56 protein-coding genes and 4 tRNA genes (2 of these 60 cut by a window edge) are annotated in these 57,671 nt (G+C 55.0%); 42 read left to right on the forward strand and 18 right to left on the reverse strand.

What is annotated here, in order from left to right; all coding sequences use genetic code 11:
* The 17 genes from leuS to DW088_RS08665 all read left to right on the forward strand — a co-directional run.
* On the forward strand, window positions 1-79 hold the final stretch of the coding sequence (leuS, locus tag DW088_RS08585; protein WP_118360401.1) for a leucine--tRNA ligase. It extends 2,330 nt beyond the left edge of the window; the window shows 79 of its 2,409 coding nt (coding positions 2,331-2,409); the start codon falls outside the window, past its left edge; its stop codon occupies window positions 77-79.
* A 170-nt stretch (window positions 80-249) separates the two neighbouring features.
* Window positions 250-432 carry a 30S ribosomal protein S21 gene (rpsU, locus tag DW088_RS08590; RefSeq protein WP_031472056.1) on the forward strand — a complete coding sequence of 61 codons (183 nt, stop codon included), beginning with the start codon at window positions 250-252 and terminating at the stop codon, window positions 430-432.
* Window positions 433-620: 188 nt separating this feature from the next.
* Window positions 621-1,151 carry a TIGR00730 family Rossman fold protein gene (locus DW088_RS08595; RefSeq protein WP_118360402.1) on the forward strand — a complete coding sequence of 177 codons (531 nt, stop codon included), beginning with the start codon at window positions 621-623 and terminating at the stop codon, window positions 1,149-1,151.
* A gap of 619 nt (window positions 1,152-1,770) precedes the next feature.
* Complete coding sequence (locus DW088_RS08600; RefSeq protein WP_117492738.1) at window positions 1,771-3,765, forward strand: DNA gyrase/topoisomerase IV subunit B; 1,995 nt, start codon at window positions 1,771-1,773, stop codon at window positions 3,763-3,765.
* 19 nt (window positions 3,766-3,784) lie between these two features.
* The gene (locus tag DW088_RS08605; protein WP_158574645.1) at window positions 3,785-4,927 is read left to right on the forward strand and encodes a phospholipase D family protein; all 1,143 of its coding nucleotides are present in this window, start codon (window positions 3,785-3,787) and stop codon (window positions 4,925-4,927) included.
* 26 nt (window positions 4,928-4,953) lie between these two features.
* On the forward strand, window positions 4,954-7,170 hold the full coding sequence (locus tag DW088_RS08610; RefSeq protein ID WP_118360404.1) for a DNA gyrase/topoisomerase IV subunit A: 2,217 nt from the start codon (window positions 4,954-4,956) through the stop codon (window positions 7,168-7,170).
* Between the two features lie 1,078 nt (window positions 7,171-8,248).
* The gene (locus tag DW088_RS08615; protein ID WP_110436460.1) at window positions 8,249-8,563 is read left to right on the forward strand and encodes a YerC/YecD family TrpR-related protein; all 315 of its coding nucleotides are present in this window, start codon (window positions 8,249-8,251) and stop codon (window positions 8,561-8,563) included.
* The gene (locus DW088_RS08620) at window positions 8,556-9,293 is read left to right on the forward strand and encodes a class I SAM-dependent DNA methyltransferase (RefSeq protein WP_118360405.1); all 738 of its coding nucleotides are present in this window, start codon (window positions 8,556-8,558) and stop codon (window positions 9,291-9,293) included. Before DW088_RS08615 ends, DW088_RS08620 begins: the two co-directional genes overlap by 8 nt.
* 3 nt (window positions 9,294-9,296) lie before the next feature.
* On the forward strand, window positions 9,297-10,178 hold the full coding sequence (gene hslO, locus DW088_RS08625) for an Hsp33 family molecular chaperone HslO (RefSeq protein WP_118360406.1): 882 nt from the start codon (window positions 9,297-9,299) through the stop codon (window positions 10,176-10,178).
* Between the two features lie 110 nt (window positions 10,179-10,288).
* Window positions 10,289-10,365 (forward strand) — tRNA-Asp (locus DW088_RS08630).
* Window positions 10,366-10,395: 30 nt separating this feature from the next.
* A tRNA-Phe gene (locus DW088_RS08635) sits at window positions 10,396-10,471 on the forward strand.
* Between the two features lie 253 nt (window positions 10,472-10,724).
* Window positions 10,725-10,800 (forward strand) — tRNA-Gly (locus DW088_RS08640).
* Between the two features lie 3 nt (window positions 10,801-10,803).
* Window positions 10,804-10,877, forward strand: a tRNA-Cys gene (locus tag DW088_RS08645).
* 153 nt (window positions 10,878-11,030) lie between these two features.
* Entirely contained in the window at window positions 11,031-11,615 is a 585-nt protein-coding gene (locus DW088_RS08650; RefSeq protein ID WP_118360407.1) for an S-layer homology domain-containing protein, read from the forward strand.
* 147 nt (window positions 11,616-11,762) lie between these two features.
* Window positions 11,763-12,449, forward strand: coding sequence for a response regulator transcription factor (locus DW088_RS08655; protein WP_382728514.1), 687 nt, complete (start codon window positions 11,763-11,765; stop codon window positions 12,447-12,449).
* A gap of 2 nt (window positions 12,450-12,451) precedes the next feature.
* The gene (locus DW088_RS08660) at window positions 12,452-14,503 is read left to right on the forward strand and encodes a HAMP domain-containing sensor histidine kinase (RefSeq protein WP_118360408.1); all 2,052 of its coding nucleotides are present in this window, start codon (window positions 12,452-12,454) and stop codon (window positions 14,501-14,503) included.
* Between the two features lie 146 nt (window positions 14,504-14,649).
* The gene (locus DW088_RS08665) at window positions 14,650-14,997 is read left to right on the forward strand and encodes a cupin domain-containing protein (protein WP_116704968.1); all 348 of its coding nucleotides are present in this window, start codon (window positions 14,650-14,652) and stop codon (window positions 14,995-14,997) included.
* Between the two features lie 157 nt (window positions 14,998-15,154).
* On the opposite strand, the gene DW088_RS08670 is transcribed toward DW088_RS08665, so the two are convergent.
* From DW088_RS08670 to DW088_RS08745, 17 genes are all read right to left on the reverse strand, one after another.
* Window positions 15,155-16,882 carry an ABC transporter ATP-binding protein gene (locus DW088_RS08670; RefSeq protein ID WP_118360409.1) on the reverse strand — a complete coding sequence of 576 codons (1,728 nt, stop codon included), beginning with the start codon at window positions 16,880-16,882 and terminating at the stop codon, window positions 15,155-15,157.
* Window positions 16,883-16,884: 2 nt separating this feature from the next.
* Window positions 16,885-18,654: an ABC transporter ATP-binding protein gene (locus DW088_RS08675; RefSeq protein WP_118360410.1), complete on the reverse strand. Its 1,770-nt coding sequence runs from the start codon at window positions 18,652-18,654 to the stop codon at window positions 16,885-16,887.
* 168 nt (window positions 18,655-18,822) lie between these two features.
* Window positions 18,823-19,665: a class I SAM-dependent methyltransferase gene (locus DW088_RS08680; RefSeq protein WP_118360411.1), complete on the reverse strand. Its 843-nt coding sequence runs from the start codon at window positions 19,663-19,665 to the stop codon at window positions 18,823-18,825.
* The gene (locus DW088_RS15865) at window positions 19,662-19,829 is read right to left on the reverse strand and encodes a hypothetical protein (protein WP_158574646.1); all 168 of its coding nucleotides are present in this window, start codon (window positions 19,827-19,829) and stop codon (window positions 19,662-19,664) included. Before DW088_RS15865 ends, DW088_RS08680 begins: the two co-directional genes overlap by 4 nt.
* Window positions 19,830-19,841: 12 nt before the next feature.
* Window positions 19,842-20,477 carry an L-2-amino-thiazoline-4-carboxylic acid hydrolase gene (locus DW088_RS08685; protein WP_118360412.1) on the reverse strand — a complete coding sequence of 212 codons (636 nt, stop codon included), beginning with the start codon at window positions 20,475-20,477 and terminating at the stop codon, window positions 19,842-19,844.
* 1 nt (window position 20,478) lies between these two features.
* Window positions 20,479-21,411, reverse strand: coding sequence for an acyl-CoA thioester hydrolase/BAAT C-terminal domain-containing protein (locus tag DW088_RS08690; protein ID WP_118360413.1), 933 nt, complete (start codon window positions 21,409-21,411; stop codon window positions 20,479-20,481).
* The gene (locus DW088_RS08695; protein ID WP_118360414.1) at window positions 21,408-22,184 is read right to left on the reverse strand and encodes an alpha/beta fold hydrolase; all 777 of its coding nucleotides are present in this window, start codon (window positions 22,182-22,184) and stop codon (window positions 21,408-21,410) included. Before DW088_RS08695 ends, DW088_RS08690 begins: the two co-directional genes overlap by 4 nt.
* Window positions 22,181-23,044 (reverse strand): MBL fold metallo-hydrolase, encoded by an 864-nt coding sequence (locus DW088_RS08700; protein WP_118360415.1) that lies wholly within the window; start codon window positions 23,042-23,044, stop codon window positions 22,181-22,183. The genes DW088_RS08695 and DW088_RS08700 overlap by 4 nt, the downstream gene beginning before the upstream one ends.
* Window positions 23,045-23,057: 13 nt before the next feature.
* Complete coding sequence (locus tag DW088_RS08705; RefSeq protein ID WP_118360416.1) at window positions 23,058-23,543, reverse strand: hypothetical protein; 486 nt, start codon at window positions 23,541-23,543, stop codon at window positions 23,058-23,060.
* A 3-nt stretch (window positions 23,544-23,546) separates the two neighbouring features.
* Window positions 23,547-24,164 carry a class I SAM-dependent methyltransferase gene (locus tag DW088_RS08710; RefSeq protein ID WP_118360417.1) on the reverse strand — a complete coding sequence of 206 codons (618 nt, stop codon included), beginning with the start codon at window positions 24,162-24,164 and terminating at the stop codon, window positions 23,547-23,549.
* Between the two features lie 107 nt (window positions 24,165-24,271).
* On the reverse strand, window positions 24,272-24,547 hold the full coding sequence (locus DW088_RS08715) for a hypothetical protein (protein ID WP_243029846.1): 276 nt from the start codon (window positions 24,545-24,547) through the stop codon (window positions 24,272-24,274).
* Between the two features lies 1 nt (window position 24,548).
* Complete coding sequence (locus tag DW088_RS08720; RefSeq protein WP_118360418.1) at window positions 24,549-25,337, reverse strand: alpha/beta fold hydrolase; 789 nt, start codon at window positions 25,335-25,337, stop codon at window positions 24,549-24,551.
* A gap of 3 nt (window positions 25,338-25,340) precedes the next feature.
* Entirely contained in the window at window positions 25,341-25,955 is a 615-nt protein-coding gene (locus DW088_RS08725) for a class I SAM-dependent methyltransferase (protein ID WP_118360419.1), read from the reverse strand.
* 116 nt (window positions 25,956-26,071) lie between these two features.
* Entirely contained in the window at window positions 26,072-26,629 is a 558-nt protein-coding gene (locus DW088_RS08730) for a TetR/AcrR family transcriptional regulator (RefSeq protein ID WP_243029848.1), read from the reverse strand.
* Window positions 26,630-26,752: 123 nt separating this feature from the next.
* Window positions 26,753-27,211 (reverse strand): hypothetical protein, encoded by a 459-nt coding sequence (locus DW088_RS16280; RefSeq protein WP_243029850.1) that lies wholly within the window; start codon window positions 27,209-27,211, stop codon window positions 26,753-26,755.
* Window positions 27,178-27,993: a hypothetical protein gene (locus tag DW088_RS08740; RefSeq protein ID WP_118360420.1), complete on the reverse strand. Its 816-nt coding sequence runs from the start codon at window positions 27,991-27,993 to the stop codon at window positions 27,178-27,180. Before DW088_RS08740 ends, DW088_RS16280 begins: the two co-directional genes overlap by 34 nt.
* 30 nt (window positions 27,994-28,023) lie before the next feature.
* On the reverse strand, window positions 28,024-29,151 hold the full coding sequence (locus DW088_RS08745; protein ID WP_118360421.1) for a DUF6076 domain-containing protein: 1,128 nt from the start codon (window positions 29,149-29,151) through the stop codon (window positions 28,024-28,026).
* A gap of 132 nt (window positions 29,152-29,283) precedes the next feature.
* Between DW088_RS08745 and DW088_RS08750 the strand changes: the two genes are divergently transcribed.
* The 10 genes from DW088_RS08750 to DW088_RS08800 all read left to right on the forward strand — a co-directional run bounded on the left by DW088_RS08750 (window position 29,284) and on the right by DW088_RS08800 (window position 38,723).
* Window positions 29,284-29,865: a CHC2 zinc finger domain-containing protein gene (locus DW088_RS08750; RefSeq protein WP_118360422.1), complete on the forward strand. Its 582-nt coding sequence runs from the start codon at window positions 29,284-29,286 to the stop codon at window positions 29,863-29,865.
* Window positions 29,862-31,079, forward strand: coding sequence for a DNA primase family protein (locus DW088_RS08755; protein ID WP_118360423.1), 1,218 nt, complete (start codon window positions 29,862-29,864; stop codon window positions 31,077-31,079). Before DW088_RS08750 ends, DW088_RS08755 begins: the two co-directional genes overlap by 4 nt.
* Window positions 31,080-31,482: 403 nt before the next feature.
* Window positions 31,483-31,701, forward strand: a complete 219-nt coding sequence (locus tag DW088_RS08765) for a DUF6471 domain-containing protein (protein ID WP_118360425.1) — start codon at window positions 31,483-31,485, stop codon at window positions 31,699-31,701.
* 341 nt (window positions 31,702-32,042) lie between these two features.
* Window positions 32,043-32,360, forward strand: coding sequence for a DUF3847 domain-containing protein (locus tag DW088_RS08770; protein ID WP_118360426.1), 318 nt, complete (start codon window positions 32,043-32,045; stop codon window positions 32,358-32,360).
* A gap of 2 nt (window positions 32,361-32,362) precedes the next feature.
* Window positions 32,363-33,739 carry a MobQ family relaxase gene (gene mobQ / locus DW088_RS08775; RefSeq protein ID WP_118360427.1) on the forward strand — a complete coding sequence of 459 codons (1,377 nt, stop codon included), beginning with the start codon at window positions 32,363-32,365 and terminating at the stop codon, window positions 33,737-33,739.
* Between the two features lie 318 nt (window positions 33,740-34,057).
* On the forward strand, window positions 34,058-35,527 hold the full coding sequence (locus DW088_RS08780; protein WP_243029852.1) for a recombinase family protein: 1,470 nt from the start codon (window positions 34,058-34,060) through the stop codon (window positions 35,525-35,527).
* Between the two features lie 816 nt (window positions 35,528-36,343).
* Complete coding sequence (locus tag DW088_RS08785) at window positions 36,344-36,724, forward strand: GntR family transcriptional regulator (RefSeq protein WP_118360428.1); 381 nt, start codon at window positions 36,344-36,346, stop codon at window positions 36,722-36,724.
* Entirely contained in the window at window positions 36,721-37,569 is an 849-nt protein-coding gene (locus tag DW088_RS08790) for an ABC transporter ATP-binding protein (RefSeq protein ID WP_118360429.1), read from the forward strand. Before DW088_RS08785 ends, DW088_RS08790 begins: the two co-directional genes overlap by 4 nt.
* A complete protein-coding gene (locus DW088_RS08795; RefSeq protein WP_118360430.1) occupies window positions 37,566-38,222 on the forward strand; it encodes an ABC-2 transporter permease in 657 nt (218 codons plus the stop codon). Before DW088_RS08790 ends, DW088_RS08795 begins: the two co-directional genes overlap by 4 nt.
* A gap of 51 nt (window positions 38,223-38,273) precedes the next feature.
* The gene (locus tag DW088_RS08800) at window positions 38,274-38,723 is read left to right on the forward strand and encodes a TspO/MBR family protein (RefSeq protein WP_118360431.1); all 450 of its coding nucleotides are present in this window, start codon (window positions 38,274-38,276) and stop codon (window positions 38,721-38,723) included.
* A gap of 37 nt (window positions 38,724-38,760) precedes the next feature.
* Here DW088_RS08800 and DW088_RS08805 read toward each other — a convergent pair whose 3' ends face one another.
* Window positions 38,761-39,516 (reverse strand): DeoR/GlpR family DNA-binding transcription regulator, encoded by a 756-nt coding sequence (locus DW088_RS08805; protein ID WP_117491063.1) that lies wholly within the window; start codon window positions 39,514-39,516, stop codon window positions 38,761-38,763.
* Window positions 39,517-40,107: 591 nt separating this feature from the next.
* On the opposite strand from DW088_RS08805, the gene DW088_RS08810 reads away from it, so the two are divergent.
* The 15 genes from DW088_RS08810 to DW088_RS08880 form a co-directional block, all read left to right on the forward strand.
* Entirely contained in the window at window positions 40,108-40,959 is an 852-nt protein-coding gene (locus DW088_RS08810; RefSeq protein ID WP_117491065.1) for a transketolase, read from the forward strand.
* 15 nt (window positions 40,960-40,974) lie between these two features.
* Window positions 40,975-41,946, forward strand: a complete 972-nt coding sequence (locus tag DW088_RS08815) for a transketolase family protein (RefSeq protein WP_118360432.1) — start codon at window positions 40,975-40,977, stop codon at window positions 41,944-41,946.
* 181 nt (window positions 41,947-42,127) lie between these two features.
* Entirely contained in the window at window positions 42,128-42,742 is a 615-nt protein-coding gene (locus DW088_RS08820; protein ID WP_118360433.1) for a hypothetical protein, read from the forward strand.
* Window positions 42,743-42,765: 23 nt separating this feature from the next.
* Window positions 42,766-43,398 (forward strand): hypothetical protein, encoded by a 633-nt coding sequence (locus DW088_RS08825; protein ID WP_118360434.1) that lies wholly within the window; start codon window positions 42,766-42,768, stop codon window positions 43,396-43,398.
* 93 nt (window positions 43,399-43,491) lie between these two features.
* Window positions 43,492-44,850: an MATE family efflux transporter gene (locus DW088_RS08830; protein ID WP_118360435.1), complete on the forward strand. Its 1,359-nt coding sequence runs from the start codon at window positions 43,492-43,494 to the stop codon at window positions 44,848-44,850.
* Window positions 44,851-45,340: 490 nt separating this feature from the next.
* Window positions 45,341-46,513 carry an NAD(P)-dependent malic enzyme gene (locus DW088_RS08835; protein ID WP_110436477.1) on the forward strand — a complete coding sequence of 391 codons (1,173 nt, stop codon included), beginning with the start codon at window positions 45,341-45,343 and terminating at the stop codon, window positions 46,511-46,513.
* Between the two features lie 246 nt (window positions 46,514-46,759).
* Window positions 46,760-47,692, forward strand: coding sequence for a myo-inosose-2 dehydratase (gene iolE, locus DW088_RS08840; protein WP_110436478.1), 933 nt, complete (start codon window positions 46,760-46,762; stop codon window positions 47,690-47,692).
* Between the two features lie 818 nt (window positions 47,693-48,510).
* Complete coding sequence (gene pyrH, locus DW088_RS08845) at window positions 48,511-49,233, forward strand: UMP kinase (RefSeq protein ID WP_110436479.1); 723 nt, start codon at window positions 48,511-48,513, stop codon at window positions 49,231-49,233.
* On the forward strand, window positions 49,233-49,787 hold the full coding sequence (gene frr / locus DW088_RS08850; protein WP_118285359.1) for a ribosome recycling factor: 555 nt from the start codon (window positions 49,233-49,235) through the stop codon (window positions 49,785-49,787). The genes pyrH and frr overlap by 1 nt, the downstream gene beginning before the upstream one ends.
* Before the next feature lie 372 nt (window positions 49,788-50,159).
* Window positions 50,160-50,834 (forward strand): polyprenyl diphosphate synthase, encoded by a 675-nt coding sequence (uppS, locus tag DW088_RS08855; protein WP_242988199.1) that lies wholly within the window; start codon window positions 50,160-50,162, stop codon window positions 50,832-50,834.
* A gap of 23 nt (window positions 50,835-50,857) precedes the next feature.
* Window positions 50,858-51,676, forward strand: coding sequence for a phosphatidate cytidylyltransferase (locus DW088_RS08860; RefSeq protein ID WP_118360436.1), 819 nt, complete (start codon window positions 50,858-50,860; stop codon window positions 51,674-51,676).
* Between the two features lie 140 nt (window positions 51,677-51,816).
* A complete protein-coding gene (locus DW088_RS08865; RefSeq protein ID WP_442861184.1) occupies window positions 51,817-52,953 on the forward strand; it encodes a 1-deoxy-D-xylulose-5-phosphate reductoisomerase in 1,137 nt (378 codons plus the stop codon).
* 17 nt (window positions 52,954-52,970) lie between these two features.
* Window positions 52,971-54,011 (forward strand): RIP metalloprotease RseP, encoded by a 1,041-nt coding sequence (gene rseP / locus DW088_RS08870; protein WP_158574647.1) that lies wholly within the window; start codon window positions 52,971-52,973, stop codon window positions 54,009-54,011.
* An 88-nt stretch (window positions 54,012-54,099) separates the two neighbouring features.
* Window positions 54,100-55,155: a flavodoxin-dependent (E)-4-hydroxy-3-methylbut-2-enyl-diphosphate synthase gene (gene ispG, locus DW088_RS08875; protein WP_118360439.1), complete on the forward strand. Its 1,056-nt coding sequence runs from the start codon at window positions 54,100-54,102 to the stop codon at window positions 55,153-55,155.
* A gap of 2 nt (window positions 55,156-55,157) precedes the next feature.
* Window positions 55,158-57,671 carry the 5' portion of a PolC-type DNA polymerase III gene (locus tag DW088_RS08880; protein WP_243029854.1) on the forward strand. It continues 1,860 nt past the right edge of the window, so the window shows 2,514 of its 4,374 coding nt (coding positions 1-2,514); it begins with the start codon at window positions 55,158-55,160; its stop codon lies off the right edge, out of view.

Below are 57,671 nucleotides of genomic sequence, written 5' to 3' on the forward strand. Positions count from 1 at the left end.
ACAGCACGCCATCGAGGGCAAGCAGATCGTAAAGCAGATCGTTGTTCCGGGCAAGATCGTAAACCTTGTCGTAAAGTAAGAAGGAATGCCGGATTTCCGCGTCAAAAAGAAAAAATCGAAAACTACGGGAAAAAGTAGTTGACATTGACGCGGAAATTCGATATAATATCCTTACGGTTTTGTGTACGAATGTATACAAACTGTGCTAAGCGATCCCCATGAGGGGAACGTGCGGAGGGAGGGAAAACTGTGTCGGAGATCCGCATCAAGGAAAATGAGTCTATTGACAGCGCACTGCGTCGCTTCAAGCGTTCGTGTGCCAAGGCGGGTACGCTTTCCGAGCTCCGCAAGCGTGAGCATTATGAAAGCCCGAGCGTAAAGCGCCGCAAGAAGTCTGAGGCTGCACGCGCAAAGAAGAAGAAGTTCCGCTAAAATAGAATTTCCAGAGAGCAGATGGTTAAACGTCTGCTCTTTTCTTTTTTCTGCACCGCCCCAGCAGGGCGCACGAATCCGCTTACGCAGTTTGTGTACCCCGATTAGCTGGTGCAAATTAGCAAATCAGAATTTCCGGCATTACCGCCGATAACCCTGCATACACCTGTATAATGGAGGACAAAATGATGAATATAACCGTATATCTGGGTGCAAACGAGGGCCGTGAGCCTGCCCTCAAAACCGCCGTGTGCGAGCTTGGCGCATGGATTGGTGAGCACGGCCATACACTGGTCTACGGCGGCTCACGGGTCGGTCTGATGGGCGCGGTCGCGGAGAGCGCACTGGCTGCAGGCGGTAAGGTAATCGGCGTAGAGCCGCGCTTTTTTATCGAGCAGGAGCTGCAGCTGGACGGTCTGACCGAGCTGATCGTCACCGAGGATATGACTGATCGCAAAACCAGAATGATCGAGCTTGGAGACGCGTTCATCGCCTTTCCGGGTGGTACGGGCACGCTCGAGGAGATCGCCGAGGTGATGAGCAAGCTGGCACTGAACCAGCTGGATGCACCGTGCATTTTCTATAATCTCAACGGCTATTACGACCATATGAAGGCACTGCTCGACCACATGATCGAGATGGAGCTGTCCACCAAAGAACGGCAGAAGAAAATCTATTTTGCGAACACCTTGGAAGAGGTTACAGCACTTTTGAATTGAGAATGAACGTATCGGGTTTGCGGTCGCGTCATTTTCAATTTAGAAACGGTATGTTTACGGTTTCTTCAAACTTTCTACATACTTTAGACATGGGATTCCTGTATTCTGTAATCACAGCAGGGGAACAGCAAGATGAGTGCTAAGAACCGCTTGCCATCCCTTTTGAAATAGATACTTCATAGGAAATCTTTTTCTCCGACTGTGTGAGCAGTCAATCCTTCAAAAATCTGTCTGGCCCTGTGGGACGGAATACCGCGCAGGCTCCCGGACAGTCCAAAAACAAGAGGTGCAAGACACCCATTGGGCAATACCGCATAATTTTCGCAAAGCACCGCGGCAGCGGCGCAAGAAGCCGCTGCTTTAATTGCGCGGTGTTGCCCCATACAACGCGCTTTCAGCAGGAACTGAGAGCGCGCATTTTTTGCGTTCGGACAAAATAGGGGGCAAGGCAGTGATTTGTCTGGTTTTAGCATTTCTATGGATTGCGAAAACAGAACAATTGTTCTGTTTTGTTGACATAAACAATGATATGGTGTAAAATTGATATAAATGACTATTTCATATCTGAACAGATATAATAAAGTAAGTAAAACTTCGGAAATTGGGAGTTAAAGTATATATGAGCAAAGCAAAGCCGTCATACGGCAACGAAAGCATCTCCTCGCTGAAGGGTGCGGACCGTGTGCGCAAGCGCCCGGGCGTTATCTTCGGCTCGGACGGACTGGAGGGCTGCGAGCACGCGGTCTTTGAGATCCTGTCCAACTCGATCGACGAGGCACGAGAGGGCCACGGCACCGAGATCATCACCACACGCTATGCGGACGGCTCGATAGAAGTCGCTGACCATGGCCGCGGTATCCCGATTGAATGGAACGAAAACGAGCAGCGCTACAACTGGGAGCTGGTCTTCTGCGAGCTGTACGCAGGTGGCAAGTACAAGAACGATACCGGCGAAAACTATGAGTTTTCGCTTGGCCTTAACGGTCTGGGCACTTGCGCGACGCAGTATTCCTCGGAGTACATGGACGTCACCGTCATCCGTGACGGCTTCGAGTACGGCCTGCACTTTGAAAAGGGCGAAAACAAGACCGGCACCAAGGAAGGCTACACCAAGAAGGCGACGAACGCGCGCAAAACCGGCACGACCATTCGTTGGAAGCCCGATCTGGAGGTATTCACGGATATCAACATCCCTGTGGATTATTATCTGGATACGCTCAAGCGGCAGGCGGTTGTCAACAGCCACATCAAGTTTGTGCTGAAAAATCAGGTGGGCAGCAGGTACGAGACCACCGAATTCCTCTATCAGAACGGCATTGTGGACTATGTGACTGAGCTGGCAGGCGAAAATCCGCTGACCTCGGTGCAGTTCCTCGAGGGCGAACGACGCGGACGCGACCGCGCCGACAAGGCCGAGTACAAGGTGAAGCTGTCGTGCGCGTTCTGCTTCTCCTCGGCGGTGTCGCAGATCGAGTATTACCACAACTCCTCGTGGCTGGAGCACGGCGGTGCACCGGACAAGGCCGTTCGCTCGGCGTTCGTGTCTGCCATCGATGCGTATCTCAAGCAGAACAACAAGTACAACAAGAGCGAGAGCAAGGTCACTTATCAGGATATTTTCGACAGCCTTGTGCTTGTCACCAACTGCTTCTCCACCCAGACCTCCTACGAGAACCAGACCAAGAAGGCCATCACCAACAAGTTCATCCAGGAGGCCATGACCGAGTTCCTCAAGGAAGGACTCGAGATCTACTTTATCGAGAACAAGGCCGAGGCTGACAAGATCGCAGAGCAGATCCTGATCAACAAGCGCAGCCGCGAACAGGCGGAAAAGGCGCGTCTGAATATCAAAAAGAAGCTGTCCGGCAATATTGACCTCGCTAACCGTGTGCAGAAGTTCGTGGACTGCCGCACCAAGGATGCGTCCCGCCGTGAGCTGTATATCGTCGAGGGTGATTCCGCGCTCGGTTCGGTAAAGCAGGGCCGCGACAGTGAATTTCAGGCCATCATGCCGGTGCGCGGCAAAATCCTCAACTGCCTCAAGGCGGATTACGATAAAATCTTTAAGAATGACATCATAACCGACCTCCTCAAAGTCCTCGGCTGCGGTGTCGAGGTGCGCGGCAAGGCGGCAAAGGACCTTTCTGCGTTCGACCTCGAAAGCCTGCGCTGGCACCGTATCATCATCTGCACCGATGCCGATGTGGACGGCTTCCAGATCCGTACGCTCATTCTGACCATGCTGTACCGTCTGGTGCCGACGCTCATCGAACAGGGCTACGTTTATATTGCGGAGTCGCCGCTGTATGAGATCACCTACCGCGACAAGAGCTATTTTGCGTTCGATGAGAGCGAAAAAGCGGCTATCCTCAAAAAGCTGGAGGGCAAAAAGATTCTTATCCAGCGCTCCAAGGGTCTCGGCGAGAACCAGCCCGAAATGATGTGGGAGACCACCATGAACCCCGAAAACCGCCGCCTGATCCGCATTACGCCGGATGAAGCGGCTGCCACGAGCGAAATGTTCGACCTGCTGCTCGGCGACAACCTCGCCGGACGCAAGGAGTATATTGCCGAGAACGGCGCGGATTATCTCGAGCTGGCAGATATTTCGTAAGATATGCGAGGGATGCGCAATGTCTATTGAATTATTGACGGATAATCACCGGGAAAGTGTATTAAATGCTTTGGGTGAAAGTCAGCAAAGAATCTATATTGTTACACCATTTATCAAAAAGCAACCAGCACATAGATTAGCACAGATTATTCAAAAGAATAAGGTAGACTGTGTACTGATTTCACGGTTTAATTATGAAAATTTTGCGACCGGTGTAAGTGATATTGACGCTTTGATTGAACTGCATCAAGCGGGTGCAAAAGTCTTGGCACTGAAAAATCTGCATACAAAACTCTATTTAATAGACAATCGTATAGTGATACTGGGTTCTGCCAATTTTACGAATGGCGGTTTGCAGGGCAACCATGAATTGTCTCTTATTGCGACTGATGAATCACAGTTGTTTCAAAAATGCGATGAATATTTTGCAGATATGCGCGCGGCGATAGAAGCTGACTACAAAGGCATAGTTACTGGAGAATGGCTTCATACCGTAAAAAAGAAAGTGCAGCAGCTTTGCAAGGATAAGAAAAAGAATGCTTCAACGGTAGATAAAACTGGAGATTTAGGTGCGGAGCTGTCGCATAAAGCGACTGTGGAAGAAAATGATACTGTACAGGATTTTTTGCAGTTGAAGCCGAAGAAAAAAACGCAGAATCGCTGCTGGCTAAAGTTTTCGGCAAGTTCTGCACAGAGAAAGCCGTATAAACCGAATCAAATACAGCCATATGCATTTGATTATAATAAAGAGGGGCAATGTGCAACTTATTTCTCGGAGAAGCATAAGCCGCGGAAAATACAAGAAGGCGATAAAATCTTTTTGGCATTGCATTCGTGGGATAAGAATGGAAAAGCCTGCCCGATTATTGTAGCGCAAGCGTTTTGCCATGAATTTAAGGAAGAAAACAAATTAGATGAAGATTGCCAATGGCCGTATTTTATTGAGTTGTATAATGAACAAGCCCTTCCGGAAGTAAGCAAGACCATTCAATATGGCGTACCGCTGTATGAGGTGGTGGAAGCATTAGGTACAGATATGTATGCTTCTTCGCAGGGAACGAATAAGCCGTTGGAAACGCTTTTGCACAGTCATCGGCAACAGGCATATTTGGAATTAACAGATAAAGCGAGAGAATACTTAGAATCGAAATTCAGAGAATAAGTTCCTGAGATGAACGGGAGAGCATAATGGCAAAAAAGAAAACCGACGAACCAAAAGTATATAAAGAACACCCCTCGGTCGATCAGCGCATCACGGACACGCTGCGCGAGAACTACATGCCGTACGCGATGAGCGTTATCGTGTCCCGCGCGATCCCGGAGATTGACGGCTTCAAGCCGTCCCACCGCAAGCTGCTGTACACCATGTACAAGATGGGCCTGCTGAACGGCAACCGCACCAAATCTGCGAACATCGTGGGTCAGACCATGAAGCTGAACCCGCATGGCGATGCGGCTATCTACGAGACTATGGTGCGCCTGACACGCGGCAATGAGGCGCTTCTCATGCCGTTTGTGGACAGCAAGGGCAACTTCGGCAAGGTATACTCGCGCGATATGGCATACGCCGCGCCGCGTTATACCGAGGCAAAGCTGGATGCGTTCTGTGCCGAGCTGTTCCGCGATATCGACACCGACGCAGTGGATTTTGTGGATAACTATGACGGCGAGATGAAGGAGCCGACGCTGCTGCCGACGACCTACCCGAACATTCTCGTGTCCGCGAATACCGGCATTGCGGTCGGCATGGCATCCAATTTCTGCGGCTTTAACCTCGCGGAAGTCTGCCGCACGACCATCGAGCTTATCAAAAATCCCGAGCACGATATCCTTTCCACGCTGCCTGCGCCGGATTTTACCACCGGCGGCGAGCTCATCTACGATGAAGCGGAAATGCGTGCCATCTACCGCACCGGACGCGGCTCGTTCAAGGTGCGCGCAAAATGGGCGTACAACAAGAAGGACAACCTGATCGAGATCACGGAGATTCCGTACACGACCACCATCGAGGCCATCATCGACAAGATCGCCGAGCTGGTCAAGAACGGCAAGGTGCGCGAGATTGCCGATGTGCGCGACGAGACCGATCTTTCCGGTCTGAAGATCGCCATCGACCTCAAGCGCGGCACCGACCCGGAAAAGCTGATGGCCAAGCTGATGAAGATGACTACCCTGCAGGACAGCTTCTCCTGCAACTTCAACGTGCTGATTGCAGGCATGCCGCGCGTGCTCGGCGTAGCCGAGCTGCTCGATGAGTGGACGGCATGGCGCACGGAATGTGTCCGCCGCCGCGTGTTCTTCGACCTCAACAAGAAGAAGGACAAGCTGCATCTGCTGCTCGGTCTGCGCAAAATCCTGCTCGATATCGACAAGGCAATCAAAATCATCCGCGAGACCGAAGAGGACGCAAATGTTATCCCGAACCTGATGGAAGGCTTCGGCATCGACAAAATCCAGGCCGAATTTATTGCGGATATCCGCCTGCGCAACATCAACAAGGAGTATATCCTGAAGCGCACGCAGGAGACCGAAGCACTCGAAAATGAGATTAAAAAGCTGGAGGAAATCGTCAAATCCAAGGCGAAGATCCGCAATATCATCATCAAAGAGCTGGAGCAGATCATCAAGAAGTACCCCTCCGAGCGCCGCACGCGCATCATCACTGCGGACAACGTGCAGCAGTTCGACGAGGAGGACCACATCGAGGATTATCCGGTGCTGCTGTTCCTCACCCGCGAGGGCTACTTCAAGAAGATTACGCCGCAGTCGTGGCGTATGTCGCAGGACCATAAGCTCAAAGAGGGCGATGAGGTGTTCTGGACGGCTGAGGCGACCAACAAGAACGAAATTATCTTTTTCACCAATATGCAGCAGGCGTACAAGGCGCACCTGTACGACTTTGAGGACAGCAAGGCGTCTGTGCTCGGTGATTACCTTGCGTCCAAGCTGGAGATGGACGAGGGCGAAACGCCGGTTTATGCCGTCCTGCCGGGTGACTACAAGGGCAGTATGGTCGTTGTGTTCCAAAACGGCAAGGCAGCCCGGTTTTCGATGGAATCCTTCGAGACCAAGACAAATCGACGCCGCCTGACCGGCGCGTACTCGGATAAGGCGCCGGCTGTGGCGTTCTTCCACCCAATCGAGGAGGAGAGCGAGATCACCATGTTCTCGACTGCCAACCGTGCGCTCACGTTCCGCGCGAGCATGCTCGATGTCAAGACAACCCGTTCCACGCAGGGCGTGCAGACCATGGTGCTGCGCGGCAAGCATACCATTACGCGGGCGTGCCGCACCGAGGACGCCGCGCTCAGCGATAACGCGCGTTACCGCTGCCGCAGTATTCCGTCCATCGGCGCATTGCTTACCGATGAGGATCTGCCGGATAAGCAGCTCAAATTGCTTTAATGCGAAACGCAGAGGGTTTCCTCTGCGTTTTTTCTCTGCACCGATTCTGTGGGGGACACGAACTGCCGCAGGCGTGTTCGTCCTGACGGGCGGGAAGTTTTTCGCTGAACCTCAGCGGGGAGTTGCGCTCTGCGGAGCGCGGGGATTCGCCGCGCCCCGCGGCGGGGAGTTGCGCTGACGCCGCGCGGGCGCACAAGAGGGTAGACACCTGCGGTTTCCACCCTCTTGTGAATCACCCCTTTCCCGTAGAGGGTCTGGCGCAGATTGCCGACATGTGACCGCTGTGAAATAAGGGGAACGGCAGAGGAGTTTTTCTACCGTAGGGGAGCACAGTGTGCTCCCATGTCGAGACATATTCGCAGTGTCGGATACTGTTCTGCTACACATGTGGTTTCATCTACGCAAGCGCGGCATGACAGTGCCGCGCAACCCTTTGGCACGTTATACCGGAAGGCACCTGCGAATTTAGGTGTTTGGCACAATTTATCTTCGTAGGTGCTGTCTATCATAACGCGCTAACGAATTGCGCGGCACTGCTATGCCGCGCCTGCGAAGACTTTCCGGTCTGTGTAGCAGAACAGTATCCGACACTGCGAATATGTTGAGAAAGATACGGAAGAAAAAATTCTCTGTCGTCTCCCTGTTTCGAAGCGGTCACATATAGGAAATCTGCGCCAGATTAGGAAGCAAGGGAAAGGCAGGAGTTCAAAGAGGAAGGAAAACCGCAGGTTGTCCTTCCTTTTTGCCCCCGCCGCGGGGCGCGGCACGCTCCCGCCGTCCGCAGACGGCGAATCCCCACGCTGAGGTTCAGCGGAAAACTCCCCGCCCGTTAGGGGTGAACACGCTGACGCAGTTCGCGCACCCCGCAGGGTCGGTGCAGGAAAAGGAGCCGCCCCGTCAGGGCGAACCCGCTGACGCAGTTCGCGCCCCCGCTCAGCCGGTGCAGCGGAAAAGAGTGCCGCACACGGACATCTGTCCACCCGTGAAAACCAAATATTTTTACGCTTTACACTATAAAAGCGATGTGCTATAATACAGGGTATAAGAGCGAAAAAACGAATGTAGGGAGGGATAGACCATGAATCGAAAGTTGAAGGACGAGGATATGGACATTCTGTTTCGCGGTATTCTCAAGCTGCAGACGGTTGAGGATTGCTACGACTTTTTTGAAGATCTGTGCACGATCGCCGAGCTGCGTGCCATGGTGCAGCGCTTTCAGGTGGCGCGCATGCTGGATGAGGGCCGCATTTACAGTGACATCGTACAGGAGACCGGCGCGTCCACCGCGACGATCAGCCGCGTGAACAAGTGCCTTGTGTACGGCTCGGACGGCTACCGCAAGATGCTCGACCGGCTCAAAGAGGACGAAACAGCAGAGGAGAGCCATGAATAGTTACGAGACTCTGTCGGAATACTATGACCGCTTCACGGATGACGTGGGCTACGAGGAATGGGCAGACTTTTTCGAGCGCCTGTTTGAGCGGGAAGGCGTAAAGCCGTCGCTGGTGCTCGATCTGGCGTGCGGAACCGGCAGTCTGACGCGCATTCTGGCGCAGCGCGGCTATGATATGATCGGCGCGGATGCATCGCCGGAAATGCTCATGCAGGCGCTGCAGAACACGCTGGACTGTGAGCCGCGTCCGCTGCTGCTCAATCAGCGTATGGAGGAGCTGGATCTGTACGGCGCGGTAGACGCGTGCCTGTGCTGTCTGGACAGCGTAAACTACGTCACTGAGCCGGAAGCACTGCAGACCGCCTTTGAGCGCGTACACACGTTCCTCAATCCGGACGGCCTGTTCGTATTCGACATCAACACACCCGAGAAATTCGCCCGCATTGACGGCGAAAGCTATGTCCGCGAGGACGACGGCGTATTCTGCGTATGGCAGGCGGCGGTCGAGGACGGCCTGTGCGCCTACCAGTTCGATATTTTCGAGCAGGAGGACGATGTGTGGCACCGTGCGCAGGAAACGCACGAGGAGCGCATCTACGAGCCTGCACAGCTGACCGCCATGCTGGAGCAGGCCGGTTTTACCGAGATCAAAACCTATGGCGATCAGTCCTTTGCGCCCGTACAGGGCGGCGAGGACCGCATTTACTTTACAGCACGAAAGAGAGATTAACTTATGAGCGATACGTTACTTCGCGCGATCGCCCGTGACGCGGGCATCCAGATTTGTGCAGCCAGCACGACCGAGCTGGTCGAGCGTGCACACGAAATCCACAGCACCACGCCGCTGGCTACCGCAGCCCTCGGACGAACGCTGACCGCGACTGCCATCATGGGCAGCCAGCTCAAGGTAGAGGACGGCTCCGTGACCGTGCAGATCAAGGGCAACGGCCCGCTCGGCGCGATCGTCTGCGTCGGTGATTCGGATGGCTATGTGCGCGGCTATCTGCAGGACCCGGCTGTCGATCTGCCGCTGCGTGCGGACGGCAAGCTGAATGTAGGCGGCGGTGTCGGCCGCGGCTATCTGATGGTGATTAAGGACATTGGTCTGAAGGACCCGATCACGGGCACGGTTGCGCTCGTCAACGGCGAGATTGCCGAGGACCTGACCCGCTATTTCGCGGAGAGCGAGCAGATTCCGTCTGCGTGCGCGCTCGGTGTGCTCGTGGATACCGACTGCTCGGTCAAGTGCGCCGGCGGCTGGCTCGTGCAGCTTATGCCGGGCGTGAAGGATTCCGACATTGACAAGCTGGAGGCCAATCTGGCGAAGCTGGAGAGCATGACTGCTATGCTCGATAAGGGCATGAGCCTCGAGGACATCATCCGCGCGGTGCTCGATGGCTTTGAGGTAGATTTTCTGCAGACCAGTGAAATCGGCTACCGCTGTGCGTGCAGCCGTGAAAAAGTAGAGCGCGCGCTCATCAGCATGGGCAGGACCGAACTTTGCAAGATGGCGGAAGAACAGGGAAATAGTGAGGTAACCTGCCAGTTCTGCGATAAAATCTATCGTTTCAGCCGTGCAGAGTTGCAGGAACTTTTAACACACGCAACGAAATAAAAAGAAAATAAAAAAACTTTGAAAAAAGTGTTGACATTTGGGCACAGGTTCTGTATAATAAACATCGTCGCTGAGAGATACGAACGAAAACGAAACAGCGACGACGGCCTGGCCCGGTAGCTCAGTTGGTTAGAGCGCTAGCCTGTCACGCTAGAGGCCGTGGGTTCAAGTCCCATCCGGGTCGCCATTCTTCAATCGGAAACGGTTGAAGGAATATGCCTCTGTAGCTCAGTCGGTAGAGCAGGGGACTGAAAATCCCCGTGTCGGTGGTTCGATTCCGCCCGGAGGCACCATTTTTATAATGAGTGCCACAAGCACTCATTATAAAAATAATCCCTTTCGAGTAAGGAATCGAAAGGCGGCTCTTAGAAATATGCCGGTGGCATATTTCAACCGCCGTGGCTTTTGCCGCAGCAAAAGCGATTCCGCCCGGAGAGGTAAATTCGGAGCGGCAGGAAACTCATCTTCGAGTCGAAACAGCGCGTCAGCGCAACTTGCCAAAAACTCTGAGTCCCAGCAGGTTCGCAACCTGTAAAAACTAAATATGCGGCTGTAGCTCATCTGGTAGAGCGCCACCTTGCCAAGGTGGAGGTAGCGAGTTCGAGCCTCGTCAGCCGCTCCACATGGTACCATAGCCAAGCGGTAAGGCGTGGGACTGCAACTCCCTGATCCCCAGTTCGATTCTGGGTGGTACCTCCAAAAGACTGATGTGAAAACATCAGTCTTTTTGTTTTGCACAAAATCACACGAATTTGCACAAATTCAGGTAAAGGTTGACAAATACGGCAGACGGTGTTATATTTCACCTATGGATGCACTACGGCGTCCATGCAATAAAAGGAGGAATTTAATATGACACTCAGAAAGCGACTGATCGCGCTGAGCATGGCGGCAGCCTGCGCAGCAACAGCCTTTGCCGGTGCAGCATTCACCGACCAGAGCAGCATCAAGGTGGACGGCAAGGTAATCGACACCCTGACCGAGAAGAACGTCATCAAGGGCTACGAGGACGGTTCGTTCAAGCCGGATAAGACGGTTTCCCGAGCGGAAATGGCCAAGATGATGTTCGTACTGCGTACCGGTTCGGATGATGCGTCTTACTACGCAAAGGATATGACCGACACGTTTGCGGATACGGCCGGTACCTGGTCGAACGGCTACGTTAAGTATTGTCAGGCGTACGGCATCGTTTCCGGCAAGTCGAGCACGGTTTTTGCGCCGAATGCGTCTGTAACAACTGCTGAAGCCGCGAAAATGCTGTTGGTATACAGTGGCCACGATGTACAGAAGGATGGTCTGACCGGTGCACAGTGGAAGGAAAATACCTTGAAGCTGGCAGATAAAGACGGTCTTCTGGTCTCTGTAAATACAAAGCCGGATGATGCACTCCCGCGTCAGTATGCCGCGCAGATGATTTACAACGCAATCAGCAAGTAAGCACGCAGCAAAGGAAAAGTCCCTCACCCGAGGGACTTTTTTGCTGTCTTAACAATCTTCATAAAATCTAAAGAAATTCCCTGCGGAAAACAACAGAAACCTGTGGTAAGATAGAAGTAACGAAAGGGGGAAGGGAAAATGGAAAAGCTGACTGTTCTGGTAGTGGACGACGACCGCGAGATCGTGGAAAGCATTGCGATATTCCTGCAGGCGGACGGCTATCTGGTACGCAAGGCGTACAACGGTCTGGAGGCGCTCGATATCGTCATGACCGAGAACGTACACCTTATCATCCTTGACATTATGATGCCCGAGCTGGACGGCATCAAAACCTTATTAAAGGTAAGGGAAAGCAAAAACCTGCCGATCATCCTGCTGTCGGCCAAGAGCGAGGACGCGGACAAAATCCTCGGACTGACCGCGGGTGCGGATGATTACATTACAAAGCCGTTCAACCCGTCCGAACTGGTCGCGCGCGTGAAAAGCCAGCTGCGGCGCTACACTCAGCTGGGCGCGATGCAGATAAAGGAAACGCAGATTGCCATCCGCGGACTGGTGCTCGACACCGAGAGCAAAAGCGTGACGGTAGACGGCGAAGCCGTTCGTCTCACACCGCTCGAATACAAAATACTTGAGCTGCTGTGCCGTCATCCGGGCAAGGTGTTCTCCACGGAGGAGATTTACCGACAGGTGTGGAATGACGATATTGTCAGTGACAACGCCATTGCCGTCCATGTGCGGCACATCCGCGAAAAGATAGAGATCAACCCGAAGGAGCCGCGCTACCTCAAGGTGGTGTGGGGCGTCGGCTACAAGATCGAAAGGAGCGAGTGAGTATGAATATCAAGGGGATCTTACGCAGTACGGTAGTAAAGCTTATCGCGTTTGCAGGCATTGTGGGGTGCTTTGCAGGTGCACTGTTTCTCGTTGAGAACACGATAACAGGTTTTGCCGCGAACGGCCTTGACCAAATGGTCTATCGCTTTGAGAGCGATTTTGCCGACTCGTCCTATATGCATCAGCAGCTCGGCATAATGTGTGCTGAAATGGCGAATGCGTTTGAGGATGGCATGGACGCAGCGGAATTCAGCAGGCAGCATACGGATTTTGCGGGAAACTATTTCGGCAGAATGGGCGATAAAACGGTCGGCGATGACACGCTGACCGAAGCCGCGGCAAAAAATTCTGCGTTTTACATGATCACACGGCCGGGTGGCAATGTGCAGTCCAACGTGGGAATGTACTACGGCTATCCGCTTGCGGTTTACGATGAGGAAACGGACAGTTACGGCTACTACACCGAGGAGGATGCGGCAGAGGAAGGCTGGAAGTTCAATAAGTTCAATCCGTACCCGTCTAACACCCTGCTGCTGGTGCGCTTCACGGACGCACAGGCTGCCCCCATCAAGGCTGAGTGGGAAATGCAGAAAACGCAGATTACCGGCGTGCTCCATCGGGCGATTGTGCTGACGTGCATTGCACTGGTGCTGTTCGTGTTCCTGCTGTTCGTCACCGGCCGCAAGCCGGAGGATGAGGACGTGCACCTTGTCACCATCGACCGTCTGCCGGTGGAAGTGAACGTGCTGTGCTTCTGGGCGGTGCTCGGCACGGCAGGCGGACTGAATCTGGCACTGATGGGTGAATTGCTGAACGGCACAAACGACATGTCGATATTGCTCGTACCGTCCATCCTGTTTTTTGTCGCGGCGTTTGCGTTCGCACTTGAACTTACGCTGTCGCTCGTGCGTGTGATCAAGAACCGCAGCTTCGTCAAGCAGTGCTGGTCGATTCGATTCATCCTCTGGTGCTGGCGAACCTTTATTAAGGTATGCAAGTGCATCCGGCAAAGTTTCGGAAAACTGCGCCGCATGCTGTTCCACGACTACAAAACGCGCAACGTTGTGCTGCTCTTTACGGCGTATTCGGTTGTTCTCACGTTCCTTGCGGCGGTGTTCGGCGGAGTGGGCGGCTCGTTTTTTGTCTTCGTGCTCGGCGCGGTCTGGTTCCTCGCGGCAGGTTACTTTCTCATCAAACGCATCACCGGCTTTGAACGTATCGTGGACGCGCTGCGCCGGCTGCGGGCGGGTGATCTCAGCTTCAAGCTGACCGACATGCCGAAGGGCGTGTTCGCTGAAATGGCCGAGGACATTAACTCGCTCGGTGACGGCATGCAGGCAGCACTGCAGAACGAAGTCCGTGCGGAACGCATGAAAAGCGAACTGATTACCAACGTCAGCCACGATCTGAAAACGCCGCTGACCAGCATCCTCAACTACTCCGATCTGCTCGGCAAAATGGATTTAACGCCGGAGGAGGCGAACGACTACGCCCGCATTATCCATCAAAAGGGTCTGCGGCTCAAGAATCTGACGAGCGACCTGTTCGATATCTCCAAGGTGCAGTCCGGCGCAGAGCAGATCATCAGCGAACGGCTGGATGCGTGCACGCTCGCTCGGCAGGCGCTCGCGGAGCAGGACAAGGCCGTGCAGGAGAGTGGCTTGACCGTCAAAGCCGCTATTCCCGAGCGGGAGCTGCCCATTTGGGCGGACGGACGCAAGCTGTCCCGCGTGCTGGAGAATCTCATCGGTAACTGCGTGAAATATGCACTCAAGGGCACACGCGTGTTCCTCTCTGTTGCAGAGGAGAACGGTCAGGCAATTATTGAACTCAAAAACACCGCCAACTACGAGATGGACTTTGCCGCCGATGAGATCACCGAACGGTTTGTCCGCGGTGACGCGGCGCGCTCGACCGAGGGCAGCGGTCTGGGTCTCGCCATCGCAAAAAGCTATACCGAAGCCTGCGGCGGCACATTCGATGTTTCGGTGGACGGCGATCAGTTTAAGGTGCGTATCGGCTTTCCGGTGTATGGCACGACGGCAAAGTAAATTTTTCGCGGAAATGGAAATCTTATCTTGTAATTTGGATTACAACCGCTATAATAGGAATTGACAAGAAACTGCGCGAGCGGTAAGGGCAACACCGCAGCTTCAATCATGCGGTATTGCCCAGGACAAGAAAGGCGGAAAGAATTATGATTACGACTGCAAGCGAACATCAGGTAGATAAGGTAGAGCAGATGGCCGGCGGCAAGGGCCACGTTATCATCGAGCACCTGCTGGGCGAGAAGGAACTGGACGGCAAGTGCGGCCTGTACGCAAAGGTAACCATCGAGCCGAACTGCACGCTCGGCTTCCACGAGCACCACGGCGAGACCGAGACCTATTACATCCTGAGCGGTGAAGGCTCGTATAACGACGGTGAGAAGTCCTATCCGGTCAAGGCGGGCGATGTGACCTTCTGTCCGGATGGCACTGGTCATGCGCTGGATAACACCGGCGATACCGACCTTGTGTTCATGGCACTGATTATTATGAAGTAAGCGCGGAGACGCAAAGAACCCGAAACCTTGGCTTAACAGTGATAAGGAAGTAATTTAAACATGACTGTTAGCTGACGGATTCGGGTGCTAAAAAGGACATCTATTCTTTTGAGTAGATGTCCTTTTTTGTTGTGCCGGGAGGCTGTTTTGAATTGGGTCAGATGGCCCAGCGCTGGCTTTCGGTCTGCAGATCCACCATGTGGGTGTACTGGCCGTTCCGGGCATAAAGTGCATCGGGTGCGCCCTGTTCGGCCACCACGCCGTCGGACAGCACCACGATTTTGTCCGCCCCAGCTACGGTGCGCATCCGGTGGGCGATGATAAGGACGGTTTTGTGTTTTATGAGCCGGGAAAGAGCCTCCTGAATGGCAGTTTCGTTCTCCACGTCCAGACTGGCGGTGGCTTCGTCCAGCAGAATGATGGGCGCGTCCTTCAGGAAGGCGCGGGCAATGGAAATGCGCTGACGCTCGCCGCCGGAAAGGGCGCAGCCATTCTCGCCGATGTTCGTGTTCCACTTGTCCGGCAGCTTTTCGGCAAATTCCTCGCAGTTTGCCAGCTTTGCCGCTGCAAGGACCTCCTCGTCGGTCGCGCCCTTGCGCCCCAGACGGATATTTTCCAGTATCGTATTGTCAAACAGAGTCACATCCTGAAACACGATGGAATACAGGCTCATGAGCTTTTCCGGGTCGATTCGGGAAACCTCCATGCCGCCCACGGTGATGCTGCCCTTCTGGTAGTCCCAGAACCGTGCCGCCAACCGGGAAACGGTAGTCTTGCCGCCGCCGGAGGGACCCACCAGTGCCGTGACCTCCCCCTGCTTTGCGGTAAAGGAGACATCCCGCAGCACCGTTTCGCCGGAGTTGTAGGCAAAGCCCACATGGTCGAACACGATGTCGCAGCCCTGATTGGTCAGTTGCTCGCTGCCGGTCTGCAGGGGAGCGTCCAGAATCTCGTTCATCCGCCCCACATTGGTGCGCATGGCAATGACCGCCGCCAGATTCTGCAACGCGCCCTGCATAGGGTCATACATCCGGGAAGCCGCCATCAGGAACAGAAACAGGGTCAGCACATCGATACTGCCCTGCACCAGCAGCACCGAGCCGGTGAGTGCCACCGACGCAATGCCCAGCTTGAGCACCATGCTCGCAGAGGACACGAACAGTGCTGTTTCCAGCTCTGCCACGATGGACTGCTTTTCCACAGCCCGAATTTTGCCGGAAAGACCGGACAGATACCGCTGCTCCGCATTGCTGGCTTTCAGGTCACGGAGGGTTTCGATGTACTCCTGAATGCCGTCCGCACAGGCCATTTTCGCCGCCATGGTCTTGGCCTGCACCTTGTCCTGCACCCGGTAGCTGCCCACCACGATGGCGGCGGATACCGGGATGACCCACAGGGCTGCCAGCGCCATCCGCCAGTCAAAAGTGAACAGGCTCAGGGCAATGAGCACCGTAGAGATGAGGGAGCCGAATAGACCGGGGATGAAGTGGGAGCAGTCCTTTTCCAACACCTCGCAGTCTGCCATGATGGTGCTGGTCAGGTCGGCAAGATCCCGCTTGCCGAAAAAGGACAGGGGCAGCCTGCGCAGCCGTTCCGCAAGGGTCAGGCGGCGGGTGCCGCTCTCTTTATAAGTAGTAAAATAGGTGCCGTTATACTGGAACCATGTGGTCAGCAAGATCAGCGCAAAGCAGGCCGCACACCCCAGCAGATAAAAGGCGGTTCTCCCGCTCGTTGAGCCTGCCAGCAGATCTTTTACCAGGAGATACAGCAGCCCGGTGGGCAGCATAAATGATATATTCTGGAACGCACACGCCAAAACGCCCTTTACAAGCCCCCTTGCGCCCTCCGGGGAACTGGCCGTGGCGTGTTGAATTTTTTCGATCATCTTTACCCCTCCTTTGCGACCTTCCACTGCACCGATGCCTGATATTCCTGCCACATCCGGGCAAACAGGCCGTTCTGTGCGCACAGTTCGTCCTTTGTGCCAGTCTCAGTAATACGTCCATCCTGTACCACATAGATGCAGTCGGCATTGGCTACGGTGGACAGGCGGTGTGCGATCATCAGCACGGTTTTGCCCTTGGCAAGCCGGGCAAAGGCTGCCTGCACCTTAGCTTCATTGTCCGGGTCGGCAAAAGCGGTAGCCTCGTCCAGAATCAGGATGGGCGCATTTTTCAGCATGGCGCGTGCAATGGCAATGCGCTGCTGCTCGCCGCCGGACAGATACACGCCCTTGGTGCCGATAACAGTATGGATGCCCGCCGGGAACTTTTCTATAATATCCATGCACTGCGCCGCTTTCAACGCTGCCAGCACCTCGGCTTCGGTGGCCTGCGGTCTGCCCAGACGGACATTATCCAGAATGCTGCCCTTGAGCAGGCGGCTGTTCTGGAACACAAAGGAGATGGTATCCATCAGCTCTTCCTTGGGGATTGCCCGCACATCCGCTCCGCCCACCCGGACGCTGCCGCTCTGCACATCAAAGAACCGGCAGACAAGGTTTGCCAGCGTAGATTTTCCGCCGCCGGAGGGACCTACAAAAGCCACAGTCCGTCCCGGCTGAATCTCCAGCGAAACGCCCTTAATAACCTCGTTTTTTCCGTCGTAGCTGAAATGCACGTTCTGCAGCGCGACAGAAGCATCCTGCGGGTGCTGCGGAACAGCCTGAACCTGCATGGGTGCTGCCTCCAGCACCGAGTCGATGCGTGCCAGTGCATCCGCTACCACCATCTTGTTCTCGCTCATGTACATTATGCGGGTCAAAGTCAGGGAGATCACCGGAGTGATGATGATATAGAACAGCAGGTTCAGCAGAAATTCCGGCGTGACACCGTGAGCCGTGAACAGCAGCCCGCCTGCAATCAGAAAGGCGAACACGCCGTTGACGGCGGCGGTGTAGAACATCATGGGCAGGCGCAGGTCTTTGGTGTAGGAGATGACCCACTTTTCGTACTCATCAATGGTGGTCTTGAATTTTTTGAAGGAAAACACACTCTGCCCGAAGGTCTTGACCACCGGAATGCCCCGGACGTATTCCACTGCCTCGTTGGACATGGCCTCCAAGGCGTTGCCGTACTGCCGCATTTTTTCAACCATCCGCTTGCCGGTCATGGTCGCCATAATGAGGAATGCCAGCACCACCGGCGCAAGGCTCAGCAGCCCCAACCGCCAGTCGAACGCCAACAGCAGCACCAGCAGCCCCACCGGGGTGGCGATGGCATTGTACTGGTCGGGCAGCTGGTGGGCAAGATAGGTCTCGGCGGCTCCGGTGCTCTCGTGGATGATCTTGCGCAGTTTACCGCTGCCGAAGGTCTCAGCAAAGCCCAGCGGCAGCACTGCCAGATGCTCCGACACTGCCAGCCGCAGATTTGTCGCCACCCGGAACGCCGACAGATGGGAGCACATCAGTGCCGCAATGTAAATAAGGTAAGACAGCACTGCAAATAACACTGCCATCCAGCCGTAATGAGGAATGTTCACCGCCTGCGCATAGTTTGGCGCCGCGTTCAGCACATCCCGCAGAATCTTCCAGATGTATACAAAAGGCACCAGTGCCACCAGCGCACTGGTCGCAGACAGCATCCACGAAGCGTAGGTGAAATATCGGTGATTCCCGGCGTAACCCATCAGCCGGGAAAGATCGGATTGTTTTTTCAATTAAATCACGTCCTTTCTTCCGCATGGCGAAATTCCAGATGATAAGCAAGGCACAAAAGCAGCAAATTTCTTTTTCATACGGTACCTCCTGAAGTTCTTTGGTTAGTGTTCTCTAACTGCCGGATATTCTAACATGATTTGTGCTTTCAAACTATTCCGTTTTGTTTCCTATATTGTTTGTTCAAATCCAATCTTCACGATCTGCATATTCATCACTCCGTCACCGACCCTTGCAAGAAAGCGGAAAAATCCGCTGACGGACGGGTCTTTCAGGTCGTGGTAGCCCAGCATATAGCCCCGGCTGGCGATATGCAGGCGACTGTCCCATGCACCGATCTCGCGCTTGGCGTCCGAAACGGCGAAGTACGCGCCGACATCCTTGATTTCCGCATTCTTCAGCCATGTTTTCAGCATCAGCTTTACTGCCTTCTCATTGGCGGCATCGAACGCCAGTACAGCGCCCGGAAAAGCGTCTGCCATAGCACGTACCAGTGTTTTTACCTGCTCCTTTAGGAAATAGTAGAACACTCCCGCAGCAAAGAAGACCGCACCGCCGGAGGTGTCGATTCTCTCAAACCACGATGTATCGTTGAGGTCGCAGGGGATGTTTTCCTCCCGATCCCTGGCCGGGAGCAGCTCGTTGCGCACAGCGATGACGTCAGGAAAGTCCAGATTGTAGAGCTTGCACTTACCGTTATCGCAAGCCCGACCTGTGCTGTCCAACCCGCAGCCGAGATTCACCACCGCCGCATTGGGATGACTTTTCAGATACTCCCGCACCTCGAAGGCAAGGTCGTTCTGCCGCATGGCAACCTCTAAAAAGCCAAACCGCTGCATGAGTCTGTGGGATTTCTTCTGAAACGCCGAAAAATTATAGTCCACCGCATTCACCAGCCGCAGTGCCGTTTCGTCCCGATAGAGGCTTGGATATACCTCTGCGCACATTTTCCGTGCATAGAGTGGGATGATCAGCGTTTCCTGTACAGTGTTTTTCTCGATTTTATAGTTCATGGTTTTCCCCCCTCCCTGCAAGTAATTCCCACACTCTGCCTCCGGCGCCTGCCATAGGTCTTTGCCATTTCCTCCGCCACCGGCAGTGCGCCGCGATAGCATACGCCGCCGTGGGGCATCACCATCAGCTCCGGGCACTCCTGTCCGAACTCAAAATATTTCAATACTCCGCCACCTCACACTCGTTTCTTTTGATATCCGCAGTCGCAGTAGGGTCCGCCGGAGGCAAGGGTATACTGCCGCACAAAATTTGTCGCACCGCCGGCCTCGCTCATGGCGTAGTCCAAATGACACATGGCGGGTGTCAGGTCATAAAGCCCCAGCTCCTGCATCAGCGTGCAGATGCCGCATTTCGTGAAGCGCCCCTCATAACCGCTGCCGTCGGGATACTCGTAAAAGTCCATATTCCACGAGTAGGGGTTGCGGTCAGCCGCCTTCCGGGCGGCGGTGGCTTTCATTCCGGCAATATCCTTGGGCGTGAACTTCGACTTGCCGCTTTGGCGGCAGAACCATTTCATCAGCGGCGTCATCTGAGCGTTCTCATAGTATACCGTCAGCGACTCCGTATCCGGCCGCCTCGGCATACAGAGAACAAACGCCCCCAGCATGGCGCAGCCAATGATGTTCATGCTGAACCGATCACCTTTTTCAAATTCGGGCAGCTTTGCGATGATCTCACGGTACTTCGGCTTGGCCTTTTCCGTGATCTTACGTGCGGTGTCCGGGTCATAGCCCAGTACCGCCGTCAGCTGCGCTTGAAAGGACTTCGCAAACACTGCCCATATGGCTATGGGCATTCCCATCCAACGCATCTCACTTCGCTCCTTTCCATTCTGCCAGAGTCCGGTTCATCCGCTTCTCGATGTCTATCCGGGTCCGGCGGCATTCCTTGGGATATTTCTTTGCCGCCTGAAACGCCAACTTTACAAACAGACCGGAGCCAACCGGCAGCATGATTTTCAGCATCCCCTCCGGAAAGACAAAGTGGGTGCCGTGAGCATAAACCATTGTTTCAATCTCGCATTCATGCGGCTTTTCCGCAAGGCGCTTTTCCATACGGCGGATATACTTTGCGGTATCCCACAGCGCATCGTCCTCCGCGCCGATCAGCAGCAGCTTTCCCCGGATGTTTTCAACAGGAATATATTCTTCCGGCTCGATCGGATGCATCACCTCGGAATCGTCAAACAGCTTGCGGGAGTTAACCATATCGCCAGTGCGCTTGCTCTCTGCGGCGACGCAGTGCCAATAGTCAGGATGCTGATAGCAAAACGGCATATAGGGCAGCAGCTTGCCCCGGTAGGAGAACAGCGACTCGCCCTCGACCGGCCATTCCTTGCAGCCGTCCCTTTTGCCCTGCATGAAACCCTGCCACACAAAATCGCTGGGCGTCATGGCAATGGTCAGGGTAACATCCGGGAACATGGCAGCCGCTGTCAGCGCGAGCGTTCCCGTAGTCGATGCACCGGCAATGCCAATTTTATGGTTGCCGTTGGCTTTCAGCCACGAAATGGCCGTCTCCACACGCTCCAGCGGATAATTATGATGGCCGTAATCCTTTTTCGCAGGCGACATGGTGAGCACATTTACGCCCCGCCCGCAGAGCCATTTCACGGCTGAACGCGCAAGCCGATCCTCCGGATCGTCACCAATCATCGCAATGACCGCGCAGTCCGATCCGCCGGCACACGCCCAGTACGCGCCGTAAAAGCCGGCGGTCTCCACATCAAAGTGCTGATGCTTCATCGCTTTCCCTCCATGATATCCTTCACCCACTGCACCCAGCGCTCCGGATAACAGGCCAGCAGCTCCTCGTGCTGCAAGTCCTGCTCGTGAATGGCTGGGTTTGCAAAGTGCCGTTCATAGCGCTCGCGGTATTTCTCACCCATTTTGAGCGCATAGAAAATATGAATCTCTGTTCCCGGAACGTTGATCTTGTCCGGCAGCGGGGTGACAAGGTCGGAATAGAACTGATTCTTGCAGCTCTGCACGGTCACATAAGGTCGTGCGCCGCCGAGCATCTCCATGAACGCTTGCACATAGTCGCCCATTTCCGACTTTCGCTGCGTGAGGCGTTTTTGCAGCAATCGACTCTTGAACCGTCCGTCCCGTATCACCGGGTAGATCAGCGGCAGGAGCAGATTTGTTTGCAGCTTTGCTGCGAAAGGGGACGCCTGATCCAGATCAGAGCTGCCGAGAATTCCGTAATCCATATGAATATTCTGCCGCGCCGCCAGCAGCCCCACAAAAGAGCCGCCCAGCGAGCAGCCATAGCTCGCCCGGATATGTCCGCCGCAATGTTTCTGAATGTAAGATTCTATTTTCTCTGTTTCCTCCAGCATAGTGGGAAACTCGGTATGTTCCGTTTCATCGAAACCATCGTAGCTGACGCAGAGAACGCGATACCTGTCCGACAGCAGCGGAATGACCCGTCCAAAATTGCCCTTCCAGTGGCAGCAGGTGCCGGGAAGCAGTAGGATGACCGGGGCATTTTCTGCGCCGAAGGAATAAACCTTCATCTCCCCACCCCCTCCAGGAACCCACTCTTTGCCATTTTTTCCGTGTCGTCCGATTCATCATAAGCGTCGTAAGGCGCGGTGGGGTCGGGAACCCGCTTTTGGAACGGTGAGCAAAGCTTGTCCTTATGGGCAAAGGCGAACTCGAAGTTGTCCGTCCAGCCGGTGTGACCGGTGAGAAACAGCGGATGCAGGTCACGGCTTTGCAGCTTCTGCTCCAGCGCCGCCAGCGACTTTACCGCCAGTTTGTTGCTTTCTGCCAGAGAGGAAATGAAACTGTAGCCGCCGTCCGCGCCGAACCAGATAGTGTCGCCGGTGAAGAGATATTTGTCGTCAATGAGATAGACCATATGCCCCCATGTATGGCCGGGGACGAGAAAGCACTCAATTTTGATGCCGTCAATCTCGAAAGTCTCGCCGTCATGCAGCAGCACCTTTTCGTTGTTAATTGTGACCTGCGGCAATTTATAGAGATGATATATGACTTTTCGCCGCACCTCGCCGGTGAGATACCGGTTTTCAATCTCGCCGATATAGAGCTTTGCGCTCCGGAACAAACCGGGGCTGTCTGCCTCCACCGCGCCCACGTGGTCGGTGTCCTGATGAGTGATGAGGATGTGCCGGACGGACTGCGGGTCGATGCCCAGCCAGTCCATTTTTTCTGCCAGCCGGTCGTAGTTATACCCAGCATCGATCATGATGGTGGTGCCGCCCTTGCGGTAGAAGAAAATGTTTGCCACCCACTCCCGCACGCAGGCCACGCGCTCATCCACCCAGCCGGTGTTCAGCGGCTTGAATATCTCCTTGCCGCGGTACATCTTGCTCATTTCTCTTTTCTGAAACTCGGTGGCTTTCTTTGACATCGGTATTTCCTCCTTACAGCAGCATTCCGATTCCCGCAAGGAGCAGGGAAATCACGGCCATTCCCAGTGTTCCGAACAGCCATTTCTTCTGCTTGTCTGCTTTCGAGATGTACGGCATCAGATCCTCGGTTCCCGGTATTACCCACGTCTTGGTGTGTCCGACCCAATAGCCGTCGATGCCAAGCCGGTCGATGAGATTCATCACAGACAGGATTACAAAGCACTGCCAGAAGCCGCCCCAAAAAGTCTGCGCACCATTGATGGCATACACGAAAATGAGCACATAAGCAAGATATCCCGGAACGCAGATCCGCTTGAAGCGCAGCGAGCTTTGCTTGATCTTTTCCTTTGTGGTCAGCCCCAGTGCGATGCATCGCTCCTGCACCTTTTCGTCATACAGATGCACCATGCCGACAGCGCCCTTGTGGATGCCGATGGCGCACACCAAGACCAGCAGCGCCCCCAGCCCCAGTCCTTCCAGAATCGTTTGCAGCAGCATTCCTTATTCCTCCCGCTTCTGTCCTGTCACGCAGAGCCAGCCAATTTTGCTTTTATGGATTTGAACATTGCAGAATCCGGCGTTTTCCAGAAATGTTTTCAGCTCATCGCCGCTGTATATGGTCATACCGCCGATAATCTCCGTCCACTTCTCATCCTTGTCCGTGTCGCCACTGCTCTCGTTGCAGATGAGAAAGGTTCCGCCGGGCTTCAGCACCCGATAAATCACCCGAAAACATTGCGGCAGATTCGGCCAGAAGTAGACTGTCTCAAAAGCGGTGACCGCATCGAACCAGTCATCTGCGAAGATCATATCCGCCACACTGCCTTGCAGGACGGCACAGCGCCCCTCCGCGATGGCGGTCTCGTTGACCTTTTTCGTCTTCTCCACGCTGACGGGCGAATAGTCGATGCCCTTCACGATCCCCTGCGGGTATTTTTTCAGAAGTCTCTTGATGTTTGCCCCGCCGCCGCAGCCGCAGTCCAGCACCTTGGCATCCGGCGCAGCATTCAGAAATTGAAGCCCCCAGCGCGCCACAGGGCTGTGACCCAAATTCATCATGGCGACCATGAGCTTCCCGCCGAGGCCCACAGGTTTGCGGGTGTTTTCAAAGAATGACATCTTCTACAACTCCTTTTCCAGAACGATGATCTTATTGGAAATATTCCGCACGGCGGGCAGCTTTTCCAGCAGTTTATAGATCGGTGCGAATGCCGCCATGCCCTCCGTCAGACTGTGTTCCTCCATGAATCGAAAACCCGGCAGCAGTTCGGCAAGTGCTTTCCCATTCTTGATTCCCCAGTTGAATTTATGGTCCGGGCGATAACGCCGCTGTGCATGGCTGCATCTTTGTCGGCAAGGGAAAAATCGTAGTCCAGCTTTTCGATGAGTTCTTCCGCTTTTGCATCGTGAATCGCGCCGCGTCCCCGGCTCTCCTTTGCCCTTGCGTAAATGGTTTGCAACATCGTCTTCGGCACGCCGGAGAGTTTGATCTTTTCTCTCATATCATCTTTCCTCCGCTTGCATAGTCAGAAATTTTTCCGCATACCGGCAGAATTTTTCCGGGTGTACCATCACCAGCTCCGCATGGGCCATCTTGGGGATGCCATGGATGCGCGCCTTAGGAAAATAGCGCTTGATGAACCGGATATCCCGCCTGCGATCCTTCTTTTCATCGTCGCCGTACCAGTAGGTGATTTTCGCACCGATTTTAGCGGAGCGCTTCGGAAGCGCATAGTTGTTGGCAGACCAGAATACATTGCGGATCGTCCGAACGGAAAAAGTTTTGAGATAGGCTTCCATGGCGTCGTACTCCTTTTTGGGGTCGTGCCCTGCGGTGGTAAACCGTTCCGGCGGAAAGGCCGCTTCCAGAATTTTTCGGCTGTTCGCCGCCATTTTAAAGGACACAATATCCCGCCAAAGCAGCAGCTTTCGCACCGGGTAGAGCAGCTGATAGGGCGTGATCCCGCCGTCAATAATAGCCCGGTCGATGGACATTTCCCCCAATGCCAGCATACGGGTCAAGCAGGCGCCGCCCATGGAGCAGCCATAGGCCCCGTCCAGACGGGAGACGCCGTGGCTCTTCAAATAGGAGATCACCTCGTCCACGGTCTGCTCGACTGAGGTGAAATCCCCGGGATACTCCGGCTGATGGCCGTCATACACCACCTGAAAAACATGCCATCTCTGAGAAAGCAGCGTGATCGTGTCGGCAAAAGCCCATACAGGCTCTGCCGTGCAGGGGAAAAACAGCAGCGTCCGCTCCTGCGCCTGCCCGTGTTCCAATATCTGCATGGCTCACCCCTCCGATTTCACGCACTCTGCGTAGGTCAGTGGGAACGAGGCTTTCAGCACGGTGCTTTTCCGCACCGTCCAGCCGTTTTCCCGCAGAAATGCCAGATATTCGTGGCTTGTCCACTTGCTGTGGAGAGGGAAGCCCATCAGCTTCATGAAAAATGCTTTGATCTTTCCACGAAAGTCATTACCGGCATGAGTAAAGGTCGGTGCGACCAGTATCCCATCCTCTTTCAGCACCCGACGAATTTCAGAGAGGGCTTTCTCCGGCTCCGGCACGATATGCAGCGCATTGGCCACGATGACCACGTCAAAGCTTTCGTCGGCATAAGGTAGGTGGAACATATCCTGCACGGAGAAATGCAGCTTGGCGGATCGGTTGTCCCGCTTCGCTTCTGCGATCATCTCCGGCGAAGCGTCTGTGGCATCAATATGAGCGGCACTGTTTACAATGTTTTTGGCGATCAGCCCCGTGCCTGTGGCCAGCTCCAGCACGGTTTTGTGCCGCACCACGGGGCGCAGCAGCTCGTACATCTGCTCATAAGCTGCGGCGTCCTTTCGCATGAAGCGGTCGTACCGCCCGGCGTTTTTATCCCAGAAATTTTTTTGCTTTTCCATTGTCCTGTCCTCATAGCAAGATGTTAAATCCATCTAACTCACATGGATGGCACAGACGGGTTAGAGCATGCTAACCGCAGTCCTTTGAAAAAGCCGCATCACTGCGGCTTTTCCGCTTATGCAAATAGCTCCCGGCAGGCGCCCCGCACCAGCGTTTCCAGCACTTGCGGATAGAGCACCCCAATCTGCTCCTGATGGGAGACGGTTAAAATCAAGCCCCGCACTGAGGCGGCAGCCAGCGCCATACCGCCCTTGGGCTGCAAGCCGCCCATCTCCAGCAGGGTACGGATGTGCGTCTCGCCATCGTGGTAGTGGGCGGTCTTCACTTCTTCCGGCAGCCGGTGCAGAAGAAAATCTGCGTCATTTTCGATGAACACAAAGGCTTTTGTCTTGGAGAGCCAACGGCAGGCCGCCAGGATCGCCGCTGCCGCGCGGTCGGCAGGCAATAAGGCTGTATTTTCCTGCAAAGACTTCTGCGCTGCCGCGAAGCACTCGGTATGGATGTCCTCCAGTACAGCGAAAAACAGCAGCTCTTTGGAATCAAAGAATTTGTAAAATGATCCCTTGGAGATCCCAACGGCCTCCGTCAGCTGCTCCACAGAGGTTTTTCGCATCCCAATGGTAATGCCGCAGCGCCGGGCCTCCCGGATCAGGGTCTTTGCGGATCTGTTCATTCTGTTCATCTGTAAAAGCCACTGCGCACGCTCCTTGGATTTATGACCACATTGTTCATTTCAGTCAAATTGTAGCACGATCCGAAGATGTTGTCAACGGCGTCGTTTTGCTTTCCATCATGATCAAATCAGCTCCAGCCTTTCCATCTCAAACGGCACAACCACGGATTTCAGCAGTCTCGTCTCCGGCAAACCCTGCACAAACCGTATCGCCGTCTTTGCAAAGATATTGCTTTTCACCGTGTCCCAATCCGCTAGCTTTACGATCTCCGCCGTGCCGTTTTCAAAATCAAACCGAAGCTTGCCCCATTCGCCGTCGTTGTCTGCCTGATACAGGTAGACAGCGGCGGCTATTTTTTTCTTCTTGCGGCGCTCGGTCTGTTTCAGCGTCACGGTATGGATCACACCGCTTTCCAGCAGCTTCCGCCGCAGTTTGTCTAATGTACGCCGGTAGAACCGCTCCGCACCGCTGGCTGTCGTTCCTTCAAAATCCACCGCTAAATCTTCAAAGGTGGACTGCGTGGACAAGGGGCTGACGCGCCCGCAGGTCATGCAGATGGCGTTCCGCTTTTCCAGTACCATTGCTCTTTGTAGGAAAGCTGCTCAAACGCCGCCGTGACCGTCTTTGCCTGAATCCCGTTCCAGAGGATTTCGGCGTAATTCCAGCTATCGTCGCGCGTCACATCCTCGCCGGTTTCTTCGCCGTCCTCGTCCTGCTCCGTGCGGTAGAGGGAAACAATGCTGCGGTTGCGCTGGGCAATGGTCAGCAGCTCATCCGCAGATACGCTATCGTCCTTGTACCCGCTTTGAGCGGCAAACGCGGAAACTACCTCCGCGCGTCTCTTACCCGAATTGTTATAGATTGCGCCGATCTGACGCACACGCCGGTACTCCACAAGACTGGCAAAGGAACCGACTTCTCCCATCATAGGGCAGAACAGCAGCCCGTCCTGAATATAATGCTTCGCGTATTTCAGGAATTCTGTTTCCTGCGCCGGGTCGAACCTCGGCAGGCAAAACAGCAGCATTTGCAGGAGTTCCAACTTGTAGTCCAGAAAACGCGCCGGGTCGTAGCGGTCAATGCCATTGCGGGTGAGAAACCTGTAAATCACGCTATTCAGACGCTTTTCAAAGTGGTGCAGGAAGAAGGAAAAGTATGCAAGGTCTTTGTGACGGACAGTTTCGCGTATGTAGTCGTCCAGCTCCATTTGCGGCGGTTCCGGGTCAAGCCGAAAGATGTTCCGGACTTCGCACATGGTCAGGCTGTCCTCATTGGCGAACGGCACTTTGGACGCATAACCGGACAGCTCCCATGTGTAGCCCGCAAGCTGTGCCGGTATCAGTTTGTTACGGTTATCCTCCATGTCTGCACCTCCCACCGCTATGGCGTTCCATTACCGCTCCATCGTTTCCTTCGCTTCCGCCAGCAGAGCCGCCTGCTCCATCTCGGCGGCATATCCGCCCTGCGCATAGCAGCTGTCTTGCAGGGCCTTTTCCAGCTTGCTTTTTGCCAGTGCTTTCATTGCGGCGGCGGTCTGCTCATCGAGTGTGCCGCGGCCAAGATACTGCGTGATCGTGTTGAACCGCTTCGTATAGATTTTCTTGATGGGATGGTCGGCGGCAAGCTCCCGCTGCTCCCGTCCACGAAGATTCCCGACTTGGCGGCAGGTGCGCCCACGTTTGTCTCCGGGAGCCAGACCGTCACAGTACTTGGCATATCTTGCGTCAGTGGTCAGAAACCATTTCCCACAGACCGCGCATTTCCTCGGCGCGTGTCCGACGCATAAACCTTCAAAAAGATCGGCGAGGAACATCCCAACGAAGGATACAAAATGCATCCGCTTGACAAGCTGCGCCTGCGTATTTCCGAGACGGATCGCAGGGACATACTGCACTGTCGCATTGGTCAGTGCCATCCATGATGGATTGCTTTCCTCCAGAGTCACGTTTTCCTTGAAAAACTGCCCGAATGCAGCGGCGTATCCCGCAGGCGTTCGTATTTCGGCATTCTCTTGCAGAAATTCTGCAAACGCCGTCATAGTTTTCTTGTACTGGTGCAGGGAATAGCTCAAATGCCCCAGCACTGGAATAACGCGCACCAGCAGCGCCGCCAAGGGATGCGCTCCTGTGATATTGCTGGCTGCCTGCTGCTCCATCGGGAGCTGCAAATACTCGTTCAGCTCGGTAAATGCTTCCTCGGAAAACGCCTGCATGAGATAATCTTCAAACTGCTTTCTGTCCAAGCGGGAGAACGGTTGGACATCATGCAGCGCATGAATGATGGTCTGTCCCGCCTCCTGCGCTTTCGGAAGAAGCTGCCTATCCACATTCTTTGCCCCGATGCCGGTCAGCAGCAGATTCAAGGTCATGCACGGCGCGTCCAACTGCGTAATCGTTTCGTCTGGGATATTCAGTACCGCACAGCCAATCGTGCCGGTCGGCATGACGCTGCCTGCGTAGGTTACGGTATCCTGCCAGAAATCCAGAGATAAAACCTTGTGACGGATAAGCTCCTGTGCCATGCTGCACCCTCCTGTCATGTTTTTTTGAAATGAACTTGTCATGCCATCCGCCTGCTTTTTGCGAATCTGAACATAAAACAGGCAGAGAGGTGTGAAAGCTGCCTCTCCAATCTATTTTACGGAGGATAACGCATGAATTGTTTTCAGAACGTCAAATATGGCGTAAGCTGCCGGGAGGCGGCGGAGCGGTACGGCGTGGAGGTCAACCATTACGGCATGGCGCTCTGCCCGTTCCACAATGACCGGCATCCCAGCCTGTATGTGGCGGACGATCACTATTATTGCTTCGCCTGCGGGGAGCACGGAGATGTGATTGATTTTGTAAGCAAGCTGTTCCGGCTCTCGCTGTATGATGCAGCGCAGAAGCTGGCCGCGGACTTTCACCTCACCCCGGACAAGCCGCCCAGCGCAGCGGCGCTCCATGCAAAGCGTGTCCGAACAGAAGCACAGCAGCTCAGAGAAAACGAGCGGCTGTGCTTTTCTGTTCTGTCCGATTATGCCCGTGTGCTGCGGGACCGGAAGGTACGCTGTGCGCCGCAATTACCGGATGAACGATTTGTAGAAGCCTGCCACAAGCTGGATGAGGTGGAGTATTACTTGGATATTCTGTGCGCGGGTGATTCCTATGAACGCGCCGAGGTAGTTCGTTATCTGCTTGCAGATGGTCGGTTGGACAAGCTCAAGAAAACAATCAATGGGAGGGACGCCGCGTGAACAAGAAGTATGCATGGCTTGATTTCCCAGCATGGTTCGACGGCAAGGACGTCAATGAGGCAGCCTTTTGCCGGGAGTTTTTGTCAAAGAACAAGCTCATCTATACGGACAACGCATTTTTCACACCGGATGGGCGGCTGACAGACCCGCTGCTGCTGAAAGAGAAAATCTATGCCGAACTGGAGTGCTGTGCCGCAAAGAACATTCCGCGCACCATTTCCAATATCGTGGAGATCATGAAGCTGGCGGCTCATGCAGAGAGTTTCCCGCCGAAGCCGGATGAGATTCATGTGCAGAACGGGACGCTCCGCATCGATGGCAGCTTTCTCGCAGGACGTTCTGAAATCGTGCGCAGCCGGTTTCCCATTGCTTACAATCCGCAGGCGGAGGAGCCGGTTGTCTGGCTGCGTTTTCTCTCCGACCTACTTTACCCGGAGGACATTCCCACCTTTCAGGAATATATCGGCTATTGCCTCGTTCCCAGCACCAAGGGGCAGCGCATGATGATCCTCAAGGGCGAGGGCGGCGAAGGAAAATCGCAGATCGGTCCCGTGCTGGCGCGGCTGTTTGGCTGCAATATGAAGGACGGCAGCATCGCAAAAATTTCCGACAACCGGTTTGCCCGCGCCGATCTGGAGCACATTCATCTTCTTGTGGATGACGATATGAAAATGGAGGCTCTAAAGCAGACCAACTATGTCAAATCCATCGTTACCGCACAGGATAAGATAGATCTGGAACGCAAAAGCGTCCAGAGCTATCAGGGGTGGATGTATGCCCGGCTGCTGGCATTCTCCAATGGCGATCTGCAATCCCTCTACGACCGCAGCAACGGCTTTTACCGCCGCCAACTGATCCTGACCACAAAAGAGAAGCCTGCCAATCGTGTGGACGATCCTGACATTGCCGAGAAGATGAAGCGAGAGGTCGAGGGCATTTTTCTCTGGGCGCTTGAGGGCTTGCAGCGGCTTGCGGCAAACAGCTTCCGATTCACGGAAAGCCCCCGGACACTGAACAATCGGGAGTACGTCAAGCGTGACGCCAACAATGCCATCGACTTTATGGAATCCATCGGCTATATTCGGCTGAAGGCGGATATGTCTGTCACCTCCAAGGAGCTGTATGCCATTTACGGAATCTGGTGCGATGAAAACGGGCTGACACCTATCAGGCAGCGCTCGTTCAGCGATTTTCTGACGCGCACCCAATCGTGAACAAAGCTGCCCATGCCGTGAAATGCTGCCTGCCCTGCGCCATCGGTACGTATGTACACAGCAAAATGCCGTAATTCCGCTATGTACAGAGTGCTGGTAGGATGTCAAAAAAGGCACATTGCAGTCAATCCTTGTGAAATTCATGGAAATTTTCACTGTAAGCCGAACGCAATGCACCGTCCGGTGGTTTACCGTAGTGTGAAGCCATTGCACTGGGATGTGGTATATCCCACCGTTCCGCATGACCTCGCCCAGAACGATGAAGCCGATAGGGTGCTGCTGCGAACAGGGCATCACGGGCAGAAATCTGAGCGGATTTGTGGCATGGCAGATTTTTCATCTCCCCGCACACCAGCATCACCGATACGAAACCACACTACACGAAATTATGGAGGGAAAAAGCATGAAATCCAATCTGAGAAACGAAATCAAGTCGTACATCGTCCGTCAGGGAATGACCATGCAGAGGGTGGTCGATCTGCTGCATGACGAACACGGCTGGTCTGACAGCGTATCCAACCTGTCCAACAAGCTCCAGCGGGAGTCCCTACGCTACACAGAGGCTGTTCAGCTTGCCGACGCGCTGGGGTATGAAATCGTCTGGCAGCGAAAGAAAAACTGACGAACCGAGAATATCCCGAAAGTCCCACCGGGACGAAGGGCGCACTTCTATACATGGTCAAGCCCTGTATGTGCGTCCTGCGGAGCCTATCGCCCGGACAGTTGCGTGTCCGGGCTGTTTTGCGTCACTTTGTTCCGTACAAGGGGCTGGCCTCGCCTGCCGGCTCGGTCGGCGCTTCAAAGCGTTTCACGCTTTGAGGTCTCCACCGGAGACCCGCGCCCCCTTGCGACGCTTGCGCGTCTATCCCTGCCCACTTTGCAGCGGAAACAATCTGCTGACGCAGACAATTTCCACCGCAAAGTCTGAACAACTATTTCACCAATTTTGAAGGAGGTCACACAATGTCAAAACAGAAAACCCTTGCCGAGCTGAATGCCGAGAAAGAAAACATTGAGCGGCAGCTTGCACAGGAGCAGCACAAGAAGCAGCGTCTGGAAAACCGAATCGCCTACTATGAGCGCGGCGACCGAACCAAACGCGCACACAACCTGATCGTCCGCAGCGCGGATATGGAAAGCATTGCTCCGCTGACGAAGCTGTTGACACGTGCTGAGTTTTATGCCTTTGCCGAAAAGGTTTTTGACCTGCCGGTGGTCAAAGGTCTGCTCATGGCAGCGGTCAACGAACACAACCGGGCTGAACAGAAAGAGGGGGGCTAAGTATCGCGTTATTCCACTTTCATGTAACCCAGATCAAGCGCAGTGCGGGGCAGTCCGTCGTGGCGTCTGCCGCCTACCGTGCTGGGGAAAAGCTGCACAGCGAATACTACGGCGAGATCAGCGACTACACCCGAAAAGGCGACGTAATCTGTTCGGAAATCCTGCTGCCATCTCATGCGCCGCCGGAGTATGCAGACCGAGAAACGCTCTGGAATGCGGTTGAAAAAGCCGAACGCGGAAAGAAAGCACAGCTTGCCTACAGCTTTGACATTGCCTTGCAGAACGAGTTTTCCATGCAGGAGAACATCGACCTTGCAAGGCGATTTTTGTTGGACAATTTTGTGAGCCGGGGCATGGTGGTGGACTTTGCCGTTCACTCGCCAGACAAAGAGGACGGCGGCATTTCTAACCCGCATTTTCATGTCATGTGTCCGATTCGTCCTATTGAGTCAGACGGCAGGTGGGGCAATAAGCAGCGGCGGGAATATGTGTTGGACGAGCATGGTGAGCGTATTCTGGATGAGGCGGACAACTATATGTTCAACGCTGTGCCGACCACCGACTGGGGCAGTCCCGAAACCTTGGAGCATTGGCGGCAGGCGTGGGCTGATCTGTGCAACGCGAAGTTTGCGGAGAAAGGTTTGGATTGCCGGATCGACCACCGCAGCTATGCCCGTCAAGGCATTGAACAGATTCCTACCGTCCATGAGGGGCCGTCTGTCCGCGCAATGGAAGCGAAGGGCATCCGTACCGACAAGGTCGACTTCAACCGCTGGGTTTGCAAAACCAACGCCATGCTGCGGGAAGCAAAAGAGAAAATCAACGCGCTGATCAGATGGCTGAAAGACGTAAAAGCCGAGCTTGAGAAACCACAGCCGCCCACACTGAATGATCTGCTGGCACTGCATTGCGCCAATCGTAACAAAGGCGCGTACAGCAACAAGGCGAAGAACGCCAACTTGCAGCGCTACGCCGAGGCGTTCAGCTTTCTGCAATCCAAGGACCTTCACACCGTGGACGATCTGGAAAATACGCCTCACGCCTTGCAGAACAAGATCGACACGCTGAAAAAATCTGCATCAGCAAAGCAATCCCGCATCAAGGAACTGGACGAGCTGCTGCGCATGGCACAGTATTATGTCGATGGAAAACCGGTTGCGGATAAGCTGGGAAGCATCCGTTTTGAAAAATCCAGACAAAAATACAAGTCGGAGCATGACGATACGCTGCGGACGTTTTATATGGCGGAACGCAAGCTGAAACCGTATTTCAAGGATGGCAAGCTACCCATCACCGCATGGTGCAGAGAGCGTGATCGGTTGGAGCAGGAGCGGCAGCAGACACAACTGCACAGCCGCAAAAACGAAATAGAATTATGAGAAAGGAATCGTATATGGAAAAATTATCAGCATTGACAAAATCAACCGTGCCGTGATGGAGGGGAAAGACGATTTGGTCTTTGAGCTTTGCAAGGCCTTTGACCATGAGAGCTGCTTTGATCCGATCTTTGACCCGCCGGAGTCCTTTTATTTTTTCTGACCGGGAGGTGGCTTGTTAATGATAGTGACACAAAACTATGGTAATAATTCCAAGCACACCGATTCTGTCGGCTGACCCGAACGTGAAGGAGGACGTTATGACGGATCAGCAAAAAATTACGATACTCTACTGCCGCCTCAGCAACGAGGATTCGCAGGATGGCGAGATGCGTACAGGAGGGCTTTGAACTCGTCAAGCAGGGATTGGTAGGCTGCTGGCTTTGCAAAGACCTATCTCGCTTTGGTCGTGATTACCTGACTGTAGGCCAGTACACCGACATCATCTTCCCCAGCTACGATGTGCGCTTCATTGCCGTCAACGACGGCGTGGACAGCCAGCGCGGGGACGGTGAGGGCTTTGCCGCAATCCGCAACTTATTTAACGAGTGGTATCCAAGAGATACCTCCAAGAAAGTCCGTACCAGCCTGCGTCAGCGCGGCACCAGCGGCAAGCATCTGGGCAAACCGCCCTATGGCTACCGCTGTGACCCAAATGACAAGGACAAGTGGATTCTGGATGAGGATGCCGCCCCGATTGTCAAGCGCATCTTTGACCTCTGCATTGACGGCAAAGGCCCGGAGCAGATTTCGCGGATTCTTGAAAGGGATCAGGTTCTCACGACCAAGGCGCTGTATGCCAGCCGTAAGGGAAAGCCGATGCCCAAGAACCCGTATGGCTGGAGCGATCAATCCATCGTCGGGATTCTGGAACGGCAGGAATACACCGGATGCACCTGCAATTTCAAGACCTACTCCAAGTCCTACAAGCTGAAAAAGAGGATTCCCAACAATCCGGAGGATATGTTCATCGTGCCGGACACGCAGGAAGCTATCGCGTCTCAGGCACAATGGGACAGAGTGCAGGAGCTGCGCAAAAACAAACGCCGTCCCGTGAAAGCGGAACGGCAGGGATTATTCGCAGGACTGGTCTACTGTGCAGGCTGCGGCAGCAAGCTTCATTTCGCCACCTGCAAGGGCTTTGAGGGCAAGCAGGATCACTATCGCTGCTCCAAGTACAAGAGCGGACGAGGCGAATGCAGCGCACACTATATCCGGGAAGATGTACTGCGGGAACTGGTACAGGAACGGATTCAGGCGGTCAATGCGTATATCCGCAGCGATGTGGAGGGCTTTCAGGAGGAGTGGCTGCATTACCGCCGCGCCGATCAGGAACGAGACATCCGGGAAGATCAGAAGCGCGTGGAGCAGGCAAGAAAACGCCTTGCCACCCTCGATGTGGTCATATCCCGGCTCTATGAGGACTATGCTCTCGGTGAGATCGGCAAGGAAAAGTACAAGAAGATGACTGCTGATTATGAAGCGGAGCAGGAACGGTTAAAGCTCGAAATTGAAACAACGGAAGAATGGGTCGAGCAGCGGCAGGCAATGGGCGATGATCTGGACGCTTTCATTGCGCTGACGAAAAAGTATGTGGATGTCACGGAGCTGACGCAGACGATTGTCAACGAGTATATCAAGAAGATCGTCATTCACGCACCGGATAAGTTTGACGGCAAGCGCCGACAGAAGGTTGAGATTTTCTTCAACTTCGTGGACGATGTGGGGATCCCCGTGCTGGCAGAACCCATGATCGCAGAATCTACCCTTGGACGCAGAAAAACGGCGTGACCTTCACGGTCACACCGTCCTCTGCCCCAACCGCAAGACTTATAGTTCCTTACGACTGTTAAGCCTTGGTTTCGGGTTCTTTTTGTGTGTAATTGAGAATGGAAAATGAACGCAGTTTCTTTCTGGTTTGTGCAGGGTGTATCGTATGGGAGTACAGTGTGCACCCATAGCACGACCGAACGCGCCAGGTTAACGGTGTTTTGGGTGCCTCTACGGTTAGGTGTTTGCAAATGAATTGACAAATGGCGGGGCGCTCCGGAGTGGTCTCTTGCATTTTGGGCAATTCACCCTCTGAGGGCACGCAACCCTACGGAGTATGTAGAACGGGTGCCGTTTTCACGAGGTATACCATTACATTCATCATTTATTTTCTGTTTTCAATTCTCCGTTTGCAACACGGGAAACAAAATTTCAGACAAAAACAAAACAGGCTCGGATAAACCGAGCCTGCTTTGCTGTGATCGGGAGGTGTGATCCGATCACAAAGAAGAAAAGAGTAAAAAAGAAAGGAAAAAGAGAGATAGTCAATTAGTAAAGCTGTGTTTTACAGCGTTTGTGCTGTTTTTAAGCACTTTCTTTGAACAATTACAGTATAGCGTGGTTTTCGTCAAAATGCAAGAAAAAATGTTCGGCAGTTTGTATAAAAATACTATAAAATTTTTCGGCGGGAATTGTGCTTTGCGTTGAGCGTGTGAAAAACCGCCATCTCTCAAACCGCTTCGTTTGTGAAAAATCGCGTCTGGTGGAAATCTATCCCTTGACATATTGCTCATATTGTATATAATGAGTATATACAATAAAAGAGGGAGGGACGGCATGGACATCATAGTATCCAACATGGACAGCACGCCGATCTACGAGCAGATCACACGCCAGATCAAGGCGAAAATCCTCGGCGGAGAGCTGCAGCCGGGGGAGGCGCTGCCGTCTATGCGCCTGCTGGCGAAGGAACTGCGCATCAGCGTTATCACGACCAAGCGTGCGTATGAGGAGCTCGAGCGCGAGGGCTTGATCACCAGCCAGACCGGACGCGGCAGCTTTGTTGCACCGGTCAGCAGCGAACGTTTGCGGGAAGCGCAGCTTCGCACGGCAGAGCAGCACCTGACGGACGCTGTGCAGGCGGCAAGACTGGCCGGACTGTCTGCGGACGAGTTTGCAGAGCTGGCACGGACACTGTTTGAGGAGGAAGGATTATGAGAGAGAATGCACTGGAGCTGCACGGCGTCTGCAAGAAATACGGCGGCTTTGCGCTCCGCAATGTGGGATTTACCCTGCTGAGAGGCACGGTAATGGGTTTAATAGGAGAAAACGGTGCCGGAAAGACAACGACCATCAAGGCGGTGCTCGACCTCATCCGGCCGGACAGCGGCGAGATTACCGTGCTGGGGGGACACGGCTCGAATCTGTCCGTCCGTGAGAAGATCGGCGTGGTGCTCGAGGACGGCGGTTTCCCGAGCACGATGAGCGCCGCACAGGTGAGCACGCTGCTCGGCAGAGCGTACAAAAACTGGAACGCGGAGCAGTTTGCGTCGTACATCGAAAAATTCGGCATTGACCGAGAAAAGGCCATCAGGGACTACTCCAAGGGCATGAAAACCAAGCTGAATCTCGCGGCAGCGCTGTCGCATCATGCGGAGCTGCTGCTGCTTGACGAGCCGACGAGCGGCCTTGATCCGGTCGTGCGGGATGAGGTGCTCGATCTGCTGTACGACTTCATGCAGGACGAAAATCACGCGATCCTGTTGTCCAGTCATATCACGAGCGATTTGGATAAAATCGCGGACGAGATCACCTTCATCCACAAGGGCAAGGTGCTGCTGAGCGAGCCGCGCGACGAGCTGCTCGACACCTGCGGTATACTGCGCTGCACCGCCGATCAGCTGGATGCCCTTGACCCGTCCGCCGTGCGGGCAAAGCGCGTGGGCACGTTCGGCTGTGAAGCCTTGGTAAGACGTGACGGCGTACCGGAGAACTGGTCGGTTGAGCCGGTCAACATCGAACAGATCATGCTGTTCCTGACGAGAGGGGAGGACGCAAGATGAAAGCAATGCTGTATGCGGACTGGATGAATCTGCGCCGGTCGATGAAGGCGATTTTGATAGTGGTGGCTGTCATTGCGGTGGCTTCACTGACGTGGGAAAACAATGCGTCGTTCGTGTCGTTTATTCTGGTGATGCTGTCGCTGATGGTGCCCGCAACGCTGATGAGCAGTGACCGAGCCTACGGCTGGGATAAGCTCAGTCTGTCGCTGCCCATCTCCCGAAAAGACGTGGTGAGCAGTAAATTTGTGCTCTGTCTGCTGGTGAATCTGGTAACTTTCCTGCTGGGAACCGCGTACATTGCGAGTATGGATATTTTTTACGGCAATGCAATGGCAGAGAATATGCTCGGTCTGCTGGCGTGCGAAGCGGTTGGTCTGGCACTGACCGGCATTGACATGGCGCTCATCCTGCGGTTTGGTCCGGATCGCGGTCGGTATTTACTCCTTGCCGTGGTGTGGGTGCCGATCATCCTGCTGACCGTCGTCAAAAAGCATCCGGCGTTCAACAAACTCGTGCAGGCCGTCGGCAGCATAGACAGTTGGTCGGTCGGACAGCTTGCGGCGTTCTTTGGCGTACTAGTGATTGTCGGTGCCATCGTGTACGCGGTATGCTGGCGCATCGGTGTGGGCATTTACCGGAAAAGAGAGTTGTAAATGAATAAAATCCCTCTCGCTCCATATAAATAGGAACGGGAGGGACGGAGAATGAAGATTTTCAGCTTTACACTGCCTCTGGCGGTCGGTGGACTTGCGGCCTGGCTGACGATGGGCAGCATGTCGCAGTATGCGGCGCTGGTGCAGCCGCCGCTTGCACCGCCGGCGTGGATATTCCCCATTGCATGGACGATACTGTATGTGCTCATGGGCTGGGCGAGCCTGCGCGTGCGGCAGTCCGGTTCGCCGGAGCGAAGCAACGCGCTCGCGCTGTATTACACGCAGCTTGCAGTGAATTTCGTGTGGCCGCTGCTGTTTTTTCGCGTTGGACTGTACGGAACGGCGTTCTGGTGGCTGATTCTGCTGCTGGCACTCGTGCTCGTCACCGCAAGGGCGTTTTACCGCATTGACAAGCAGGCGGGATGGCTGCTTGTGCCGTACCTGGTCTGGCTGGTGTACGCGGCTTATCTCAATGCCGGAGTCTGGTTCCTGAATAAATGAAAAACGGGAGCAAATCGTGTGATTTGCTCCCGTTACGTTACTCATATCTCAGTTTTACATTTTCTGCATTGCACAGATCAACGTACTCCTTCGGCGGTTCGCAGTCGGTGATGAACGCGGTCAGGTCTTTGAGGTGGCAGAACGTGACGATCGCTTCCTTGCCGATCTTGGACGAATCGACCATGCCGTAGATGTTATCCGCGCGGTGAACAACGGCACGCTTGATCTCGGCTTCGAGGAAGGTGGTGTTGGTCATGCCTGCAGTCAGTGACACGCCGGTCGCGCCCATGAACGCCTTGTTGATACGCATGGTGGACAGCGCTTCGATCGCGGACAGGCCGACAAACGAATCCGTAGTCGGGCTGTAAATGCCGCCGAGCGAGATAATATTAAGGTTATCGTACTTGGAGGCCTCGCTCAGCGCACCGAGCGAGTGGGTGATGATCGTAATCCGCTTTTTTGCCACAAGAAACCGCAGCAGACACAGGGTGGTCGTGCCGGAGTCGATAAAAATGGTATCGCCATCCGCGACCTCCTCGGCGGCCAGACGGCCGATGAGAGACTTGTCGATCTGGTTGAGACCCGAACGGATGGGCGTCGGCACGGCACCGGACGGCACCGTAGCGGTCACGCCGCCGTATACCTTGGTGATGTGGCCGCGCTGCTCAAGCTCGTTCAGGTCGCGGCGGATGGTATTCTTGGACACGCCAAAAACCTCGCACAGCTCGTCAATGCTGACGGTCTCGCGCGAGATGACATATTGCTCTATCGAATTGAGACGGCTGACTTTCATATTCACAGCTCCCACATAATAATATCCGCCTAGTAGTATCCGAATGTATCCACAATGTTTTCTTTAGTTTATCAAATTTGTAACCAAATGTCCACCGCTCCAAAGAATGAGAATATGGCATGGATTTGGCGGAAAAGGTCGGAAATACATGAAAATTCGCGGCGAAGAAGGGAAGAAAGTGAGAAAAATCCGTAAAACCGCATTTCGAAAATAATTTCTGGCAGTGAGCGGGGAGAGAAGCGCTAACCCGTCTGCGGGGAGAGGGATACGCAGACAAACAGCAGAAACAGGACGGGATACCCCTTTTGAAAATATATTTTTACCGTTTTGCAAGAGGTTTCCCAACAAAATAAATACATATAACCAGCAGATAACCAACAAATTACCTAATTTTACTCGAAATAAATTAGATATTTTCCATAAGGCGTTTGAATGAAATTGGAATTTTGCGAACAAATGCAGGAATTTCGGTTGAAATTTTGGCGGTTTGGTGATACACTTGTATTCGTAAAACAGTGGCATTGTGCCGCTGTACGCTGGAACCTGTTCCGCGGAGAGAAAATTATATTTTGAATTAGGCAGGTGTATGCAATGCAGAAAGCAGAAAAGATGCAGGAGCTTCGTGTATTTGCTCAGGAAATCCGTGTGGAGACCCTGAAGACCGTCGGTTCGCTTGGCTTCGGCCACGTTCCGGGTGCAATGTCCGTTATTGATGCGCTGGCAGTTCTGTACGGCGAAGTAATGAAGGTTGATCCGAAGAACCCGCATTGGGAAGATCGTGACTGGTGCGTACTGTCCAAGGGCCACGCTGGTCCGGCTATGTACGCTACCCTCGGTCTGAAGGGTTTCTACCCGATCGAGGACGCTTATACCCTTAATCAGCCGCACACCAACTTCCCGTCCCATACCGACCGCACCAAGACCCCCGGTGTTGACCTGACGACCGGTTCTCTCGGTCAGGGCATGTCCACCGCTACCGGTGCTGCTCTGGGCAACAAGCTCGACGGCCGCGACAGCCACGTATTCGTATTCGTTGGCGATGGCGAGTGCGATGAGGGCCAGGTTTGGGAGGCTGCTCAGTTCGCAGCTCACTACAAGCTGGACAACCTCGTTTGCTTCGTAGACGACAACAAGTACCAGCTCGACGGTGCTGTTGACAAGGTTATGAGCCACGGCAAGGGCATCGGTGCTAAGTTCGCAGCATTTGGCTGGAACGTTATCGAGCTGCAGGACGGCAATGACGTAGAGCAGATCTACGACGCTGTTCAGCTCGCTTACGACACCAAGGGCGTACCGACTTGCATCGTCCTGAACACCGTTAAGGGCCTGGGCGCCACCTTTGCTGAAGGCACTGGCGCGCACTCCTCTCAGCCGACTAAGGAGCAGTGGGATGAAGCCATTGCTGCTGCTGAGAAGAAGCTCGCTGAGATCAAGGCACAGTAAGGGAGGGTATTGAACATGAGCTTTACTTTGATTGGCAAGCACGAGAAGGATTCTCGTAACAACCGTGACGGTTACGTTACCGCTATGCTGGACCTGATGGAGAAGGACAGCAAGGTTATGCATGTTGACTGCGACCTCGAGAACTGCATCAATACCGGCAAGCTGGCTAAGGCTTTCCCGGAGCAGACCGTAAACGCAGGTATCGCAGAGGCTAACGCTATGGGCGTTGCTGCAGGTCTGGCTGCTACCGGCCGCACCGTATTCATGCACTCCTTCGGCTGCTTCGCTTCCCGCCGTGCATTTGACCAGGCATTCATGTCCGCAGCTTACGCTAAGCTGCCGGTACACGTTATCGGTTCCGACCCCGGCGTATGCGCTGCATACAACGGCGGTACCCACATGCCGTTCGAGGACTGCGCTCTGTACATGTCCGTACCGGAAGCAGTTGTTATCGACCCGGTTGACTACGCTCAGATCAACTGCCTGACCAAGAAGCTGGCAGCATCCGGCAAGTTCTCCTACATGCGCATGATCCGTAAGGGCTTCACCACCGTTTACGGCGATGGCTCTGACTTCGAGATTGGCAAGGGCGTTACCCTGAAGGAAGGCAAGGACGTAGCTATCATCGCTTCCGGCATCATGGTAGACGAGGCGCTGAAGGCTCAGGAGCAGCTGGCTGCTGAGGGTATCTCTGCCAAGGTTATTGATATGTTCACCTGGAAGCCGCTCGACGAGCAGCTCATCCTCGATTCCGCTGCTGAGTGCGGCGCTATCGTAACCGCTGAGAACCATCAGGTAAAGGTTGGTCTGGGTTCTGCTGTTGCTAACGTTGTTATCAAGAACAACCCGGTTCCGATGGAGATGGTAGGCGTTGAGGATCGCTTCGGTCAGGTAGGCGCTGAGTCCTTCCTGCGCGAGGAGTACGGTCTGACCGCTGCTCACATCGTAGAGGCTGCTAAGAAGGCTATCGCTCGCAAGAACGGCTAAGTTTTCCTCGCAGATACGCGAAGTAAAATTGCATCGAAAAGCGTTCCGACGTATGTCGGAACGCTTTTTTGTCGTTACATTGCACAGAAGCAAACGCAGATTTTGCATGGTCTGGAAATAGACAATATCACCCAAATCTGCTACACTGTAAGCACAACAGTAAAAGGAGGAGGTGTACCACATGAAAAAACGGTACATAGCAGGATTGACACTGGCTCTTGTGGGGATTTTGAGCGGGTGCGGACAGCCGGCGGCAGACAACACAATCAGCCTTACACCGGTGGAGGAAACGACCGCAGACCAGAGTGGCAGACTGATTGAGTATAATTTTTCCGGCCACAGGAGCGAAGCCGAGGGCGTATTGTTTGGCTGTTATATATGGGATGGCAGCACATGGCAGAAAGATGAGGATGCCACGTTTGGGTTGCGTTGTTCGGCGACACTGGGCAGCGGCAAGGGCACGATCAAATTCGAGCGTGACGGCGATGCGGCGAATGCGAACTATAAGATTGGAATGGATTCGCCACAGCTTGGCGGATATGCACAGGTTATGGATTCGCCCGAGAGAAACAGTCTGCCGATGGAGGGATTGACGGCAACTGTTGCTGCATGGGAGGAACCTGTCAATGGCTTGGCAGTCGACACGGAAATTCCGTTGCTCGTGCGTGTGTTCCGCACGGACGGTACGATCATTCCGGTATCTATTGATGCGTTTTCGGAACCGGAAAACAGCAAAGCCGTACAGAAAAGTGTGTATGCGGAAGCGTACACTGTAATTTTCTGCTATGAAATGTAAATGCTGAAACGGAGGTGTACCACATGAAAAAACGATACGCAGCAGGACTGGCACTGGCTCTTGTGGGGATTTTGAGCGGGTGCGGACAGGCAGAGACACAGCCGGCGGATAATACGATTTCCATCACGCCGGTGGAGCGGAAAACCGATGGACCGCAGATGGATATGGCGGTGAAGTACGATTTTGCCGGCAATCATGCGGATGTAAACGGAATGGAGTTCCGGCGTTACATCTGGGACGGCAGCGCATGGGAGAACGAGGGCGGGACGTTTACCGTTAATTTGGATAAAGTCGAAGAAAACGAGGGAACGATTCGATTTCAGCCGGAGAGTGATGTACTCAATGCGGAATATATCGTTATCATTGATGCGCAGACACCGGAATCGGGAAATTCTATACAGTTTGCGGAATCTCCTGCGCTGAGCGGTCTGCCGACGGAGTGGCTGACCTCGGCGGTGGCCATGCAGGAGGAAAAGATTGACGATCTGGCGCTCGATGTAGAGATTCCGCTGCTTGTACGCACATTCCGTACAGACGGAACACAGATTCTGGTGGCGATTGACGCGTTCGCTGACCCGGAAAACAGTTCGGCGGTCAAATACAGCAGCTATGCGGAGGCATATACTGTGAAATTTGTAAAGAACGATACTCTATAAAATGAATGCCCTGACCTCTCGTCAGGGCATTTTTTCTCTTTACGCCAACCGCGAATTTCACTATAATAGAGGGAGCGGAAAGGGGAGAGAACCATGTCCCAAACAGACAGCCCACTGGGTACAGCACCGGTCGGCAAGCTGGTTCTGCAGCTTGCGATACCGGCGATGCTGGCGCAGTTTGTCAATATTCTATACAGCGTGGTCGATCGCATGTATGTCGGCCACATCGCGGGTGCGGGCGATGCGGCGCTGGCGGGTGTCGGCGTGTGCGCGCCTGTGGTGACCATGATTACCGCCATCGGTGCGCTCATCGGCTTCGGCGGCGGACCGCTGATGAGCATCCGCATGGGGCGGCGCGACATGGGCGGTGCCCGCCAGATCATCACGAACAGCTTCTACCTATTGCTGGCGCTGAGCGTGCTGGCGACCGTGCCGCTGCTTATTTTCAAGCGGCAGATCCTGTTCACCTTCGGCTGCAGCGAGCTCCTGTGGGACTACGCGCAGGCGTATTTTACGACCTACGTTTCCGGCACTGTGTTCGCATTGCTGAGCTACGGACTCAATCAAATTACAATGAGTCAGGGATTTTCCGGTACCGCAATGCGGTCTGTTATGCTCGGAGCGGCCGTAAATATCGCACTTGACCCGGTGTTCATTTTTGCGCTGCACATGGGCGTGCGCGGAGCCGCTCTTGCAACCGTGCTGTCGCAGGCGTGCTCGACGGCGTACATTCTGCGGTTCCTGTTCAGCGGCAGAGCCGCTGTCCGCATTACCCGTCAGCCGGTCAATTTCGGCTGGATACGCCGTATTGTGCAGGTCGGTCTGTCGCCTGCGCTCATCATCGCGCTGGATAACGTGCTGCTCATCTCCATCAACGTCATGCTGCGCAAATACGGCGGCGCAGACAGCGATATGCTCATCGCGTGTGCCGCCATCATGCAGAGCTTCATGCTCGTTATCACCATGCCGCTCGGCGGAATTACAGCGGGTACGCAGTCCATTCTCGGCTATAACTACGGCGCGTGCGACGAAAAACGCGTCATGAAGGCGTTTCGGTGCATTGTGCTGCTGTGCCTCGTGTTCTGCGGCATCATGTTCCTGCTCGCGCAGACGGTCTCGGGTGCTTTTGTCAAAATCTTCACCAAAGACCCGGCGTATATTGATATGGCGGCGTATATGATCCGCACCTACTCGCTCGGCGTGCTCGGACTGACCATCCAGTACCCGTTCGTGGACGGCATGACCGGCATGGGCCTTGTCAAATGGGGACTGACGTTTTCCATGCTCCGCAAGGGCATTTTCCTCGTCAGCGTGTTCATCCTGCCGCCGATTTTCGGGGCAACAGCCGTTATGTTTTCCGAGCCGCTGTCGGATGTCGTGTCGGCGGTGTTCTCCGGCTGCGCGGCCATGTTCCTCTTGCCGAAGCTGGTGGCGAAACAATGCTGCAAGTAGAGTGAAGAGCATGAGAAGTTTAACCTTCTTCATATTGTTACATTACACATAAAATCTAAATCCTAGGGTGCGACGACTCGGCGCACCGTCTGTAACCCGTCTGCACAGACCTAACCGTAGGGGCGAACATTGTTCGCCCGAGAACCGTTTGATTTTACGTTGTGTGGGAGCACAATGTGCTCCCCTACGGGGGTAACATGTACTAATCGTTAGATGCGGTGCGCCGAGGTCGTACCCCAGGGCACCTTCTTTTGCCCTTTGGGCAATTCACCTTGTCGCACCCTGCGGTGTACCTTTATGATAATATGAAAAACGGAGAAACACGATGAATCATTACGTTCATTCTCCATCTTCCATCCTCCATTCTCAATTACTTCCCGCTCTTTGTACAAACTACCCCTTTACGAACGCATTTTCACTCTGTATAATAAAGTAAGATAGAAAACTCTTTCCGTCGAACGGAACAAGAACGATAACGGAGGAACAGAACATGGACGTTAAGGAACGCGCACTGCAGGCACACGAAAAATGGGGCGGCAAGATTGAGGTCGTGGCCCGCTGTGAGGTAAACAGCAAGGACGATCTGTCGATCGCGTACACGCCGGGTGTTGCCGAGCCGTGCCTCAAGATCAAGGACGATCCGTCTCTCAGCTACAAGTACACGCGCCGCCACAATCTGGTTGCGGTCATCACGGACGGCACCGCGGTGCTCGGTCTGGGCGATATCGGTCCGATTGCCGGCATGCCGGTTATGGAGGGCAAGTGCGCGCTGTTCAAGGCGTTCGCTGACGTGGATGCGTTCCCGCTCTGTGTGGCTTCCAAGGATGTGGACGAGATCGTCCGCACCATTCAGCTGATCTCCGGCTCGTTCGGCGGCATCAACCTCGAGGACATCGCGGCTCCGCGCTGCTTTGAGATCGAGCGCCGACTCAAGGAGGTCTGCGACATTCCGGTATTCCACGATGACCAGCACGGCACGGCTGTCTGCTGCGGTGCGGCTCTGCTCAACGCCTGCCGCCTGACCGGCCGCAAGGTGGATGAGATCAAGATGGTCGTCAACGGCTGCGGCGCGGCTGCTATCGCCGTTACCAAGTTCCTGATGTTCCTCGGCGTCAAGCACATCACGATGGTTGAGCGCTTCGGCATCGTCTGCGAGGGCGATGAGCGTCTGAATCCGGCACAGCAGGAGATGGCCAAGGTCACCAACCGCGAGCACATGACAGGCACGCTGGCCGATGCTGTCAAGGGTGCAGATGTATTCTTCGGTATGTCGGCGCCGCAGGTGCTCACCGCTGAGATGGTCTCCACCATGGCAAAGGACCCGATGGTATTCGCTATGGCCAATCCGGTGCCCGAAATCTGGCCGGAGGACGCAAAGAAGGGCGGCGCTGCCGTTGTCGGCACCGGCCGTTCGGACTACCCGAACCAGATCAACAACGTGCTTGCGTTCCCGGGCATTTTCCGCGGCGCACTCGATGTTCGCGCAAGCGACATCAACGAGGAGATGAAGCTGGCAGCGGCTAAGGCGATCGCGGCCTGCGTTTCCGATGAGGAGCTGAACGCGGAGTATATCATGCCGATGGCGTTCGACAAAAAGGTCATCCGTTCGGTAGCCGATGCCGTTGCACAGGCTGCCCGCGATTCCGGTGTGGCCCGTATCTGAGCGCAGCAGACGAAAAGTTACAGATAAGACAAAATCAACCGCGCGGGAACAATCTCGCGCGGTTTTTGCGCAAAAGTGCGTGCACGCACACGCACAAGTTCGCGGAATGACAAAAACAGCGGATTGCACAACTCGGCTTTGTGAAAAAATGCGTTTGACATTTACAGTGCATAAGGGTACAATAAGAATAACAAAAATGCGTTTGTTCTGCGCAGACGCAGAGAGAAGATTATGGAGGGAATAACTATGTTAGATCCGAAGAAAGTAAGACTGGGTATCTGCCCGATCGGCTGGTCCAATGATGATATGTGGGATCTCGGCGACGAGAACACCTTCCAGCAGTGCATCTCTGAGATGAAGCTCGCTGGTTTTGACGGCTGCGAAGTAGGTCACAAGTATCCGGAGGACAAGACTGTCCTCAAGCACATGCTGGACGCACGCAACCTGACCATCGCTTCCAAGTGGTTCTCCTCTTTCCTGGTTGACAAGCCGTACGAAGAGGTAGAGGCTGAGTTCATCAAGGAGCTGGATTACCTGTCCTACGTTGGCGCTACCGCAATCAACGTATCCGAGCAGTCCGGTTCTATCCAGGGCCAGCTGGACACCCCGGTTCTGGACGACAAGAAGCGCGTTCTGACCGACGAGGAGTGGGATCGCTTCACCACCGGCCTGAACAAGCTGGGCAAGCTGTCCATGGAGAAGTACGGCATCCGCACCTGCTTCCATCATCACATGGGCACCGTATGCCAGACCGTTGAGGAGACTACCCGCCTGATGGAGAACACCGATCCGAAGTATGTATTCCTGTGCTTCGATACCGGCCACTTCACTTTCGCTGGCGAGGATCCGGTAAAGATGCTCGAGAAGTTTGCTGACCGTGTTGGCCACGTTCATCTGAAGAACATGCGTATGCCGCTGGTTGAGAAGGCTCGCGCTGAGCACTGGTCTTTCCTGGATGCAGTTCGCGCAGGCGCTTTCACCGTACCGGGCGATCCGGACGGCTGCGTAGAGTTCGACGCTGTATTCGATCTGCTTGACAAGGCTGGCTACACCGGCTGGATCATGGTAGAGGCTGAGCAGGATCCGGCTAAGGCTAATCCGTTCGAGTATGCTAAGATGGGCCGTGAGTACATCACTGCACACACCGGTCTGGGCGGCGAGGTTGTTCTGAAGAAGTAATTCTTCGCATATCGCGCAATAAAACACGAAACCGAGGGCGTTTGCCCTCGGTTTTTTGCGTTCAAAAAGGATATATGTCGTTAAGAACCGTTTGCACCGACCGGAAGCCTCCCCTGAAAGGAGGGGGGGACCGCCGAACGGCGGTGGAGGGGGTTGCCGTACCCATGGCAGAGGATTTCGCACGCTGCGGCGTGCGGGAATGTTGCCGCTGCGCGCGGCGGGCGCACAAGAGGGTAGACAACCTGCGGTTTTCCACCCTCTTGTGAATCACCCCTTTTCTCGCAAGGGCTTGGGTGCAGATGGTAGACTGCGTAAGCATGAAAAAGGGGAACGGCAGTCGGGTTACCGTTCCGTAGGGCAGACCAATGTGTCTGCCCATTTCTTTACCTATACGCAATGTCAGATACCTTTCTGCTACACATACGGTTTAGTCTACGCAGGCGCGGCATACCCGTGCCGCGCAACATTTTTACCTGTGCAGATTATCCAAATCCTGCGATTGCAGCCGGTTTGTGCCGGAAAACGAGTTGCGCGGCACTGTTATGCCGCGCGTAGCGGCAATCCCCGCCGCAGTCTACGGCGCAACTCTTCGCCCGGAAGCGGTGAACCGCCTGCGCGGTTCGGATGCCCCGAAAAACCGGTGCTGAAACCCCTCAGTCGCAGCAAGCTGCGCCAGCTCCCCTTTCGGGGGGAGCCTGCAACCGTCCGGAGGGCGCAAACCGCTTCGCCTTTTATTCATTTGCCGCTATATAAATCGTTGCAAATTCTCCGAAAATAGGGTAGAATAGTAAACAGGAATAGAATAAGGAGTGTGGAGCATGGAAGCACAGAAATATAAGCGCGTACTGATCAAGATCAGCGGCGAAGCCCTTGCGGGCGATAAGCATTTCGGCCTGAACTTTGATGTCATCGGTCCGGTATGCGATGTGATCAAAAAATGCAACGAAGAGGGCTGCGAGATCGGCATTGTTGTCGGCGGCGGCAACTTCTGGCGCGGCGTAAAGGACGGCGGCGGCAAGATGGAGCGCACCCGCGCGGACCACATGGGCATGCTGGCAACCACCATCAACGCACTGGCTCTGCAGGATGCTCTGGAGCAGCGCGGCGTGGACGTTCGCGTGCAGACTGCTATCGAGATGAACAAGATCGCTGAGCCGTACATCCGCTCGCGCGCGACCCGCCATCTGGAAAAGGGCCGTGTCGTTATCTTCGGCTGCGGCACCGGCTGCCCGTTCTTCTCGACCGACACCGCAGCGGTTCTGCGTGCGGCAGAGATCGGCGCGGATGTTATCCTGCTGGCAAAGAACGTAGACGGCGTGTACGATTCCGATCCGGCTGTCAATCCGGATGCCAAGAAGTACGACCACCTGAGCTACATGGACGTGCTCAATCAGGGTCTCGGCGTTATGGATTCCACGGCAACCTCGCTGTCCATGGATAACCATATCCCGATTCTGGTATTCGCGCTTTCCGACCCCGAAAATATTCACCGCGCTGTTAACGGCGAAAAGATCGGCACGATCGTTGAGGAGGTAAAATAATGAAGGAACAGATCAAGTCCCACGAGGCAAAAATGCAGAAAACGCTGGACGTGCTCTCCAAGGAGCTGGCAGCAGTCCGCGCAGGCCGCGCAAACCCGGCGGTTCTCGATAAGATCACCGTTGAGTATTACGGTGCACCGACCCCGCTGAATCAGGTTGCGGCAATTTCTACGCCCGACCCGCGCACGCTGGCCATCCAGCCGTGGGACGGCTCGGTGCTCAAGGCCATCGAGAAGGCGATCCAGGTCTCCGACCTCGGCATCAACCCGCAGAACGACGGCAAGCAGATTCGTCTGAACTTCCCGCCGCTGACCGAGGAGCGCCGCAAGGAGCTCATCAAGGGCGTTTCCAAGACCGGTGAGGAGGCAAAGGTTGCGCTCCGCAACATCCGCCGCGATGCACTGGACAAGTTCAAGGCAGCGCAGAAGAAGAGCGAGATCACCGAGGACGAACTGCACGACGGCGAGGACAAGATGCAGAAGCTGACCGATAAGTACGTCAAGGAAATCGACGCTATGGTCGCTAAGAAATCTAAGGAACTCGCAGAGGTTTAATCCAGGGGGAAGTCCGCTGCCTGCAGCGGCATGAAATCGGATTTTCGCAGAAAATCCGTAAAAAGCGGGAGCATGTATCTCGCTTTTTACACAAGGGAGCATAGCTGTGTGCCGCAAAGCGGCGCGCAGATGTGCTCGCAGGACGTATCCGAGCGTATGCTCGGTACGTTTCGATCGACCGAAAACGTGTTTTCGGTCGAGGAGCGAAGCGACATTGGGGGCGGCGGATTCGTCGCCCTTTTGCATGAAATTGGCAGGAAAACCTGCCGCAAGAGGGACAAACAGGGAGGAAACAGGTTGGGTCTGTTCACACGAAAAAAGAAGGATAACGCGCCCGAAAACCGTTCGGTGCCGCGTCATATTGCGGTCATCATGGACGGCAACGGCCGCTGGGCCAAGAAACGCGGTCTGCCGCGCAAGGCCGGTCACAAGGTCGGCGCGGAGACGTTCCGCACCATTGCCACCTACTGCAAGGACATCGGCGTGCAGTATTTCACGGTTTATGCATTCTCTACCGAAAACTGGAAGCGTCCGCAGGATGAAGTCGATGCGCTGATGAACCTGTTCCGCTCCTATCTGAAGGAAGCGGCGGAAACCATGTTCGAGCGCGGCGTTGCCGTGCGCGTGTTAGGCGATCTGACCGTTCTGCCGGAGGATATCCGCGCGCAGATCGCGGAGGTGGACGAGATTGCCGATCGGCTTGGTCCGGACGCGGCAACAGCCTCGCTGTGCATCAATTACGGTGGCCGTGACGAGATCAAAAACGCCGTCCGCGCCATCGCGGAGCAGGTGAAGAACGGCGAGCTGGCACCTGAGGATATCACCGAGGATACCATCACCGCCAACCTGTACACCGCGCACATGCCCGATCCCGACCTCATCATCCGTCCTTCGGGCGAGATCCGCACGTCCAACTTCCTGCTGTGGCAGTCCGCCTACTCGGAGTATTACTTCACCGATGTGCTGTGGCCGGACTTCAAAACCACCGATCTGGATGCGGCAATCGACAATTTTAACAACAGAAACCGTCGTTTCGGCGGCGTATAATATCCAATTAGGGTGATAAACGTATGAAAGCAAGAGTATTGTTTGGCGTGTTCGGCTTTGTCTTTGTGCTGCTGGCGCTGTATGTGTTCCCGCCGATTGTGCTGGAGCTTGTCGTGGCGGCGCTGTGCGTGTTCGCCACCTATGAGGTGCTCGGCTCGACAAAACTGGTGCGCAACCACTTGGAACTGCTGCTCGCAATGGCCGTCTCGCTGGGACTGGCTGTCGGTCATTTCAGCATTCTGCCGCTGTCGCTTACGAGCGTCATGCAGGGTCTGGTGCTGGTGCTGCTGTTCGGCTCGTTCGCCATCGAACTGAAATATCACGACGTCATGAAGGCTTCGCAGGTCTCGTGGGCATTTTTCGGCGGACTTGTCGTGCCGTACCTGCTGCTCAGTCTGCTGCGTATTTTCCAGATGCACTACCACCACGGTCCGTTCATCGTGCTGCTGCCGCTGCTTGCTGCCTGGGGCGCGGACACCTGTGCTCTGTTCTCGGGCATGCTGTTCGGCAAGCATAAGCTGGCGCCGGTCGTCAGCCCGAAAAAGACGGTAGAGGGCGCCGTCGGCGGCGTGGTCGGCGGTGCCGTCCTCGTGCTGATCGCGGCTTTGATTATGAACCGGACGCTTGACCTTGAAATGCCGCTCTGGTCGGCGGTCGTGCTCGGCGCAGTCGGCGCGGTGCTTGGAGAGATCGGCGACCTGTCGTTCTCGGTCATCAAGCGCCAGACCGGCATTAAGGATTACGGACATATTTTCCCGGGCCACGGAGGAGTGCTGGATCGCTTCGACAGCGTGCTGTTCGTAGCGCCTTTCGCGGAGCTGCTCTTTAGAGTCATTTGGTAATTGAAAATTGAGAATGGAGAATGGGGAATTGTGGTATCGTGCTTTGCGCGATGATTAAATTCCGCCCTTTGGGCGGCACCATAATTTTCAATTTTCCATTTTCAATTCTCCATTATCCCCAATCGTTTAACAGGAGAAAAATAATGAAGAAGATTGCGATTTTAGGTTCAACGGGTTCGATCGGCACGCAAACGGTCGATATTCTGCCTTCGATCGACGCCGAAGTCATCGCATTGACGACCAACCGGCGCATAAACTTATTGGAGGAGCAGGCGCGTGCCCTGCATCCGAAAATGGTCTGCGCGATGGATGAAAACGCAGCAAAGACGCTGAAAATCAAGCTGGCAGACACAAATATCGAGGTTCTGACCGGCATGGACGGTCTGATCGCCTGTGCTGCGGAGAGCGGCGCGGACATCGTGGTAACGGCGGTTGTCGGCATGGTCGGCCTGCTGCCGACGATGGCGGCCATCAAGGCGGGCAAGGACATTGCGCTGGCGAACAAGGAGACGCTCGTGTGTGCGGGCGGTCTGGTGATGAGTGCCGCAAAGCAGTACGGCGTGCGCATCCTGCCGGTGGATTCCGAGCATTCGGCGATCTTCCAGTGCGTGCAGGCGGCAAACGGCAACCCGATTGATAAAATCCTGCTGACCGCGTCCGGCGGTCCGTTCTTTGGCAAAAAGTTCGAGGAAATGCGTGGCATGACGCGCGAGCAGGCGCTTGCACACCCGAACTGGAGCATGGGTGCAAAGATCACGATCGACTCTGCGACTATGATGAACAAGGGTCTGGAGCTGATCGAAGCCATGTGGTTGTATGATCTGCCGCCGGAGGACATCGAAATTGTCGTCCACCGCGAGAGCATTGTGCACTCGGCGGTGGAGTTTGCGGACGGAGCGGTAATCGCGCAGCTCGGTCTGCCGGATATGCGTCTGCCGATCCAGCTGGCGCTGACATGGCCGCAGCGTGTGCCGTGCAAGGTGCCGCGCATGTCGCTCGCGGAGGTCGCAAAGCTGACGTTCTATGCACCCGACTATGAGGCGTTTCCGGCGCTGAATCTGGCAAAGCACGCCGCCTCTCTCAAGGGCGACCGCGGCGCTGTGCTCAACGGTGCAAATGAGGCCGCAGTCGGTCTGTTTTTGAACGGCAAGATCGGTTTTACCGACATCGCAGAGCGCGTTGCATACGCACTCGATACCATTCCGTACAAGAAGGACATCACGCTGGACGACGTTCTGGCGGCGGACAAAGCCGCGCGCGAGATCGTGCTCGGCTGACCGAAAGGAGCTACGCTTTGCTGCAAATCATTCTGGCAATCCTCGCCTTCGGTGTGCTGGTCATCGTGCATGAGTTCGGACATTTCATCACCGCCAAGCGCGGCGGTGTGCAGGTCAACGAATTTTGGATCGGCATGGGCCCGACCCTCCTCAAGCACGAGTACCACGGCACGCTGTACTGTCTCAAGCTGCTGCCGTTCGGCGGCGCGTGCGTCATGGAGGGCGAGGACGGTGAAAGTGAAAATGAGCACGCCTTCGGTAAGGCGAAGCTGCCGCGGCGCATGCTCATTGTGTGTGCGGGCGCGCTGATGAATTTCCTCGTGGGATTCCTTATCGTGCTGGCGGTCATGCGTCCGAACGGACCGAACGGCGGCTATATCGTCTCCACCATCAGCGAGGTCAATCCGGCGAGCACCGCCGCCGCAGACGGCGGTCTGGAGGCAGGCGACGAGATTCTCAAGATCGACGGCTACCACATCCTCGTGCGGACGGATTTCGATACCGCGCTTGCGCGCACCGGTTCGACCACGCATGAAATTACCGTGCGCCGCAACGGCGAAAAGGTGACGCTGCCGTCCGTCAAGCTCGAAGCGGCGGTCACGGATGCGAACGGCAACAAGCGCATCGGCATCACCTTTGCGGAGCTGCCCGACAGCCTTGGCATGCACCTCAATATGAGCGTGCGCACCGCCGTCAACTACGCGCGGCTCGTCTGGTCGAGCGTGGGCATGCTCGTCAGCGGACAGGTCGGCGTGGATCAGCTTTCCGGTCCGGTCGGCGTGGCCGAGGTCATGGCAGATACCGCCAAGTACAGCATGATTTCGTTCTTCCAGCTTGTGGCATTTATCTCGATCAACCTCGGCGTGATGAACCTGCTGCCGCTGCCCGCACTGGACGGCGGTCGGCTCGTGTTCCTCATCATCGAGGGCATTCGCCGCAAGCCCGTGCCGCCCAAGTACGAGGGCTATGTGCACGCGGCAGGACTCATGCTGCTGCTTATGCTGATGGTGTATGTGACCGGGCAGGACGTACTGCGCATTTTTATGCGCAGTAATTGAGAATTGAGAATGGAAAATGAATGTGCGGCGCAAAGCGCGATACCACAATTCTTCATTCTCCATTTTCCATTTGTGAGAGGTTAGAGCTATGAAAATAACAAAGCAAATCAAGATAAGGGACGTATTGGTTGGCGGCGGCGCTCCCATTGCGGTGCAGTCCATGACTAACACGGACACGCGCGACGCGCAGGCTACTCTGGCACAGATTCGCGCACTGGCGGACGCGGGCTGCGACATTGTTCGCTGTGCCGTGCCGGATATGCAGGCGGCGGAGGCGCTGCGCGAAATCTGCGCGAACTCGCCGCTGCCGGTGGTGGCGGACATCCACTTTGACTATCGTCTCGCGCTGGCGGCGATCGAGTCCGGCGTGGACAAGATCCGCTTGAATCCGGGCAACATCGGCGGCGCAGACCGCGTACAGGCGGTTGTGAAGGCGGCAAAGGCACGCCGTCTGCCGATTCGTATCGGCGTAAACTCCGGCTCGGTGGAGAAGCACATCCTCGAGAAATTCGGCGGGCCGACACCTGAGGCCATGGTGGAAAGTGCGCTGTACCATGTTGGTCTGCTCAACGACTGCGATTTTGACGATATCTGCATTTCCATCAAGTCGTCCTCGGTGCCGAACACCATGCAGGCGTACCTGCTGGCGAGTGAAAAGACCGACTATCCGCTGCACCTCGGCGTGACCGAGGCGGGCACCGAGTACATGGGCACGATCAAGTCGGCGGCGGGCATCGGCGGTCTGCTGGCGCTCGGCGTGGGCGATACCATCCGTGTGAGCCTGACCGATGATCCGGTCAAGGAGGTCTACGCGGCAAAGGCGATTCTCAAGGCTGTCGGCAGAGCGGAAGAGGGCATCAACGTGGTTTCCTGCCCGACCTGCGGCCGCACGCGCATCAACCTCATCGACATTGCCAAAGAGGTCGAGCAGCGCTGCCAGAGCATTCGCGGCAAGAAGATGAAGGTAGCTGTTATGGGCTGCGTGGTAAACGGTCCCGGCGAAGCGCGTGAAGCCGATCTCGGCATTGCGGGCGGCGACGGCGTCGGTCTGATCTTCCGCCGCGGCGAGATCATCAAAAAGGTGCCGCAGGAGCAGCTTGTGGATGCACTGATGGACGAAATCGCACATTATGAAGGAGAATAATCGTGGCTGGAAAGCTGATTGATATTTTTCAAAACTGCAAATGTGTAAATGAGGAGAAGCACCTTGCCGCAGGCGAGGTGCGTTCTCTGGCATTTGGGGATAATAACACGGTGATGGTCGTGGAACTCAGTCTGCATGAGGTTGTCAGCCGCAAGGTGATTGCCAAGGCGGAAAAGCAGATCGCGGACACCTACGGTCTTGACCGTGTGATGATCGAGCCGCGCTACAACATGCCGGGTGAGCTGTCGAACGCGTACATCAAGTCGCTGTATGACGACATGGCGTACCGCATGCCGTCGGCCAAGGGTCTGCTCGACCATACCAAGTGGGAATTTGCGGACGGTGCGCTCCAAATCCCGATGGACGAGGTGAGCGAAAAGCATTTCGCAAACGCACTGCGGCATCTGGAGGCGCGGATTCAGCGGGAGCTGGGGAGAAGCTGTCCGGTGCACGCGGTCCGCGCGGATGCACAGGATTTTGCACCCGCACCCGAGCAGGAGGAGAGCCGCGAGGAAATTCTGCACAAGGCTGTGGAGCAGGCGGCGGCAGCCGCGGCGGAAACGCCCAAGCCGAAAAAGCCGCGTCCGGCGCCGCAGCAGCATACCGGCTATCAGCGCCCGCGCGCCGAGAAGGTGCGCGAGGACGATCTCATTTTCGGCAAGCTGATTCAGGACCCCATTGTTTCGGTCAACGAGGCGATTGCCGCCTATGATATGGTGACGATTCAGGGCGAGGTGTTCTTCACCGACAGCAAGGACATCCACAGCAAGAAAACCGGCAAGGATTATGTTAAGATTGCGTTTGATATGACCGACCGCACCAATTCCGTGCGCGTTTCCAAGTTCCTTGCGGCGGACAAGGCGGGCGATACGGCATCTAAAATCAAGAAGGGACTCTACTGCACCGTGCAGGGCAAGATGGTGTACGACACCTTTGCCAAGGAGATGGTGCTCGAGCCGACCGGCATCGTCAAGGCGAAAAAGCCCGAGCGTAAGGACACCTACGAGGGCATGAAGCGCGTCGAGCTGCACCTGCACACCAACATGAGCGCGATGGACGGCATGAGCAGCACCGCGTCTCTGCTGTGCCGCGCCGCAAAGTGGGGACACCGCGCGATGGCGATCACCGACCACGGTGTGGCGCAGGCGTTCCCCGAAGCACTGCACGCGCAGGAGGGCAAGCAGAAGGACATCATCGGTGACATGAAGATCATCTACGGCATCGAGGCGTACTACATCAACGACGAGAACAGTATTTCGGTCGTGCGCGGCAGGAGCGCCGAGCCGCTTGACGGTACGTTCATCGTATTCGACCTTGAGACCACCGGACTCAATCCGGCGAGCGAGGAGATCACCGAGATTGCCGCTGTGCGCGTTGTGGAGGGCGAGATTCGCGATTCCTTCCAGACCTATGTCAACCCGCACAAGCCGATTCCGCCGGAAATCACCGAGCTGACCGGCATTTCGGACGAGACGGTAGCAGACGCGCCCGACCTCGACAAAGCCGTGCCGGAATTCCTCGCATGGGCAGGCGAGGGACAGTACCCGCTTGTGGCGCACAACGCAGGCTTCGATATGGGTTTCCTGCGGACGGCCTGCCAGAGACTGGGCATCGAGCGGGAGTTTACAAGCATTGATACCCTCGAGATGAGCCGCCTGATGCTGCCGCACATGCACAAATTCAAGCTGAACATTCTGGCGAAGGAGCTGCAGGTCGGCCCGTTCGAGCACCACCGCGCGAGCGAGGATGCCGCCGTGCTCGGCCGCATTTACGTCAAGCTGCTGAAAAGGCTCAAGGAGGAGATGCACGCGGTTACGACTGCGGATATCAATCCGGTGCTGGCGGCAACAACCGACCGCAAGAACAAGCTGAAAAACCTGCCGCGCTATCATTTTATCATTCTGGTGAAGAACCAGGCGGGACTGCGAAACCTGTATCAGCTGATTTCCAAGAGCTTTCTGGAATATTACAACAAGCGCCCCATTATGCCGCGCAGCGAACTCATCCGTCACCGTGAGGGACTGATTTTCGGCTCGGCGTGTGAGGCGGGCGAGGTGTTCCGCGCACTGACCAAGGGCGAGCCGTGGGAGGAGATCAAGCGGCTGGCGTCGTTTTACGACTATCTGGAGATTCAGCCGATCGGCAATAACAACTTCATGATCGCAAAGGGTATGGCGAAGGACGAGGAGCAGCTGCGCGACTGGAACCGCGATATTCTCCGTCTGGCGGATGAATTGGGGAAACCGTGCTGCGCCACCGGTGACGTACATTTCCTTGAACCCGAGGATGAGGCGTTCCGCCGTATTCTGATGGCGGGTCAGGGCTTCTCCGATGCGGACAATCAGGCGCCGCTATACTTTAAGAGCACGGATGAAATGCTGAAGGAATTTTCCTATCTCGGTGAGGACCGGGCGTATGAGGTGGTCGTGAAGAACACCAACATGATCGCCGACATGTGCGACGTGATTCGTCCGGTGCCGAGGGAAAACTACCCGCCGCACATCGACGGCTGTGAG

Source organism: Butyricicoccus sp. AM05-1 (genome assembly GCF_003474415.1).
Classification (GTDB): Bacteria; Bacillota; Clostridia; order Oscillospirales; family Butyricicoccaceae; genus Agathobaculum; species Agathobaculum butyriciproducens.

Excerpts from the sequence above, each read along its gene's own strand:
- DW088_RS08595 (WP_118360402.1), top strand. The coding sequence starts at position 621 with ATGAATATAACCGTATATCTGGGTGCAAACGAGGGCCGTGAGCCTGCC.
- DW088_RS08600 (WP_117492738.1), top strand. The coding sequence starts at position 1,771 with ATGAGCAAAGCAAAGCCGTCATACGGCAACGAAAGCATCTCCTCGCTG.
- DW088_RS08605 (WP_158574645.1), top strand. The coding sequence starts at position 3,785 with ATGTCTATTGAATTATTGACGGATAATCACCGGGAAAGTGTATTAAAT.
- DW088_RS08610 (WP_118360404.1), top strand. The coding sequence starts at position 4,954 with ATGGCAAAAAAGAAAACCGACGAACCAAAAGTATATAAAGAACACCCC.
- DW088_RS08615 (WP_110436460.1), top strand. The coding sequence starts at position 8,249 with ATGAATCGAAAGTTGAAGGACGAGGATATGGACATTCTGTTTCGCGGT.
- DW088_RS08620 (WP_118360405.1), top strand. The coding sequence starts at position 8,556 with ATGAATAGTTACGAGACTCTGTCGGAATACTATGACCGCTTCACGGAT.
- hslO (WP_118360406.1), top strand. The coding sequence starts at position 9,297 with ATGAGCGATACGTTACTTCGCGCGATCGCCCGTGACGCGGGCATCCAG.
- DW088_RS08650 (WP_118360407.1), top strand. The coding sequence starts at position 11,031 with ATGACACTCAGAAAGCGACTGATCGCGCTGAGCATGGCGGCAGCCTGC.
- DW088_RS08660 (WP_118360408.1), top strand. The coding sequence starts at position 12,452 with ATGAATATCAAGGGGATCTTACGCAGTACGGTAGTAAAGCTTATCGCG.
- DW088_RS08665 (WP_116704968.1), top strand. The coding sequence starts at position 14,650 with ATGATTACGACTGCAAGCGAACATCAGGTAGATAAGGTAGAGCAGATG.
- DW088_RS08670 (WP_118360409.1), bottom strand. The coding sequence starts at position 16,882 with ATGATCGAAAAAATTCAACACGCCACGGCCAGTTCCCCGGAGGGCGCA.
- DW088_RS08680 (WP_118360411.1), bottom strand. The coding sequence starts at position 19,665 with ATGAACTATAAAATCGAGAAAAACACTGTACAGGAAACGCTGATCATC.
- DW088_RS08685 (WP_118360412.1), bottom strand. The coding sequence starts at position 20,477 with ATGCGTTGGATGGGAATGCCCATAGCCATATGGGCAGTGTTTGCGAAG.
- DW088_RS08690 (WP_118360413.1), bottom strand. The coding sequence starts at position 21,411 with ATGAAGCATCAGCACTTTGATGTGGAGACCGCCGGCTTTTACGGCGCG.
- DW088_RS08695 (WP_118360414.1), bottom strand. The coding sequence starts at position 22,184 with ATGAAGGTTTATTCCTTCGGCGCAGAAAATGCCCCGGTCATCCTACTG.
- DW088_RS08700 (WP_118360415.1), bottom strand. The coding sequence starts at position 23,044 with ATGTCAAAGAAAGCCACCGAGTTTCAGAAAAGAGAAATGAGCAAGATG.
- DW088_RS08705 (WP_118360416.1), bottom strand. The coding sequence starts at position 23,543 with ATGCTGCTGCAAACGATTCTGGAAGGACTGGGGCTGGGGGCGCTGCTG.
- DW088_RS08710 (WP_118360417.1), bottom strand. The coding sequence starts at position 24,164 with ATGTCATTCTTTGAAAACACCCGCAAACCTGTGGGCCTCGGCGGGAAG.
- DW088_RS08715 (WP_243029846.1), bottom strand. The coding sequence starts at position 24,547 with ATGAGAGAAAAGATCAAACTCTCCGGCGTGCCGAAGACGATGTTGCAA.
- DW088_RS08720 (WP_118360418.1), bottom strand. The coding sequence starts at position 25,337 with ATGCAGATATTGGAACACGGGCAGGCGCAGGAGCGGACGCTGCTGTTT.
- DW088_RS08725 (WP_118360419.1), bottom strand. The coding sequence starts at position 25,955 with ATGGAAAAGCAAAAAAATTTCTGGGATAAAAACGCCGGGCGGTACGAC.
- DW088_RS08730 (WP_243029848.1), bottom strand. The coding sequence starts at position 26,629 with ATGAACAGATCCGCAAAGACCCTGATCCGGGAGGCCCGGCGCTGCGGC.
- DW088_RS16280 (WP_243029850.1), bottom strand. The coding sequence starts at position 27,211 with ATGGTACTGGAAAAGCGGAACGCCATCTGCATGACCTGCGGGCGCGTC.
- DW088_RS08740 (WP_118360420.1), bottom strand. The coding sequence starts at position 27,993 with ATGGAGGATAACCGTAACAAACTGATACCGGCACAGCTTGCGGGCTAC.
- DW088_RS08745 (WP_118360421.1), bottom strand. The coding sequence starts at position 29,151 with ATGGCACAGGAGCTTATCCGTCACAAGGTTTTATCTCTGGATTTCTGG.
- DW088_RS08750 (WP_118360422.1), top strand. The coding sequence starts at position 29,284 with ATGAATTGTTTTCAGAACGTCAAATATGGCGTAAGCTGCCGGGAGGCG.
- DW088_RS08765 (WP_118360425.1), top strand. The coding sequence starts at position 31,483 with ATGAAATCCAATCTGAGAAACGAAATCAAGTCGTACATCGTCCGTCAG.
- DW088_RS08770 (WP_118360426.1), top strand. The coding sequence starts at position 32,043 with ATGTCAAAACAGAAAACCCTTGCCGAGCTGAATGCCGAGAAAGAAAAC.
- DW088_RS08780 (WP_243029852.1), top strand. The coding sequence starts at position 34,058 with ATGGCGAGATGCGTACAGGAGGGCTTTGAACTCGTCAAGCAGGGATTG.
- DW088_RS08785 (WP_118360428.1), top strand. The coding sequence starts at position 36,344 with ATGGACATCATAGTATCCAACATGGACAGCACGCCGATCTACGAGCAG.
- DW088_RS08790 (WP_118360429.1), top strand. The coding sequence starts at position 36,721 with ATGAGAGAGAATGCACTGGAGCTGCACGGCGTCTGCAAGAAATACGGC.
- DW088_RS08795 (WP_118360430.1), top strand. The coding sequence starts at position 37,566 with ATGAAAGCAATGCTGTATGCGGACTGGATGAATCTGCGCCGGTCGATG.
- DW088_RS08800 (WP_118360431.1), top strand. The coding sequence starts at position 38,274 with ATGAAGATTTTCAGCTTTACACTGCCTCTGGCGGTCGGTGGACTTGCG.
- DW088_RS08805 (WP_117491063.1), bottom strand. The coding sequence starts at position 39,516 with ATGAAAGTCAGCCGTCTCAATTCGATAGAGCAATATGTCATCTCGCGC.
- DW088_RS08810 (WP_117491065.1), top strand. The coding sequence starts at position 40,108 with ATGCAGAAAGCAGAAAAGATGCAGGAGCTTCGTGTATTTGCTCAGGAA.
- DW088_RS08815 (WP_118360432.1), top strand. The coding sequence starts at position 40,975 with ATGAGCTTTACTTTGATTGGCAAGCACGAGAAGGATTCTCGTAACAAC.
- DW088_RS08820 (WP_118360433.1), top strand. The coding sequence starts at position 42,128 with ATGAAAAAACGGTACATAGCAGGATTGACACTGGCTCTTGTGGGGATT.
- DW088_RS08825 (WP_118360434.1), top strand. The coding sequence starts at position 42,766 with ATGAAAAAACGATACGCAGCAGGACTGGCACTGGCTCTTGTGGGGATT.
- DW088_RS08830 (WP_118360435.1), top strand. The coding sequence starts at position 43,492 with ATGTCCCAAACAGACAGCCCACTGGGTACAGCACCGGTCGGCAAGCTG.
- DW088_RS08835 (WP_110436477.1), top strand. The coding sequence starts at position 45,341 with ATGGACGTTAAGGAACGCGCACTGCAGGCACACGAAAAATGGGGCGGC.
- iolE (WP_110436478.1), top strand. The coding sequence starts at position 46,760 with ATGTTAGATCCGAAGAAAGTAAGACTGGGTATCTGCCCGATCGGCTGG.
- pyrH (WP_110436479.1), top strand. The coding sequence starts at position 48,511 with ATGGAAGCACAGAAATATAAGCGCGTACTGATCAAGATCAGCGGCGAA.
- frr (WP_118285359.1), top strand. The coding sequence starts at position 49,233 with ATGAAGGAACAGATCAAGTCCCACGAGGCAAAAATGCAGAAAACGCTG.
- uppS (WP_242988199.1), top strand. The coding sequence starts at position 50,160 with ATGGACGGCAACGGCCGCTGGGCCAAGAAACGCGGTCTGCCGCGCAAG.
- DW088_RS08860 (WP_118360436.1), top strand. The coding sequence starts at position 50,858 with ATGAAAGCAAGAGTATTGTTTGGCGTGTTCGGCTTTGTCTTTGTGCTG.
- ispG (WP_118360439.1), top strand. The coding sequence starts at position 54,100 with ATGAAAATAACAAAGCAAATCAAGATAAGGGACGTATTGGTTGGCGGC.